This is a genomic window from Collinsella aerofaciens, assembly GCF_019131995.1.
In the GTDB taxonomy this organism is placed as follows: domain Bacteria; phylum Actinomycetota; class Coriobacteriia; order Coriobacteriales; family Coriobacteriaceae; genus Collinsella; species Collinsella aerofaciens_S.
Map to the genome: position 1 here is coordinate 1 of NZ_JAHONA010000016.1, position 49125 is coordinate 49125.

44 protein-coding genes are annotated in these 49125 nt (G+C 61.1%); 37 read left to right on the forward strand and 7 right to left on the reverse strand.

The features are described from left to right. Positions 1-159: 159 nt before the first annotated feature. Positions 160-801 carry a GNAT family N-acetyltransferase gene (locus KSY82_RS06340; protein WP_217750582.1) on the reverse strand — a complete coding sequence of 214 codons (642 nt, stop codon included), beginning with the start codon at positions 799-801 and terminating at the stop codon, positions 160-162. Positions 802-1077: 276 nt separating this feature from the next. Here KSY82_RS06340 and purH point away from each other — a divergent pair, with 276 nt between their 5' ends. Together purH and KSY82_RS06350 are read left to right on the forward strand one after the other, a co-directional pair. After that, the gene (gene purH / locus KSY82_RS06345) at positions 1078-2685 is read left to right on the forward strand and encodes a bifunctional phosphoribosylaminoimidazolecarboxamide formyltransferase/IMP cyclohydrolase (RefSeq protein ID WP_217750583.1); all 1608 of its coding nucleotides are present in this window, start codon (positions 1078-1080) and stop codon (positions 2683-2685) included. 105 nt (positions 2686-2790) lie between these two features. Next, positions 2791-3501, forward strand: a complete 711-nt coding sequence (locus KSY82_RS06350) for a hypothetical protein (RefSeq protein ID WP_254881748.1) — start codon at positions 2791-2793, stop codon at positions 3499-3501. A gap of 18 nt (positions 3502-3519) precedes the next feature. On the opposite strand, the gene KSY82_RS06355 is transcribed toward KSY82_RS06350, so the two are convergent. After that, positions 3520-4701 (reverse strand): PucR family transcriptional regulator, encoded by a 1182-nt coding sequence (locus KSY82_RS06355; protein ID WP_217750585.1) that lies wholly within the window; start codon positions 4699-4701, stop codon positions 3520-3522. Between the two features lie 217 nt (positions 4702-4918). Here KSY82_RS06355 and KSY82_RS06360 point away from each other — a divergent pair, with 217 nt between their 5' ends. From KSY82_RS06360 to KSY82_RS06375, 4 genes are all read left to right on the forward strand, one after another. After that, on the forward strand, positions 4919-5950 hold the full coding sequence (locus KSY82_RS06360) for an ornithine cyclodeaminase family protein (RefSeq protein WP_217750586.1): 1032 nt from the start codon (positions 4919-4921) through the stop codon (positions 5948-5950). 24 nt (positions 5951-5974) lie between these two features. Continuing rightward, entirely contained in the window at positions 5975-7105 is a 1131-nt protein-coding gene (locus tag KSY82_RS06365) for an aminotransferase (protein WP_217750587.1), read from the forward strand. 169 nt (positions 7106-7274) lie between these two features. Beyond that, complete coding sequence (locus KSY82_RS06370; protein WP_217750588.1) at positions 7275-7946, forward strand: response regulator transcription factor; 672 nt, start codon at positions 7275-7277, stop codon at positions 7944-7946. A 9-nt stretch (positions 7947-7955) separates the two neighbouring features. Beyond that, positions 7956-8999 (forward strand): sensor histidine kinase, encoded by a 1044-nt coding sequence (locus KSY82_RS06375; RefSeq protein WP_217750589.1) that lies wholly within the window; start codon positions 7956-7958, stop codon positions 8997-8999. A 223-nt stretch (positions 9000-9222) separates the two neighbouring features. Here the strand turns inward: KSY82_RS06375 and KSY82_RS06380 are convergent, their stop codons facing one another. Continuing rightward, a complete protein-coding gene (locus KSY82_RS06380; protein WP_006235921.1) occupies positions 9223-9660 on the reverse strand; it encodes a universal stress protein in 438 nt (145 codons plus the stop codon). A gap of 247 nt (positions 9661-9907) precedes the next feature. Here KSY82_RS06380 and KSY82_RS06385 point away from each other — a divergent pair, with 247 nt between their 5' ends. The 4 genes from KSY82_RS06385 to KSY82_RS06400 all read left to right on the forward strand — a co-directional run bounded on the left by KSY82_RS06385 (position 9908) and on the right by KSY82_RS06400 (position 16265). Then, the gene (locus KSY82_RS06385) at positions 9908-10888 is read left to right on the forward strand and encodes an undecaprenyl-diphosphate phosphatase (protein WP_217750590.1); all 981 of its coding nucleotides are present in this window, start codon (positions 9908-9910) and stop codon (positions 10886-10888) included. A gap of 333 nt (positions 10889-11221) precedes the next feature. Then, entirely contained in the window at positions 11222-14122 is a 2901-nt protein-coding gene (locus KSY82_RS06390; RefSeq protein WP_217750591.1) for an ATP-dependent helicase, read from the forward strand. Positions 14123-14487: 365 nt separating this feature from the next. Continuing rightward, entirely contained in the window at positions 14488-15510 is a 1023-nt protein-coding gene (locus KSY82_RS06395; RefSeq protein WP_195364285.1) for a hypothetical protein, read from the forward strand. Then, positions 15498-16265: a hypothetical protein gene (locus KSY82_RS06400; RefSeq protein WP_217750592.1), complete on the forward strand. Its 768-nt coding sequence runs from the start codon at positions 15498-15500 to the stop codon at positions 16263-16265. Before KSY82_RS06395 ends, KSY82_RS06400 begins: the two co-directional genes overlap by 13 nt. 240 nt (positions 16266-16505) lie before the next feature. Here KSY82_RS06400 and KSY82_RS06405 read toward each other — a convergent pair whose 3' ends face one another. Both KSY82_RS06405 and KSY82_RS06410 read right to left on the reverse strand, forming a co-directional pair. Continuing rightward, positions 16506-17444 (reverse strand): type I phosphomannose isomerase catalytic subunit, encoded by a 939-nt coding sequence (locus KSY82_RS06405; protein WP_217750593.1) that lies wholly within the window; start codon positions 17442-17444, stop codon positions 16506-16508. Between the two features lie 68 nt (positions 17445-17512). Beyond that, a complete protein-coding gene (locus tag KSY82_RS06410; RefSeq protein WP_217750594.1) occupies positions 17513-18232 on the reverse strand; it encodes a GntR family transcriptional regulator in 720 nt (239 codons plus the stop codon). Positions 18233-18535: 303 nt separating this feature from the next. Between KSY82_RS06410 and KSY82_RS06415 the strand changes: the two genes are divergently transcribed. The 7 genes from KSY82_RS06415 (at position 18536) to nhaA (ending at position 26098) form a co-directional block, all read left to right on the forward strand. Continuing rightward, positions 18536-19936, forward strand: a complete 1401-nt coding sequence (locus KSY82_RS06415; protein WP_117769925.1) for a glycoside hydrolase family 1 protein — start codon at positions 18536-18538, stop codon at positions 19934-19936. 120 nt (positions 19937-20056) lie between these two features. Continuing rightward, positions 20057-21400 (forward strand): PTS sugar transporter subunit IIC, encoded by a 1344-nt coding sequence (locus KSY82_RS06420; RefSeq protein ID WP_118226878.1) that lies wholly within the window; start codon positions 20057-20059, stop codon positions 21398-21400. A 161-nt stretch (positions 21401-21561) separates the two neighbouring features. Further along, positions 21562-21864 carry a PTS sugar transporter subunit IIB gene (locus KSY82_RS06425; protein WP_035137700.1) on the forward strand — a complete coding sequence of 101 codons (303 nt, stop codon included), beginning with the start codon at positions 21562-21564 and terminating at the stop codon, positions 21862-21864. Positions 21865-21873: 9 nt separating this feature from the next. Further along, on the forward strand, positions 21874-22206 hold the full coding sequence (locus tag KSY82_RS06430) for a PTS sugar transporter subunit IIA (RefSeq protein WP_197736861.1): 333 nt from the start codon (positions 21874-21876) through the stop codon (positions 22204-22206). 241 nt (positions 22207-22447) lie between these two features. Next, the gene (locus KSY82_RS06435; protein ID WP_233540726.1) at positions 22448-23401 is read left to right on the forward strand and encodes an ROK family protein; all 954 of its coding nucleotides are present in this window, start codon (positions 22448-22450) and stop codon (positions 23399-23401) included. Between the two features lie 147 nt (positions 23402-23548). After that, entirely contained in the window at positions 23549-24472 is a 924-nt protein-coding gene (locus tag KSY82_RS06440; RefSeq protein ID WP_217750595.1) for a manganese-dependent inorganic pyrophosphatase, read from the forward strand. Positions 24473-24739: 267 nt separating this feature from the next. Continuing rightward, positions 24740-26098, forward strand: coding sequence for a Na+/H+ antiporter NhaA (nhaA, locus tag KSY82_RS06445; protein WP_217750596.1), 1359 nt, complete (start codon positions 24740-24742; stop codon positions 26096-26098). A 332-nt stretch (positions 26099-26430) separates the two neighbouring features. Here the strand turns inward: nhaA and KSY82_RS06450 are convergent, their stop codons facing one another. Beyond that, positions 26431-26685, reverse strand: coding sequence for a hypothetical protein (locus KSY82_RS06450; protein ID WP_022093864.1), 255 nt, complete (start codon positions 26683-26685; stop codon positions 26431-26433). Between the two features lie 149 nt (positions 26686-26834). Here KSY82_RS06450 and KSY82_RS06455 point away from each other — a divergent pair, with 149 nt between their 5' ends. From KSY82_RS06455 to KSY82_RS06485, 7 genes are all read left to right on the forward strand, one after another. Continuing rightward, on the forward strand, positions 26835-28139 hold the full coding sequence (locus KSY82_RS06455) for an aspartate aminotransferase type Ic (RefSeq protein WP_217750597.1): 1305 nt from the start codon (positions 26835-26837) through the stop codon (positions 28137-28139). 51 nt (positions 28140-28190) lie between these two features. Then, the gene (locus KSY82_RS06460) at positions 28191-28505 is read left to right on the forward strand and encodes an STAS domain-containing protein (RefSeq protein ID WP_055251245.1); all 315 of its coding nucleotides are present in this window, start codon (positions 28191-28193) and stop codon (positions 28503-28505) included. A 153-nt stretch (positions 28506-28658) separates the two neighbouring features. Next, positions 28659-29234, forward strand: a complete 576-nt coding sequence (locus tag KSY82_RS06465) for a twin-arginine translocase TatA/TatE family subunit (RefSeq protein WP_217750598.1) — start codon at positions 28659-28661, stop codon at positions 29232-29234. Beyond that, positions 29234-30025, forward strand: coding sequence for a twin-arginine translocase subunit TatC (gene tatC / locus KSY82_RS06470; protein WP_217750599.1), 792 nt, complete (start codon positions 29234-29236; stop codon positions 30023-30025). Before KSY82_RS06465 ends, tatC begins: the two co-directional genes overlap by 1 nt. Before the next feature lie 6 nt (positions 30026-30031). Next, positions 30032-30388 carry a hydrogenase maturation nickel metallochaperone HypA gene (gene hypA / locus KSY82_RS06475; RefSeq protein ID WP_217108232.1) on the forward strand — a complete coding sequence of 119 codons (357 nt, stop codon included), beginning with the start codon at positions 30032-30034 and terminating at the stop codon, positions 30386-30388. A gap of 55 nt (positions 30389-30443) precedes the next feature. Beyond that, complete coding sequence (hypB, locus tag KSY82_RS06480; RefSeq protein ID WP_006235936.1) at positions 30444-31127, forward strand: hydrogenase nickel incorporation protein HypB; 684 nt, start codon at positions 30444-30446, stop codon at positions 31125-31127. 54 nt (positions 31128-31181) lie between these two features. Further along, on the forward strand, positions 31182-33755 hold the full coding sequence (locus KSY82_RS06485) for a DNA topoisomerase I (protein ID WP_217750600.1): 2574 nt from the start codon (positions 31182-31184) through the stop codon (positions 33753-33755). A gap of 151 nt (positions 33756-33906) precedes the next feature. Here the strand turns inward: KSY82_RS06485 and KSY82_RS06490 are convergent, their stop codons facing one another. After that, on the reverse strand, positions 33907-34890 hold the full coding sequence (locus tag KSY82_RS06490; RefSeq protein ID WP_217750601.1) for a zinc-ribbon domain-containing protein: 984 nt from the start codon (positions 34888-34890) through the stop codon (positions 33907-33909). A gap of 240 nt (positions 34891-35130) precedes the next feature. Between KSY82_RS06490 and tmk the strand changes: the two genes are divergently transcribed. From tmk to KSY82_RS06555, 13 genes are all read left to right on the forward strand, one after another. Next, positions 35131-35841 (forward strand): dTMP kinase, encoded by a 711-nt coding sequence (gene tmk, locus KSY82_RS06495; protein ID WP_217750602.1) that lies wholly within the window; start codon positions 35131-35133, stop codon positions 35839-35841. Between the two features lies 1 nt (position 35842). Beyond that, complete coding sequence (locus KSY82_RS06500; RefSeq protein ID WP_217750603.1) at positions 35843-36970, forward strand: DNA polymerase III subunit; 1128 nt, start codon at positions 35843-35845, stop codon at positions 36968-36970. After that, the gene (locus KSY82_RS06505) at positions 36961-38661 is read left to right on the forward strand and encodes a PSP1 domain-containing protein (protein ID WP_217750604.1); all 1701 of its coding nucleotides are present in this window, start codon (positions 36961-36963) and stop codon (positions 38659-38661) included. The genes KSY82_RS06500 and KSY82_RS06505 overlap by 10 nt, the downstream gene beginning before the upstream one ends. A 102-nt stretch (positions 38662-38763) precedes the next feature. Beyond that, on the forward strand, positions 38764-39570 hold the full coding sequence (locus KSY82_RS06510) for a ComF family protein (protein WP_254881750.1): 807 nt from the start codon (positions 38764-38766) through the stop codon (positions 39568-39570). 10 nt (positions 39571-39580) lie between these two features. Continuing rightward, complete coding sequence (locus KSY82_RS06515) at positions 39581-40690, forward strand: hypothetical protein (RefSeq protein WP_217750605.1); 1110 nt, start codon at positions 39581-39583, stop codon at positions 40688-40690. Positions 40691-41423: 733 nt separating this feature from the next. After that, complete coding sequence (locus KSY82_RS06520; RefSeq protein ID WP_254881751.1) at positions 41424-42449, forward strand: substrate-binding periplasmic protein; 1026 nt, start codon at positions 41424-41426, stop codon at positions 42447-42449. Between the two features lie 317 nt (positions 42450-42766). Beyond that, on the forward strand, positions 42767-43351 hold the full coding sequence (gene hpf, locus KSY82_RS06525; RefSeq protein WP_035137685.1) for a ribosome hibernation-promoting factor, HPF/YfiA family: 585 nt from the start codon (positions 42767-42769) through the stop codon (positions 43349-43351). Positions 43352-43431: 80 nt separating this feature from the next. After that, entirely contained in the window at positions 43432-44385 is a 954-nt protein-coding gene (locus KSY82_RS06530) for a DegV family protein (protein WP_138113329.1), read from the forward strand. Positions 44386-44477: 92 nt separating this feature from the next. Then, positions 44478-45557 (forward strand): NAD(P)-dependent oxidoreductase, encoded by a 1080-nt coding sequence (locus KSY82_RS06535; RefSeq protein WP_217750607.1) that lies wholly within the window; start codon positions 44478-44480, stop codon positions 45555-45557. 5 nt (positions 45558-45562) lie between these two features. Further along, positions 45563-45991 (forward strand): hypothetical protein, encoded by a 429-nt coding sequence (locus KSY82_RS06540; protein ID WP_138340214.1) that lies wholly within the window; start codon positions 45563-45565, stop codon positions 45989-45991. Between the two features lie 15 nt (positions 45992-46006). Beyond that, positions 46007-46705, forward strand: coding sequence for a HEAT repeat domain-containing protein (locus tag KSY82_RS06545; RefSeq protein ID WP_217750608.1), 699 nt, complete (start codon positions 46007-46009; stop codon positions 46703-46705). A gap of 6 nt (positions 46706-46711) precedes the next feature. After that, on the forward strand, positions 46712-47797 hold the full coding sequence (locus KSY82_RS06550; protein ID WP_217750609.1) for an isocitrate/isopropylmalate dehydrogenase family protein: 1086 nt from the start codon (positions 46712-46714) through the stop codon (positions 47795-47797). A 126-nt stretch (positions 47798-47923) separates the two neighbouring features. Then, a complete protein-coding gene (locus tag KSY82_RS06555) occupies positions 47924-49009 on the forward strand; it encodes a hypothetical protein (protein ID WP_217750610.1) in 1086 nt (361 codons plus the stop codon). The last annotated feature ends 116 nt before the right edge of the window (positions 49010-49125 follow it).

Genomic DNA, 49125 nt, shown 5'->3' on the forward strand with positions numbered 1-49125 from the left:
AAAGAGAAGAGGCGGGGCATGCCCCGCCTCTTACACCACATCTCTGCGCGCTACCCCCAGCGACTAGTCATTTAAGAACGTCCCCAATGACTAGGTGTGGTTGCTGCCAAGGAGTGTCCCGGGGTGCCGGCACAAAAGGAACGTCCCTAACTGCCGGGTTTAGGCTGTTAGATCGAGTTCGTAGAGGAAGCTTTCGCGCGGCATGTCGTGACGGCGCTCTTCGCGGTTGGCGCGGTGCGTGGCCGTGCGCTTAAAGCCGTGCAACTCGTAGAACTTCCACGAGCAGTTGGAGTCGGTGTACAGGTGCGCCCTTGTCGCTCCAAGCGAGGACAGGTACGAGACCGCGGCATCGAGCAACACTGAGCCTACACCCAGGCCATGGACGTCGCGATCCACGGCAAGCAGCGTGACCTCGTTGTCGTGGGGCAACGGGCTGCTTTCGAGCAGGCGGTTGTTGGTTCGGATGGTTGCGCGCACAAACGAGAGATACTCGGCGCAGGCATCGGGCTCCAGCTCGCGCATTTGGGATAGTAGCGCGCGCTCGGCGTCCATCCAATGTTCGTCGATGCTGGCGCTGGCGGTCTGTCCCGCACGCGCAAGCGAAATGCCGCGCGCCTCGCCGTCAATTACGGCAACCTGTGAAAACGTCGAGGATGAAAGGCAATAGGCAAGATCGCACGCGGCCTCGAGGCGGTTGTACTCATCGTTATCCGAATTGTTGTGCCAAAGGCGCTGCAGAATCAGCGCGATGGCGTCGAAGTCTTCGGTATCAAACGGTCGGTAGAGAACCCGCGAGACCATGGTGCCTCTTTCTGTTGCGGATGCATATCGAGCACAGTTCTACCACGCCGTTGGCATCTAAATATGGTGCCCCTGTGTTCCATCAACTCACCGCGCCCGCCGCCGGCCCGTATCCTCCGCTCGCGAGCTTTTTCTGCACAAGCGGATGTTGCGGGGTGCATCGGCACGCTCGATGCGCTACATTGAATCAGTATTTTCAATGCCGCTGCGCGAGCGCTGCAGATCGACGTATCACCGACTCACAGAGCACGGCGGCGTACCAGACAGGAGGACTGCATGGGATCTGATGTGAAGATCGCACGCGCGTTGATCTCGGTTACCGATAAGACGGGTGTCGTCGATTTCGCACGGACGCTGGTTGACGACTTTGGCGTCGAGATCATCTCTACGGGTGGCACGGCTCGTGCCATCGAGGACGCGGGCGTTCCCGTAACCCCCATCGAGGAGTTCACGGGCTATCCCGAGATGATGGACGGCCGCGTTAAGACGCTGCACCCCAAGGTTCACGGCGCGCTGCTTGCCCGCCGCGATTCCGAGCAGCACATGCAGGAGGCCGCTCAGCACGGCATTAAGCTGATTGATCTGGTCGTCGTCAACCTGTACGAGTTTGAGAAGACCGTCGCCAACCCCGAGGTCACCTTCGCGGACGCCATCGAGCACATCGATATCGGTGGTCCCTCCATGCTGCGCTCTGCCGCTAAGAACGCCGCGAGCGTCACCGTCATCTCCGACCCGGCCGACTACGACGCCGTCCTTGCCGAGATGCACGAGACCGGCGGCTGCACCACGCTTTCCACCCGTCGTCGTCTGCAGGTGAAGGTCTACCAGACCACCGCCGCCTACGACACGGCAATCTCCCGTTGGCTCGCCGCCCAGGCAAGCGACGTGGCGGACACCTCCGCCAAGCTCGAGATCTCGCTGGAGAAGGTCGATGACCTGCGCTATGGTGAGAACCCGCAGCAGAAGGCTACGGTCTACCGCTTTGCCGAGGGCTGCGAGAACACCGCGAGCTCGCAGTTCCCGCTTGTGGGCTCCGAGCAGATCCAGGGCAAGCCGCTCAGCTACAACAACTACCTGGACGCCGACGCCGCCTGGAACCTGGTTCGCGAGTTCGATGAGCCTGCTTGCGTGATCCTCAAGCATCAGAACCCCTGTGGCTCTGCCGTGGCCGACGATATCACGTCCGCCTACGATCGCGCCTTCGCCTGCGATCCCAAGAGCGCCTTCGGCGGCATCATCGCCTGCAACCGTGAGGTCCCCTTTGAGCTGGTTGAGCACTTCGCCGACCAGAACAAGCAGTTCGTCGAGGTCATCATCGCCCCGAGCTACACCGACGAGGCGCTCGAGCGCATGGCCAAGCGCCCCAACCTGCGCGTGCTGGCCACCGGCGGCGTGGACCACGGCGCCCAGGTGGAGCTGCGCTCCATCGACGGCGGCATGCTGGTGCAGGAGGTCGACCATGTGACCGAGGACCCCGCGACCTTTACGTTCCCCACCGACCGCAAGCCCACCGACGCTGAGATGGCCGAGCTCGAGTTTGCCTGGAAGGTCTGCAAGGGCGTCAAGTCCAACGCCATCCTGGTTTCCAAGGGCAAGGCCGGCATTGGCATGGGCCCGGGTCAGCCCAACCGCGTTGATTCCGCACTGCTGGCCTGCGAGCGTGCCGAGGACTTCTGCGAGCGCGAGGGCGTTGAGAAGGGCGGCTTTGCCTGCGCAAGCGACGCGTTCTTCCCGTTCCGCGACAACGTCGATGTGCTTGCTGCGCACGGCGTGACCTGCATCATTCAGCCCGGTGGCTCCAAGCGCGACGACGAGAGCATCCAGGCCTGCAATGAGCACAATATTGCTATGGTGTTTACGGGCGCTCGCCACTTCCGCCACTAAGTTCCGCTTTGGGACAAAATAATCTCCGCAAAAGACGGCTGCTCCGTTTGGAGGGCCGTCTTTTTGGTATAAGAGGACGGAATGACTAACACGAAAGGTACAACCATGCCCCAGATTGATGAAGCCGAGCTGTTTGGCAATGCCGAGGATCAGCGTGCGTACGAGGACTTTTGCGCCAATCAGGAGGCGGTCGAGAAGTTTACGCTCGACAAGCCCGCGCTTGTCTGCCGTTGGCGCATGTCCAATAAAAAGGTGCCCATGCTCAACCGCCACATTCGCGCACTGTCCGAGCGCTTGGTGCAGGGCGAGCCGCTTACCCATAACATGCTCAGCTGGGCCAAGCAGCACGTTGAGTGGTCGCTTGCCGAGGGCGATTACACCGCACGCGACGGCGTGCTCATGCTGGTGATCGACGTCAACGGCAACGCCGCCATGACGGTGGGGGAGTACGAGCCGCTAACCGATACGTCGGCCAAGGCGCTGCGTGCCCGCTCCGCCGAGGCCCGCTCCGAGGCCGACGAGACCGGCGTGGCGCCCGAGCTGCTCGCCGCCGTCGATAACGGCGAGCTTGCCTTTGTGGCGCCGGCGGACGAGTGCCTGTGCGGCACGGCGACGCTCATTGAGCAGCTGGCCCAGACCAAGGGCATCCCGGTCACGCGCGTAGACATTCCCGCGCAGCTTAAGGGCGCGCTGTTCCTGGTGAGCGACGAGCACGGCGTGGTTCCCGCAACCGAGACGGACGCTGCGGAGGCCGACGCCGCCACGGTCGCCTTCTTTGCCGACGGCTACGAAAAGCTCCGCGCCCGCCGCTCCTAACCTCAAGGCGGGGTGGGCTTACTGAAGTGAGCGAGCGCGTTCGATTGCGTAGGCGAGCGACAGCTGCTCCATCTCCGGGGCGCATTTGTAGCTCAGTCCGGTGAGAGCTGTCACCTTATCGAGGCGATATCGAATTGTGTTCGGGTGCTGGCCAGTCTGCTTGGCGGTTTGCTCGATACGTCGGTCGTTCTCGATGAATGCGGCGAGTGTTGATTCCAGTTCGCTGCCATGCTCGCTGTCGTGCTCGCGTATCGGCGAGAGAATCGCCTCCGAGAACGATCGCATCTCCGGGGTTTCCGCAAAAGGCATCACGGTTTTCAGGATGCCGAGCTGCGTATAGCGGACGGGACCCTCGGCTCGTTGACAAGATAGGCGCTGTGCGTAAATCGCCTGCGAGATCGCCTGCGCCACCGCCTCGTCTCCAAACAGAATATCGCTGATGCCGAGCCCTTCCGCTCCGCCATCGATGCCGCTTGCCTCGATGAGCTCCGTGAGCGCCTGCACGATTCGCTCCACATCGAGCGTCTGCTCCGAGTCGCTTGTCGCTACGAATAGCAATCCTCCGTCATAGGGTGCCAGCATGTTGTGGCATCCGGCGAGGGTCGATTTTGCACAGAGACGTTCGATTTGCAAAAACGCACGCGGGTCGAGGGGTTCTGCAAACGATGCGAACAGGGCGACCGCTTCGTCCAGAAATGACGGGTTGAGGCTTCGGATGCGTCGGCAGATGGACTCGGGCGATACATCTGTCCTCAGGGCATCGATCTCGCGCTGTGCGAAGTCGATGGACGCGAGCTGCTCGATATGCCGTTTGACCTCATAGATGACGCTGTCAAAGAACAGTGAGTCGTCGGTCGTGAGAAAGACCGGGTAGTGCCGCGCGTTGGCGTAGCGGATGGCTTGGTCGGGAATCGGGATGTGCAGGACGTTTTTGATGATGAGACCGCTCGTTCCCTTGGCGACGAGGTATTTCACGGCTTCAGTGATGAGGTACGGATCGTCCTTCGCATAGAGGAAAGTGCTGAGGATGATCTCGTCTGAGCTGAAGTTGACGCGCTGGTACTTGTTCTTGAGGCCGGGCATGAGTTCATAATCGAGGATCCCGACGCCAGAGACGGCACGCGAGACGCCATCGCTGCCGGCGATTAGACGGACCGACCCCTCATATTCCCGTGAGAAGTCCGAGATGGTGTATAGCATTAGCATCACCTTGTAAATCATTACAATAAGTACCTGTACAAATAGGATAATCGCACATCCGTATGCCTTTGATGCGATAAATAGTTCGAATACCTGCTGATAGAACGAAAAATCAGATTGAGAATCGTTGTAGGTACCAACAAGAAATGATCCTTGGCGGCATCGTTCCTAAACCGTACAGTGAAGCAACGTAAAGCTTTCGCTGAGAGGAGCGATGATGGGGCAGATGGTGGTGCTATCGGCCGAGGAAGTTTCCAAGGTGCTGACGATTGAGGATGCAATCGCTGCCGTGGAGGAGGCATATCGCCAGAAGGCAACGGGCAAGGGCGTTGCGTGGCCGATGGTATATGAGCAATTCGAACCCGGCGTGGCCGATATGGATATCCGCTCGGGCGAGTTGGCGGGAAGCGGCCTCTTCGGTCTCAAGCTTACTGCTTGGTTCTCTCAGAACCCCAAAAAGGAGCTGCCTGAGATCTTTGGCACCACGCTGCTGTGCGACAACGCGACGGGCGAGCCGTTGGCGCTGCTCAATGTCTCTGCCGTCACTGGACTTCGCACTGGCGCCGCCGCTGCACTCGGTGCCAAGTGGCTGGCTCGGGCGGATGCGCCCAAACTGCTTGTTGCGGGTGCCGGCCACATGAGCACCTATATGGTGGCGGGCGTGCTCGCCGCCTGTCCCAAAGTGAGTGAGGTCAAGGTGTGGGAGCCGGTTTCCGATGCCGCGCCCGAGGCCCGCGTCGAGCGCATGCGAGACGAAGTCGCCCATATCTTGGGCGCCTGCGAGCATGCTCGCGAGGCATCCACCTATTCCATCGAGGCGACGGCCGACGGCCAAGGCGCCGCGGCAGAGGCCGACATCATCGTAACGATCACGCCGGCGACCAAGCCCATCATTCCCGATTCATGGGTGCGTCCTGGTACGCATATCTCCTGCGTCGGTGCCGACATGCCCGGCAAGCAGGAGCTCGCCTCGGCGCTTGTCGCCCGTGCCGCTGTTTACGTCGACGACCGCGAGCAATCGGTCGCGTCCGGTGAGCTGGAGATTCCGGTTGCCGAGGGTGTCATCACGCCCGAGGACATCAGAGCGGAGCTCGGCGAAGTCATCGCCGGCACGGCTACGGGGCGTTCGGATGACGAGCAGGTGACGGTGTTCGATACGTCGGGCATCGCCGTTCAGGACCTTTCGGCATCGAAAATCGCCTACGACCGCGCCATCGAGGCGGGGCTGGGCACCGTGGTGGAACTGTAAGAAAGTCAAGGAAAGGAAACGACAATGCAGATCAAGGATTTCGCCGTCGAGCAGTGGATGAACGAGTGGGAGACCAAGTGCACCCACAACGTTGCGGAGACGTGCGTCTACTCCCTCACGCTCGACCAGCTGTTCGAGCTTACGAACACCGACAAGAAGGCGTGGCTCGATAGCCTGTGCTCGCGCCGATTCACCTACGGAGACATCGAGGGGCAGCCCGGCTTCCTCGAGGGGGTTGCGCGTCTCTATAAGACGGTCGAGCCCGGGCATATCGTGCCCACGCACGGCGCGACCGGTGCCAACTCCCTGGTTATTTCCACGCTCGTCGAACCGGGCGATCACGTAGTCTCCGTCAAGCCCACCTACCAGCAGCTTTACTCGATTCCCGAGATGTGCGGCGCGAAGGTCGATATCCTTCAGCTCGACCGCAAGAACGGCTACCACGTCGACGTCGACGCGCTCGATGCTCTGGTGACCGACGATACCAAGCTCATCTGCATCAATAATCCGGACAACCCCACGGGCGCCCTGCTCGACACCGAAACGCTCAAGGCGATTGTCGAGGTCGCACGCAAACACGACGCGTGGGTGCTCTGCGACGAGGTCTACCGTCTGCTTACTCAGACGGATGAGTACTCCGAGTCCGTGATCGACCTGTACGACAAGGCCATCGTCACCGCATCCATGTCCAAGGTCTGGTCGTTCGCCGGCCTGCGTCTGGGCTGGGCGGTCACCAAGAGCCCGGAGCTCCGTCGCGCGCTGCTCTCGCATCGCGACTACAACCTGATTTCCGCCGGCATATTCAGCGAGTCGGTGGCGGAGCTGATTCTGGGCAACGCTTCCGTGATCCTTGAGCGCAGCCGTCGCATCGTCCGTCAGAACCTTGCTGTTCTGGAGAAGTGGGTCGAGAGCGAGCCGCACCTGTCGTTCGTCAAGCCCGAGGCGGGTACCACCGCACTCGTGTATTACGACTACGACATCGACTCCAGGACGTTCTGCATCGACATGATTAAGAAGTCCGGCGCGCTCGTCACTCCGGGCGATTGCTTCGAGGAGCCCAAGAGCATGCGCATCGGCTATGCATACTCCGATAACACCGATGACTTGCAGAAGGGCCTGGATGCCATCTCCGCGTACATGCGTACGCTCGAGTAGAGACTCGAGGTCGAAGTGATGGGGCCGATCGGCTCAGGCCCGAGGGCTCCTATTTTCTCTCAAGGCTACCGAACACTTTTGTCATATTAGGTGCCCACGGGGTCGTATCGCTGCGACGCCGTGGGCATAATGGTGTGGAAGGTGCAAGTTACGCGAAATGGGAGGACACATGGCGCTAATCTATATCGTTGAGGATGACGAGCCCATTCGTCGCGAGCTTGCCGACATCCTTGCCCGTGCCGGTTTTGAGGTCGAGGCCTGCGAATCGTTCGAGCATGTTTCGCGCGATATTCTCGCCGCCGCGCCCGACCTGGTGCTGCTCGACCTCACGCTCCCTGTCAAGGACGGCCAGCATATCTGCCATGAGGTTCGCCGCGAATCCGAGGTTCCCATCATCGTCCTCACGTCGCGCGCGACCGAGATTGACGAGGTCATGGCCATGACGCTCGGCGCGGACGACTTTGTTCCCAAGCCCTACAGCGCCCGTGTGCTCGTGGCGCGCATCAATGCCTTGCTGCGTCGCACCGCGGCGGCGGGCGAGCGCAGCACGCTCGTCCACAAGGGACTGGAGCTCGACCTCGCACGCTCCATGGTCACCAACACGCAAACGGGCACCAGCACCGAGCTCACAAAAAACGAACTGCGTATTCTCTCACTGCTTCTGAGCCGCGCGGGCAAGATTGTTTCGCGCTCGGCCATCATGCAGGATCTGTGGGACTCCGACGCCTTCGTGGACGACAATACGCTTACCGTCAACATCAACCGCCTGCGCACCACGCTCGAAAAAATCGGCATCAAGGGGTATTTGACGACGCACCGCGGTCAGGGCTATTCGGTCTAGGGGCCGGCTATGTCGTTCGCCAAATTCTTCAAAGATGCGCTGCTTCCCGTCGCCGTGTGGACGTGCGGCGTGCTGCTGAGCTGCTTTGTGCTGACGGTCGCCGGCGCACCCGTTTCCATCGTGGTCGTGGCGGTCGGCGTGTCCTTTATCTTTGGCATGCTGGGCATCGTGATCGAGTACGCGCGCCGTCGTCGTTTTCTGCGCCAGCTGGAGCGTGCGGCAGAGGAGCTCGAGAGTCCCGCATGGGTGCAGGAGATGGTGCAATGTCCGACCTATGCCGAGGGCGAGCTCGAGTACGAGGTCTTGCGCCGGGTGGGCAAAGCCGCTTGTGACGAGGTTGCCGAAGGCAGGCGCCAGACCGATGACTATCGCGACTATATCGAGAGCTGGGTCCACGAGGCCAAGCTGCCTCTGGCGGCAGCCCATCTGATTTTGGAAAACCTGGACGGCAGCGAAGATGATCTGTCGCGCGTAGATGATCTCGGTCGCGAGCTTGCCCGCGTGGAGCGCTATATCGACCAGGCGCTCTACTATGCGCGCTCGGAGGTTGTGGAGCGCGATTATCTGATTCGACGTTGGAACCTCAAGGCTCTGGTGACGGGCGCAATCAAGGCCAATGCGCGCGAGCTCATCGCGGCACACGTGGCGCCGGTGTGCGAGAACCTCGACTTTGAGGTCTTTACCGACGAGAAGTGGCTCGAGTTTATTCTGGGCCAGCTCATTCAGAACAGCATTAAATATGCGCGTGAGGACGGCGCAAAGATCGTGTTTTCGGGTGCGTTGCTGGACGAGGGTCTGGCAAGCGAGCGCATCGAGCTTACCGTCGCGGACAACGGCTGTGGCGTGTGTGCGGCAGACCTGCCTCGCGTGTTCGAGAAGGGCTTTATCGGCGACAACGGCCGCACCACCAAGCGCGCAACGGGCATCGGCCTCTACCTGGTGGCGCGTCTGTGCTCCAAGATGGGCATCGACGTCACCGCAGCATCCGAGCCTGGCGAAGGCTTCGTCGTAACATTCGCCTTCTCGACCAACAAATTCCAATACTTTGAGTAGCGCATGCGGCAGACGTCCGCCCAAACAAAAATGTGCCGCCCCAAACAAAACGTGCCGTCCCGTTTGGGGCGGCACGCCATTTTTCTATCAGCCAACTCGCTGAAGTAAGGCTGCGAAGGCCGCGGGGCCGGGAGGGGTTTCCTAAGGGCACATCCCGCAGCCGCAACGCGGCGAGGACGTGCCCGTGGAAACCCCGCAGGCCCCACGGCCGGTGGGAGCAACGCTACTTTACGACCAGAATGTCGCAATCCGTATTGCGCAGCAGGAACGTCGAAATCGAACCCAGCAGCGCATACTTGATCGAGGACAGGCCGCGGGCGCCGCAGAGCACCAGGTCGGGCTTAACCACGTCGAGCATCTCGTCCTTGAGCGTCTCGCGAATGCGGCCGGCGCGAATCATGACCTCGACCTCGGGAATATCGGGATTGGCCTTGGCCTCTTCGAGCTGCTTGGCGATGGAGTTCTTAAATGCCTCCTCTAGGCCGTTGACCAGATCGACCGGATAGGAACCGGCGCTCTCGAGCGCCGTGGAATCGATAACGTGGCCGATGATTAGCTTGGCGCCGTTGTTCGCGGCGACCTTGATGGCGCGTGCGAGCACAAAATCCTGCTGCTCAGTACCGTCGAGTGAAACAAATACCTTGGTGTAGCCCTCGTTCATGGTTTCCTCCTTGGTCTATCGCACGGGCGCGGGGCTCGTGCATCGGGCGGGCGCGGGCGCGTTGGCCGCCGGACACTTTATCTTGTTGCAGTTATACCCAAGGATTTGGGTTTGACCGCTCGCAATTCTGTGAACGGGCGAGTTTTTTGGTAAGGGTAGGCGTAGACGCGCCCGAACGGTTGATAATGGGACATCGCCCGCACCGTCCGCAGAACAATATCGGCGGGTGTCTAACGAGGGGGTCCCTTTGGATATTATCGAGCTTCTAAAATCTGCCTTCATGGGCCTGGTCGAGGGCATCACCGAATGGCTGCCTGTTTCGTCGACCGGTCACATGATCTTGGTGGACGAGTTCGTCAAGATGAACGTGAGCGAGACGTTCTGGAATATGTTCCTGGTCGTGATTCAGCTCGGCGCCATTCTGGCCGTCTGTGTGCTGTTCTTCCATGAGCTCAATCCGTTCTCGCCCAGCAAGGGCAAGGAGGGCCGTCGCGACACCTGGGTGCTGTGGGGCAAGATTGTGCTCGGCTGCATTCCTGCGGCGGCGATCGGCCTGCCGCTCAACGACTGGATGGAGGAGCATTTCTACAATGCTCCCGTCGTGGCGCTGGCGCTCATTGTGTACGGCGTGCTGTTTATCGTGATCGAGAACTGGCGCGCGAGCAAGCGCGAAGAAATGGCCGTTGCCGGTTCGTTTGGTTCGCGTGCTGTGGTGTCGGGTGGACGTCCCGCCGGTGCGCACTTTGCGGCGCCCGCCGCGGCTGCCGCTGAGGATGAGGGCGATGACGAGGATCTGGACTTTGGTTCCATCACCACGCTCGAGGACCTGAGTTGGAAGACCGCCCTGGGCATCGGATGCTTCCAGGTGCTCTCGCTGATTCCGGGCACGTCGCGCTCCGGTTCCACCATCATCGGCGGCCTGCTTTTGGGCTGCACGCGTTCGGTGGCGTCCAAGTTTACGTTCTTCCTGGCCATCCCCGTCATGTTTGGCGCGAGTGCGCTCAAGCTGGTCAAGTACTTCATCAAGGGCGGTACCTTTGGCGCCAACGAGATCGCCATCCTGGGCGTGGGCTGCGTTGTGGCCTTTGTGGTTTCGCTCATCGCCATTAAGTGGCTCATGGGCTTCGTTCGCCGTCACGACTTTAAGTGCTTCGGCGTCTACCGCATCATTCTGGGCATCGTGGTGCTTGCGTACTTCTTCGTCTTGGAGCCGATGCTCGGCCTCTAACTTAGTCGACGCTGCGCGGCGGTCTGGGCGACAACTTGTCATTCAAAGGGGGTGGCATGACCAAAAGGTCTATGCCACCCCCTTTTCATGCCAATTTGTTCGCCCTGACCGTCGCTCGCTGCTGCTGCCATGACATCGGCGGTTTCGTGATTGTCAATAGATTGGTGCAAAGTAACCTGACCCCATTGCGCCAGATCCGCTGGGGCGGGCCTGACGGTGACGCACGGAGTCGTGGTGTGATTTGCGTCGGTGTCCGCGCGGCTCGGTATACTGGTACGGCTCAAACTATGGCGCCGCCCGCAGGCGCGCCGTCCGTCAGATGAGGAGTCGCCCATGACCCAGCCCTTGCCCTGGGAAAAGAATGCCGCGGTACCCGTGCCGCCCGCGCCGGAACCCGTGCCGCTCGATGCATACACTGCCCCCGCTGCGCCGGAGCCCGAGCTCGTCCCGCTCGACATCTACGACGCTCCCGCGCCGGCACCCAAACCCGCCAAGCCGCTCGTCGACATCGACAGCCTTAATTCCGCCCAGCGCGAGGCAGTTCTGACCACCGAGGGCCCGTTGCTGGTGCTTGCCGGCGCCGGCTCGGGCAAGACCCGCGTCTTGACCTTCCGCATCGCACATATGCTCGGCGACCTGGGCGTTAAGCCCTGGCAGGTCCTGGCCATCACGTTTACCAACAAGGCCGCGGCCGAGATGCGCGAGCGTCTGGCAGCGCTCATCCCCAGCGGCACCCGCGGCATGTGGGTGTGCACATTCCATGCCATGTGTGTGCGCATGCTGCGCGAGGACGCCGACCTGCTGGGCTACACCGGTCAGTTCACCATCTACGACGACGATGACTCAAAGCGCATGGTGCGCGACATTATGCAGGCGCTCGGTATCGAGCAAAAGCAGTTCCCCATCAACATGATCCGCAGCAAGATTAGCTCGGCTAAAAACGCCATGATCGGGCCCGAGGACATGCTCAAATCCGCCGACAGCCCTAATGACAAAAAGGCCGCGCAGGTCTACCTGGAGCTGGAGCGCCGCCTGCGCGCCGCCAACGCGATGGACTTCGACGACCTGCTCGTGCGCACGCTCGAGCTGCTGCGCACCCGCCCCGAGGTGCTCGACAAGTACCAAGAGCGTTTCCGCTACATTAGCGTCGACGAGTATCAGGACACCAACCACGTCCAGTACGAGATCGCCAACCTGCTGGCCGCCAAGTACCAAAACCTCATGGTCGTGGGCGACGATGACCAGTCCATTTACAGCTGGCGTGGCGCCGACATCACCAACATCCTGGACTTTGAGAAGGACTTTAAAAACTGCAAGACCGTCAAGCTGGAGCAGAACTATCGCTCTACGGGCCATATCCTGAGCGCCGCCAACGCCGTGGTGCGTCACAACTCGCAGCGCAAGGACAAGCGCCTGTTTACGGCCGAGGGCGACGGCGAGAAGATCCAGGCCTTCCAGGCAAGCGATGAGCGCGATGAGGGCCGCTGGATTGCCGGCGAGATCGAAAAGCTGCACTCCAAGGGCACGAGTTACGACGATATCGCCGTGTTCTACCGCACCAACGCCCAGTCGCGTATCCTCGAAGATATGTTCCTGCGCGCAGGCGTGCCCTACAAGATTGTGGGCGGCACGCGATTCTTCGACCGTGCCGAGATCCGCGACGTCATGGCCTACCTCAAGATGATCGTGAACCCGGCCGACGAGATGAGCGTCAAGCGTGTCATCAACACGCCGCGCCGCGGCATCGGCTCCACCTCGATCCAAAAGATCGAACAGCTGGCGCGCGACAACCGTTGCTCGTTCTTCCAGGCTTGTGAGATCGCGTGCGCCGAAACCGGCATGTTTAGCGCCAAGGTGCGCAACGGCCTGTCGAGCTTTGTGTCGCTGGTGCGCGAGGGTCGCCGCATGGACGGCGAGCTCAAGGACGTCGTCGAGATGATTGTCGATAAGACGGGCCTGCTGCAGGCTTTCCGCGCCGAGGGCACCATGGAGTCCGAGAGCCGCGCCGAGAACATCCAGGAATTCCTGGGTGTCGCTGCCGAATTTGAGGAGACGCACGAGGATATCGAAGGCACGCTCGAGAGCTTGGAAGAGCTGCGCGCTGCTGGTGTTGCCGATGTGCCCGCCGACGTTGAGCCCGAGCCCGTTGTGGTGAGCGCGCCTGCGCCCGAGCCCGGCCCGTCTGCGCCCGCGTCTTCGTTTGAGGCACTCGTCGGCGCGCGCGATGCCGCAGGTTCCAATCCGCTCGATAGCCTAGCCGCCCCGGCGCTCTCGCCGCAGGATGCCCTGGCCGCCGCCATTGCGGGCAACGCGTATGCCGCGCCGACGGAGATGCCGGCGGGTGCCGTGCATGCCGACGAGATTGAGCGCACCTACGGTCCGCTCACCTGTAAGGCGCTGCTGGCGCTCATGGAGTGGCTGGCCCTGCGCTCCGACTTGGATTCCCTGGCCGGCGAGACGCATGCCATCACCATGATGACCATCCACTCCGCCAAGGGCCTGGAGTTCCCGGCGGTGTTCGTGGCCGGCATGGAGGAGGGTATCTTCCCGCACGTGCACGACTTTGGCGGCGGCGATGACCCGGGCAAGCTCGAGGAGGAGCGTCGCCTGGCCTACGTCGCCATCACGCGCGCCCGTAAGCGCCTGTTCTTGACCTATGCGGCCACGCGTCGCACCTACGGCTCGACCTCTGCCAACCCGCGCTCGCGCTTCCTCAACGAGATTCCGTTTGAGGATATCGAGTTTAGCGGCATCGGTTCTGCCGGTTTTGAGGGCACGGGCTGGGAGAAACGCGGCGACCGTCACGGCACCTTTGGCTCGGGCATGGGCTCGGATATGTACGGCGGCAAGGTGTTTGGTTCGCATACGCGCTCGACCGGCGGTTCCGGTTCGCGTGGTGGATCGAGCTTTGACGATTTCTTTGGCGGCAGCAGTTACGGGACCGAGCGCCATCGTGGGGTCTCGCCCGACGCCGGCCGTGTTGCCTCGACCTTTGGCTCAGGCGCGCCGCGAGCTAAAAAGCCGTCGTCCAAGGTGTCCCCGACGGTGGAGCGCAAGGTCGATCGTGCTAGCGCATCACAGGACTTTGCCGCAGGCGATACCGTGAGCCACAAGACCTTTGGCACGGGTACCGTGATCTCGGTCGCCGGAGACATGATCGAGGTCCAGTTCGAAAAGACCGGCCAGACCAAAAAGCTCATGAAGGGATTCGCTCCGATCGTCAAGCTGTCATAATCCCGGCGGACCTGGGCGGGCGTATGGGGCAACATCGCCTGCTCGGGCAGTCCTGCTCGCACGGAGAGCACATTAAGTGCTCTCCGGCTCGTGCGGAACTCGCGATCGATGTTGCCCCATACGCCCGCCCAGGTCCTTAGATAACGTTGCTTGCGAACGTCGCTTTGCCCGTTCGCTTTTTGGTCTGGAGGGCCGGGTGGGCTGAATACTTAGACATGGCAAGGGGCTCCCCCGTTAAAGAACGGGGGAGCCCCTTGTTGCGTTTTGAATGGTGCGCTTGGCTTTGATGATTGATGATTTTATACGATTCAGTATAATTTCAGATAGACGCTAAAATGTAACCGAAATGAAAACGGTGATTGTACATGCTGATAAACTGCCTCCCAAAAAGACTCTTCTCTTTAGAGCTCGCTATCGACCCGGAGCCAGTTGAGATGCAGATTCCTCGCATGTATCTTGAGCGGTATTCGCTTCGCTTGGCACGGCTCGGCATGTCTAAACAGGGCCGTTTTATTGTTGCGGAACCAAAGGAACCGCCCAGTGTCATTTCGGCGCGAAATCTCGTCAGTGCGGTGCGCAAGTTAGATGTTCACCCGGTGGTAATTTGCTGGGATGCTATGGATTTAGGTTTTATGCGCGCGCTTTCTTCGGAGGGAATCGCATATATCCGAGATGAGCGAAATGCGTTCCTGCCGTTTATCGGAGCCGTTATTTCCGATGAGGTGCTGGGTGCTTCTCCCGCTGCTCCGCTTTCGCCCCAATCTCAACGAATCGTCCTAAATCTCATTGCGGGACGATGGGTTGACTGCTCCGCCGGCGACCTAGCGCGTCTGTGTGGCAAAAGCGCGGCAAGCGTCAGCGGCTATCTTTCGGAAATCGCCGCTATAGCTCCTGGGTTGATTATGCGGGACGGCAAAAAGCGTATATTGTGCGACGCCGGGCTGTCGACCGAGACGTTGCTAGATGGGTTTGAGGACTATCTTCGCACGCCAGTTTTAGAGCGAATCCGGCTCAAGAAGGTTATCGAGAGAACAGAGCTACGTGCCGTTGATGCGCTGCTTTCCGGTGTGTCTGCCCTTAGCTATATGTCCGACCTTGCCCATGAAGACTCTGCTCCAACCATTGCTCTCGAAAAATATCAGCTAGAGGCCTTGAAAGAGCATATGGGCGACAGATGGCTGGAGGCTCAGTGGTACGAACCGGCGGCAGTTGTGATTGAGGTCTGGTCGTATCCCGTGGACGCGCCGTCCGATATTAGTTTTGACGCGACGGGTTTGCAGTGTGTCGACCCGTTTTCCTTATACGTTGCTTGCGCAAAAGCAGATTACAAAGAAGATCGTCTGCTCGACGCGGTCGAACAGCTCAGGAGGACGATATGTCAAAAGTGAGGGGAATAGAGCGATTTGCCGATGCCATGAGCGGCTGTAAAGGCGGTTACGTCCTTATTGGTGGAGGGGCCTGCAGCGTTCTATTTGACAATGAGGGCGATTCGTTTAGAGCTACTGAAGACTTGGATATCGTCGTAATTGTTGATGGGGAAGGCGTTGAATTCGCCACTGCATTGTGGGCATTTATCAAAGCTGTCGGATATGAGACTGGGAAGGTCGGCGATGGAAAGTGCACTTACTATCGGTTCTGTTTGCCCGAAGGATCAAGGCAAGTCCTAGACTATCCCGGCCAAATTGAGCTATTCGCCCGACATCCTGATTTTGTGCTCGAAGATGAAACGAGCGAAGTGGCACCTCTTTCCTTTGACGGGGCCGTATCAAGTCTTTCGGCAATTATTCTCGACGATGGCTACTACGAATTTATTCGCGACAACGCAATGAACGTAGAGGGCATTACGTTGCTCGATGCGCTCCATATCATTCCCCTCAAGATGCGTGCACACATTGATATCAATAGGAGCTATGAAGAAGGGCGCCATTGCAACGATAAAGATCGACGAAAGCATCGCTCGGATATTGTTCGACTTGCGGGTTTGTTGCCGCCTTCGGCTCGCTTGGAGCTAATAGAGCAAATGAGGGCTGACGCCGGAGACTTCTTTGCGGACTTTTCTTCTTATGTAAATCGGCAGACCGATCGTAAAGAGAGAGCGCGTCTTCAGGACACATTATCGTTTCTCGAAAAGGTCTACCTATAGGCACCTTGATTCGTTATGTATGGTGAGGGGCTCTCCCGTTTGATGAGCGGGGGAGCCCCTTGTTGCTTTTTGATTGTCGTAACTAGCCAGAGGCTCGCCGGGACGGGACGCGGGGTTTGGTCGATCGCGAGTTCCGCACGAGCCGGAGAGCACTTAATGTGCTCTCCGTGCGAGCAGGACTGTCCGAGCAGGCGACCAAACCCCGCGCCCCGTCCCGGCGAGCGCTTGGGGACCGGTGGCCTACAGGTGGCTGATGATCAGTTCCATCTTGCCTTCGAGGTCGATGGAGCTGACGGTGCTCGGGGCCAGCAGGTGGCTTCCCTTGTGGACGGGGTCGCCGCAGACGGTGCCTTCGCCGTCGATGACCGACAGGCACATGAAGGGCCAGCGCTGGTCGAGGGTCTTGCTGCCGTTGGCGCGCACGCGATCGACGGTGTAGCAGGGGTTGGACTCGAGCTCGGTCACGCCGTCCACCTCGGGCGCGGTCACCGTGCCGTCGGTCGGAGCCTGAGCATCAAAGTCGATGCAGTCGAGGCTCTGCTCAATGTGCAGCGGGCGCAGCTTTCCGTCGGTGCCGGGGCGGTCGTAGTCGTACAGGCGATATGTCACGTCGCTCGACTGCTGCGTCTCCAGAATCAGCGTGCCGGTCTTGATGGCGTGAACGGTGCCGGAGTCGATCTGGAAAAAGTCTCCCTTGTGAATCGGCAGCACGTTGAGCATCTCGTCCCAACGGCCCTCCTCGATCATCTGTGCAGCCTCGGCGCGGTCGTGCGCGCGCTGGCCGACAATGATCGTGGCACCGGGTTCGCAGTCCAGCACATACCAGCACTCGGTTTTGCCCAGGCTGCCGTTCTCGTGCTTGGCGGCGTACTCGTCGTTGGGATGAATCTGGATTGAAAGGTCGTCCTTGGCATCCAGAATCTTAATGAGCAGCGGGAACTCCTTGCCCTCGCAATTGCCAAAGAGCTCGCGGTGCTCGGCCCACAGCCATGAAAGCGTGTGGCCTGCATACGGGCCCTCCGCAATCTGGCAGTCACCGTTGGGATGGGCCGAGATGGCCCAGCACTCACCGATGGGACCCTCGGGAATGTCGTAACCAAATACGGTTTCGAGCTGGCGGCCACCCCAGATCTTCTCGTGGAAGATCGGCGTCAGTTTAATCAAATCGGACATATTCATACCCCCATTATGTTGCGCGGGCGTTGCACAAAACAGCTCAAAACGAGCGCCCGCGTGACTACAAAAACTTATGCCAACGTTACGTTGTGCAACTCAAAGCGGTCGCCAACGTTGCGCGAGACCGAATACTCAAAGGCGGCGCCGCTGTCCAAAAAGCCAATCTGGGTGAGCTCGAGCAGGGGAGAGCCAAGTTTGGTGTCCAGACGCTCGGCTTCTTCCTCGGTTGCTGCCACGGCGCGAATAGTACGGTGGAAGCTCGAAATCTTCAGCCCACATTGCTCGCGGATGAAGCGGTAGACTGATCCGTACAGGTCCTTCTTTTTAAGGCCTGGAATCAGCTCGAGGGGCATGTAGGTGTACTCGATAACGATGGTCTTCTCATCGGCCTGACGCACGCGCACGACGTGATAGGCAAAGTCATCCTCGGCAATTCCCAGCTGGGCTGCGATGTCCGCTGGTGGATTAACGATCGAGAAATCGTAGACCACCGAGGTCACCTTCTCCCCGCGGTGCTCATATGAAAAGCCCTGGGCACGGTCGTTTTTGCCCTGGAAAAACGCCTGGCCGGGAAGTCCCGCCGTGTCCTTAACGTAGGTACCCGATCCGCGTCGGCTGGTAATAAGACCTTCCTCGGTGATTTGTTCAATAGCTCGTTTGACGGTGATTTTTGAAACGCTATAGAGCTCGCAGAACTCAACGACGGTGGGAAGCTTGTCGCCCGGTTTAAGAGTGCCATCCTCGATGCTTCGACGAATATCTGCAGCTATCGCCTCGTATTTGGGAATCATTGAACCTCCTTTCCGACATATATCAATACGCAAGTAAGTATAACCCTTAACAAGGCACCCATATAACCTTTATCTAAGAAGCTCGAGAAAGAAAAAAGAAAAAGACGCTTTACTTTTAGAATTAGAGCGCTATAGTTTAAGCAACGAACGGAATCTTTCCGCAGAACAGGATCGACCGTTTGGGGACGGTTTTGTTTTGGCGGGTTGGATATCGGTATGACCGGTGCGCGCCCGCGCCGGATAACCTGCCAAAGCAAACCCGTCTCCAACCGGAAGCTCTAGAACACGAAAGCGAGGACTTTGATGGCACAGTATCAGCTGCCCAACGACTTCTTCTTTGGCGCTGCTATGTCCGGCCCGCAGACTGAGGGTCAGTGGAACCAGGGCGGCAAGCTCGAGAACCTGTGGGACACCTGGTCCATCCAGGATCTGGGCTCGTTCTACAACTGCGTTGGCTCTTACGCCGGCAATGACTTTATGGCCAAGTACCAGGAAGACCTTCGCATTTTGAAGGACTTGGGCCTGGATACCTATCGCACTTCCATCCAGTGGAGCCGTCTGCTCGATGCCGACGGCAACCTCAACGAGGAAGGCGCCGCGTGGTATCACGAGTTGTTCCGCGCCTCTCGCGAAGCCGGCCTGGAGCCGTTTGTCAACTTGTACCACTTTGACATGCCCACCTACCTTTTTAACCGTGGCGGCTGGGAGAGCCGTGAGGTTGTCGAGGCTTACGCACATTACGCCGACGTCGCCTTCCACGAGTTTGGCCAGGAGATCAAGTACTGGTTCACCTTTAACGAGCCCATCGTCGAGCCCGAGCAGCGCTATCAGGAGGGCGTGTGGTTCCCGCAGCTCCACGACTTTAGCCGCGCTCGCACCGTGCAGTATCACATCTCGCTGGCACATGCGCTGGCCGTGGCCAACTACCGTCGCGCCTATGACGAGGGCGCCGTTCGCAGCGATGCCAAGATCGGCATGATCAACTGCTTTACCCCGGTCTACACCAAGGAGAACCCCAGCGAGGCGGACCTCGAGGCCGTGCGTATGACCAGCGGCATCAACAACCGCTGGTGGCTCGACCTCATTACCAAGGGCGAGCTTCCCGCCGACGTGCTCGACAGCCTGGCCGAGGGCGGCGTTAAGCTTCCGTTCCGTGCCGGCGACCAAGAGATTCTTAAGCAGGGTGTTGTCGACTGGCTCGGTTGCAACTACTACCACCCCACGCGCGTTCAGGCGCCGGCGAGCAAGATCGACCAGTACGGTCTGCCGCACTTTGCCGACGAGTACGTGTGGCCCGACGCCGTTATGAACGAGAGCCGCGGCTGGGAGATCTACCCGCAGGGCCTCTACGACTTTGGCATGGACTGCGCTAAGAACTACCCCGATCTTGAGTGGTTCGTTTCCGAGAACGGCATCGGCATCATGGACGAATACAAGAACCGAGACGCCGAAGGAACCATCCAGGATGACTACCGCGTCGACTTTGTACGCCAGCACCTGGAGTGGGTTGCCAAGGCAATTGCCGAGGGCGCCAAGTGCCGTGGATACCATTATTGGGCCGTCATCGATAACTGGTCTTGGGCGAATGCCTTTAAGAACCGTTACGGTTTTGTCGAGGTCGACCTTATGGACGGCTACAAGCGCCGCCTTAAGAAGTCGGCAGCTTGGCTCAAGCAGGTCGCCACGACTCACGTGGTTGATTAGCGAACGGGCGAACGCCCAGACCGCGCGCCGCTGCGCGCAACACATGGCACATCTGGTGGCAGAGGGCGACAGACCACCGTGCGCATAGGAAAAGGCCGGATTTGAAAGTTAGGAGCAATCATGGCCAGTGACAACGGAAAGAGCTTCCTCGACAAGTTTGCCGAGGTCTCTGCGAAGGTGGGAAACCAGGTTCACCTGCGTTCCCTGCGTGACGCCTTCGCGACCATCACGCCGCTCTATATCCTTGCGGGTATCGCGGTTCTTATTAACAACGTCGTGTTCCCTCTGTTCCCGCTCGATGCGGCGGGCCTTGCCAACCTTCAGACGTGGGGCTCGGCAATTACGCTGGGCACCCTCAACGTCTCTGCCATTATCTTGGCCGGATTGATTGGCTACAGCCTCGCTAAGAACAAGCGTTTCGATAACCCGCTCGCTTGCGTGGTCGTCGCTATCTCTGCTTTCGTCATCATGATGCCGCAGCAGATCACCGCCTCGCTTGCCGCCACGAGCCCGCTGCTCACCGACAAGATCACCTCCGCCGAGGTCACGGGCGCCCTTTCGACTGCCAACACCGGCACCAACGGTCTGTTCTCGGCTATTATCATCGCCCTGCTTTCCGTCTCGCTCTTCATCAAGATTTCTGGCGTCGAGAAGCTCAAGGTTAAGCTGGGCGAGGGCGTGCCTCCCGCGGTCTCCAACTCCTTCAACGTCATGATCCCGATGCTGCTCAACCTCGCGATCTTCGCTCTTGCCGCAGCCCTGCTCGCCGTGTGCGCCGGCACCGATCTGTGCACCATCATCTCCACGTGCATCTCCAACCCGCTCAAGAGCATCATGAACGCCGGTCCGTGGGCTGTTATCCTCATCTACACCCTTGCTAACCTGCTGTTCTGCGTCGGTATTCACCAGTCCACCATCTCTGGCGCTACCGTCGAGCCGATCCTGACCATGCTCATCGTCGACAACATGGCTACCTTTGCCGCCGGTGGCACCATCCAGCCCGATCACTACATGAACATGCAGATCGTTAACAGCTTCGCCCTCATCGGCGGCTCGGGCTGCACCCTCATGCTTCTGCTCGACACGCTCCTGTTCTCCAAGAACAAGGCTTCCGAGACCGTTTCCAAGATGGCTATCCTGCCTGGTCTGTTCAACATCAACGAGCCGGTTATCTACGGTTACCCCATCGTGTACAACCTGCCGCTCATGATCCCGTTCGTCCTTCTTCCCGATCTGTTCATCGGCATCACCTATGGCCTTACCTGCGCAGGCATCATCAGCCCCTGCATCGCCCAGGTGCCCTGGACCATGCCTCCCGTCATCAATGCCCTGCTCGCTACGGGCTTTGACTGGCGCGCCGGCGTGTGGCAGGCTCTCGAGATTGTCATTGGCATGGCCGTCTACCTGCCCTTTATGAAGATTTCCGAGAAGGCAATCGCCAAGCAGGAGGCTCTCGCCGAGTAGAACGCCTAACGTTCGTCCCTTTCACCTTTGCGGGCGCCGGTACGCGGTGCCGGTGCCCGCGGCTCTCTCCCTTGCGTAAAGATACAGGGGAGCGGGCACAATAGCCGCAAGGAATACAACCAGTTGTCGTCTGCGCGCCGCGCAGTTATAAGGAGGAAACCATGAAGAAGATCATGCTCTGCTGCAATGCCGGCATGTCCACGAGCCTGCTGGTCCAGAAGATGCAGGCCGAGGTTGCAAACCGTGGTCTGGATATTGAGGTCGAGGCTCGTCCCATGAACGAGGCCCACGATCACCTGGACGAGTGCGACATGTTGCTGCTTGGTCCGCAGATCGGCTACACCAAGGGCGATTTTGAGAAGGAGGCCGCCGGTCGTTTTCCGGTCGAGGTCATCAACATGGTCGACTACGGCCGCATGAACGCTGCCGGCATCATCGACCACTGCGTCAGCGTGATGGGCTAGGTGCTCCGCATGGAGGATATGAACGAACTGCAGATGACCTGCTTCGAGATCATCAGCTACGTCGGTACCGCCAAGAGCATGTACATCAATGCCGTGCAAAAGGCCAAGGAGGGCGATTTTGACGCCGCCGAGGAGCTTATCAAGCAGGGCGACGAGGCCTATAACGGTGGCCACGATGTTCACATGGGGCTTCTGAAGAAGGAGGCCAACGGCGAGCGTAACGGCGAGGCCCCGTTGATTTTGCTGCATGCCGAGGACCAGATGGCCGGCACCGAGACCATGCGCGTCATGGCGACGGAGCTCATCGAGGTTCACAAGCAGCTGCAGGCACTTCAGGCCTAGTCGGCGTTATCGCCGCGACGGACCGTGCGGTCCAACAGACAACATAGTCCCTTTGACGGGCGCCGGGAGCCTCCGCCTCCCGGCGCCTTTATTTTTGGGGATGGTCTTGCGCGGCCTGTTGGGCAGCCAATTGCGTTACCCCAGATAAAACCTGCCAAAACAAACCTGTCCCTTTTTGGTAGGTTTTTGCCTTGAGAGCGGTACCATACAGGCAATGTTTAAACGAGAAAGGTGGGCTCCCATGGAACCTAAGCAGTACTACATCGGCATCGACGTCGGCGGCACTTCGGTTAAGGAGGGCCTGTTCGACGAGGACGGCAACCTGCTTGCCAAGGCCAGCGTGCCCACGCCTCCTATCGTTGACGCTGCGGGCTTTGCCGCGGTGACCGAGGCTATCGACCAGGTGGTCGCCAAGGCACAGATTCCGCGTGCCTTTGTGGCGGGCATTGGCCTGGCCGTTCCGTGTCCCATCCCGGCGTCGGGCGATGCCAAGGTCAAGGCCAACATTGCCATTAACCTGCCCGAGCTGAGGGTCGCCATTCAGAAGCACTGCCCCGATGCGGTCGTTAAGTATGAGAACGATGCCAACGCCGCTGCCATGGGCGAGGCCTGGCTCGGTTCTGCCAAGGGCGTGCAGAACGTGGTGATGGTCACCATCGGTACCGGCGTGGGCGGCGGCGTTATCGTTAACGGCGACGTGGTATCGGGCGTTGTGGGCGCCGGCGGCGAGATTGGCCACATGTGCCTGAACCCGGCCGAGGAGCGCACCTGCGGCTGTGGCGGCCATGGCCATCTGGAGCAGTATTCCAGCGCCACCGGCGTGGTGAGCAACTACCTTGCCGAGTGCAAGAAGGCGGGCGTCGAGCCCATTGAGCTCACCGGCCCCTCCGATTCCAAGGACGTGTTCCAGGCCTGCCGCGAGGGCGACAAGCTTGCGCTGGCCGCAGCCGACACCATGGCCGACTACCTTGGCCGCGCCCTGGCGCTTATCGCCAACGTGGTCGACCCCGAGATGTTCCTGATCGGTGGCGGCGCGTCTGCCTCGGCCGATGTTTATCTCGACAAGGTTCGCGAGCACTTTAAGCAGTACGCGCTCTCTGCCTCGCGCGAGACGCCCATTAAGGTCGCTTCGCTCGGAAACGACGCCGGCATCATCGGTGCCGCCTACGTAGCCCTGCGCGCCGCCGGTAAATAGTCGGTGCAGGAGGGCGGTGGTACAAGGTGGCAGACTTCGCCCCCAGGCTCGCCCCAAATTGCGCCGCGGCCCTTGCGTCTCATAAGGTTCGGCGGCAGCGTGCTACCATAGCTACGTCCAAGTACACATATCAAGTGGAGGATATCCATGGCAAACGTTCTTGTCTTTGGTCACCAGAACCCCGATAACGACGCCATCATGAGCGCCGTCGTCCTGTCCCAGCTGCTCAACCAGGTTGAGTATGCCGGCAACACCTACGAGGCCTGCGCCCTGGGTCAGCTTCCGGCAGAGTCCGCCAAGCTGCTCGCCGACGCCGGCATCGCCGAGCCCCGCGTGATCGAGTCCGTCGAGGCCGGTCAGCTCGTCGTCCTCACCGACCACAACGAGTCTGCCCAGTCCGTCGCCGGCCTTAAGGACGCCACGGTCTTTGGCGTTGTCGATCATCACCGCATCGGCGACTTCGAGACCGCCGGCCCGCTGCACTACATCTGCCTGCCCTGGGGTTCCAGCTGCACCATCGTCACCAAGCTCGCCGGCGTGCTCGGCGTTGAGCTTTCCGACGTCCAGGCCAAGCTGCTGCTCTCGGCCATGATGACCGACACGCTTATGCTCAAGAGCCCCACCACCACCGATGTCGACCGCGCCGTCGCCGCCAAGCTCGGCGAGCAGGTGGGCGTCGACCCGGTCAAGTTTGGCATGGAGGTCTTCCTCACCCGTCCGTCCGGCTCCTTCACCGCAGCCGAGATGGTCGGCAACGACATCAAGATGTTCGAGCCCGCCGGCAAGAAGCTGCTCATCGGCCAGTACGAGACCGTCGACAAGAGCCGTGCGCTCGGTATGATCGACGAGATCCGCGAGGCCATGCGCGCCTACGCCGCCGAGAAGGGTGCTGACGGCATTGTCCTGTGCATCACCGACATCATGGAGGAGGGCTCGCAGGTCCTGCTCGAGGGCGAGACCGAGGCTGCTCAGAAGGGCCTGGGCATTGCCGACGAGCACGACGGCGTCTGGATGCCGGGCGTCCTCTCCCGTAAGAAGCAGGTCGCTGCCCGCATCATGGCCGCCTGCTAGGTTTAGTTGACCAAACGCTACGACCGGATCGCGGACGCCCCGCGCTCCGGTCGTTTTTTGTGCACGGCGCCGCGTCGTCTCTTGGACAGGCGTGCCCGTGCCGTTGAGCAAATAATGTTCAACCTGTGGTTCCGCTTTTCGGCCACGCCTGCGTGCTTGTCGTGCAGGGTAGGCTAGATGCAAGCGTAATACGTTAGAGCGCGGCGCCGCCACTTGGGCGGGCCGTGCTTTTTTAAGACGGGAGCTTTCCCGTGAAAGGAGCCGCCCATGGCAGCAACTGAACAGCTGTTCAACGTTCGTGAGCGCAAGCGTTTTGAGCGCCACGACATCTGGGAGCGCATCGCCGAGAACGGCACGATTTCCGCCGCCGTCATGGTCTTCGCCGCCATCGCCGCCGTCATTTGCGCCAATACCGATGCCTACGAGGCCGTCCATCACTTTTTGGAGACCCCGCTGTATGTGGGTCTGGGAAACCTTACGGCCGGTCTCACCGTTGAGCTTTTCGTCAACGACTTCCTCATGGCGATTTTCTTTTTGTTGGTGGGCATTGAGCTTAAGTACGAGATGACGGTCGGCGAGCTCAAGAATCCGCGTCAGGCCATGCTTCCCATGCTGGCGGCCGTGGGCGGCGTCGTCGTTCCCGCCTGCATCTACCTGATCTTCAACCATGCCGGCGCCCACAACGGTTGGGCCATCCCCATGGCAACCGATATTGCCTTTGCGCTGGGCGTGCTGTCGCTTTTGGGCAATCGCGTGCCCAACGGCGTGCGCGTGTTCTTCTCGACGCTCGCCATCGCCGACGACCTCATCTCCATCGCCGCCATCGCCATCTTCTACGGTCAGAGCCCCAATCCGTTTTGGCTGGGTGCCGCCGCGCTCGTGACCTGCGCGCTCGTGTGGCTCAACAAGACGCAGCATTACCGCCTTGCCCCGTATTCGGTACTGGGTCTGCTGTTGTGGTTCTGCATGTTCAAGAGCGGCGTACATGCCACACTTGCTGGCGTCATCTTGGCCTTTACCATCCCGGCCAAGTGCGGCGTCAAGCTCGATAGCCTTACCGATTGGTTGGGCGAGTGCCTGCCGTTGCTCGATGACCGCTACGATGACGAGGCACACATCCTGGGCCAGCATGACTTTACCGTCTCGACCACTAAGGTCGAGCGCGTCATGCACCGCGTCACCCCGCCGCTCATCCGCATGGAGCGTCTGATCTCCACGCCGGTCAACTTTGTGATTCTTCCGATCTTTGCGTTCGTGAACGCACAGGTTCGCCTAGTGGGCGTGGACATGAGCACGCTGCTCACCGACCCGGTGACGCTCGGCGTGTACTTTGGCATGCTGCTGGGCAAGCCGATCGGCATCTTTGGCATGACGTTCGCCTTGGTCAAGCTCAAGGTCTGCGAGCTGCCGCACAATGTCAACTGGCACATGATTGCCGGTGTGGGCATTCTGGGCGGCATCGGCTTTACCATGTCGATTCTCATCAGCGGTCTTGCCTTCCCGACGGCCCAGTTTGAGGTTCTGGCTGCCAAGGCCGCCATCCTTGCCGGTTCGGTCACCGCCGCCGTGCTCGGCATGATCTACATGAGCGTGGTCTGCAAACACCCCGCGCCCAAGGGCGAGTAAAAGCATAAAAATAGGCACCAGAGCCGGTTTGGATGCGTTCGAAACTCGGATCAGGGTGCTACTGGCCCCCTGCCAGATACCCCCGTGGTCAAAAAACGCCGTTTGTGAGTACTGTCACAAACGGCGTTTCATTTTAGGTGTGAAAAATAATGAACACAATCATGTTATCTGTATGTTAACGAGTAATCGCTTGACTCCAATTTGGCGACAGCTGCTGCTCGGAAAGAAAATTCAGGCGCAAAAACGCCGATTTGGGGCCTGAATCGCTGCTACTAAAAAGGTAACAGTACTCATATTTGCCCTATTTTGCCCACAGCCCCCAATGACTAGGTTTATTCCACGGTGCCGTAGACGGCGCCCCAACCGTGGGCGGCAAGGGCCGAGTTGAGCTGGTCGCAAAGCGATTGGCGGTCGTAGTAGCCGGGCGGTAGCAGGTTGACGATCTCCATGAGATCGGGTGCCAGGTCCAAGATTTCGGCCTGCACGATGAGGTCCAGGCGGTCGATGGCGTGGCGGTCGTAAAACAGTCCGTCGACCAGGCGCTGCAGGTCGCCGAATTCCTCGGCCTGGAACGATCCGTACTCCATAGTGCCTCCTCGGGCGCCTCACGTCGGCATGCGCGGCGATTCGTAATTTATTGCGATGGACTTAATCTATCACGGCTTCATACCGTTGCGGCGGTGGCGGTCTATACTTAGACGAACTGCAACGTACCGCTTCGTGAAAGGTCGCACCCATGCAGACGATCTACCAGAAGATGGAAACCACCGAACTCGATGCCGCCATAGAGGCGCTCAAAGCCGAGGTCGCCGAGGTCAAGGCCAAGGGCCTGGCACTCGACATGGCCCGCGGCAAGCCGTCGCCCTCCCAGGTTGACATCTCGCGCCCCATGCTCGATATCCTCAACGCCGACGCCGATCTGCACGATGGCAACGTCGACTGCTCCAACTACGGCTGCTTTGAGGGCATTCCCTCGGCACGCAAGCTGGCGGGGGAGTTCCTGGGTTGCCCCGCCGAGCAGACGCTCGTACTGGGTTCGTCGAGCCTGCTGATCGAGCACGATATCGCCGGCATGTTCTGGCGCTGCGGCTCGTGCGGCAGCGAGCCTTGGGAGACTTACGAGGCCGCGCATGACGGCAAGAAGGTCAGGTTCCTGTGCCCTGTTCCCGGCTACGACCGCCACTTTGGCATCACCGCCGACCTGGGTATCGAGAATGTCCCCGTCGCGATGACCGACAACGGCCCCGACATGGACGAGGTCGAGCGCCTGGTTGCCGCCGACGACTCCATCAAGGGTATCTGGTGCGTGCCCAAGTATTCCAACCCCACGGGCATCACCTTTAGCGAGGACACCGTGCGTCGCTTGGTCGAGATGCCCACGGCCGCGCCCGATTTCCGCATCTTCTGGGACAACGCCTACTGCGTGCACGACCTGTACGACGAGACCGACGAGCTCGCAAACATCTTTGACCTCGCTCGCGCGGCGGGCACCGAGGATCGCGTGGTGGCCTTTGCCTCGACGTCCAAGATCACCTTCCCGGGCGCCGGCATCGGCTTTATCGGTGCGAGCCCCGCGGTCATCGCCGAGTTCTCAAAGCGCCTGAAGGCCGGCCTCATCAGCGCCGACAAGCTCAACCAGCTGCGTCACGTGCGCTTCCTTCCTACCATCGAGGCGGTCAAGGAGCACATGAAAAAGCACGCCGAGTTCCTGCGTCCGCGCTTTGAGGCCGTTGAGCGCAAGCTCACCGAGGGCTTGGGCGACACGGGCTGCGCCACCTGGACGCACCCCCGCGGCGGCTACTTTGTAAGCTTCGATGGTCCCGAGGGCTCGGCCCAGAAGGTCGCCGCGCTTTGCGCCGACCTGGGCGTCAAGCTCACGCCGGCTGGTGCCACCTGGCCCTATGGCAAGGACCCGCGCGACACCAATATTCGCATCGCGCCGAGCTATCCCACGGTCGAGGACCTGGAGGCCGCGCTCGATGTGCTGGTGCTGGCCGTTAAGCTTGTCGCTGCCGAGCTTGCGCGTGCCGAGCGCGCCTAACGCGCGGCTTCCCGTACTATCCGCACTTTCGATACGTAAAGGAGCGTATACATGGATTTGGGAATTTCTACCAACCCCACGCCAGAGCTCTACACCATTAAGGTAACCGGCGAGATCGATATCTCTAATGCCGATAGCCTGCGCAATGCCATCGACCTGGCGCTCGAGCAGCCCACCGAGGCCGTTGAGCTCGATTTTGCCCAGGTGAGCTACATCGATTCGACGGGCATTGGCGTGCTTGTGGGCGCCGCGCACCACGCAGTCGACCACGGCAAGCGCTTTAGCTGCGCCAATGTGCAGCCTCCGGTGATGCGCGTGGTTCAGCTGTTGGGTGTCGACCAGGAGATTTCGATCACCGCTGCATAACCTTTGCCCTCAAAAGGGCGTGCCGTTTGGCATATGTTTGTGATGCGCTCGGACGTTTTGGCGTCCGGGCGCTATACTTGACCGAATGAATAGACGAGTTCCGGCCGAATGGCGCGGTGCGGGCTCGACTCACATCGAGCCTTGGAGGTATGTGTGTTTGGTATTGGAGAGGGTGAGCTCGCGATCATCGTGGTCTTCGGCTTTTTGCTGTTTGGCCCGGATAAGCTCCCACAGATGGGCCGTACGATTGGCCGTGCCATCCGTCAGTTCCGCGAGACGCAGGAAAAGATGACGGCCGTTGTTCAGTCCGAGATTATCGATCCGGTGAGCGAGGCCGCGTCGGCCCCGGTCAAGCCCAAGAAGGCTGCTGCGACCGACGACGATTCCGATGCGGACGAGGATGCCGCCGAGACGGCAGCGCCCGCCAAGAAGGAGACCTTTGCCGAGCGCCGTGCCCGTCTTGCTGCCGAGAAGGCCGCAAGCGAGGGTGCTGCTGAGGGCGAAGGTGTTGCCGAGGAGGCCGAGGGTGCAGAGCCTGCCGTTGCTGCTGATGCCGCCGAGCCCGAGCCTGTTGCAGAGCCCGAGCCCGAGCCGGCAGAGCCCACGACGGCTGACCTCTACGCTCGTCGTCCCCGCAAGCGCAAGGCCGTCGTCGACCAGCTCGCTCGCGAGCTCGAGGCCGAGGACGACGCCGCTGCCGCCGACGCCTCGAAGGGAGGCGATGAGTAATGCCTATCGGACCTGCGCGCATGCCGCTCTTCGATCATCTGGGAGAGCTTCGTCGCCGCCTGACCATCGTGGTCGTGTCGGTGTTTGCCGCCGCTATCGTGCTGTATTTCGCCACGCCCGTGGTGCTCGATATCTTGAAAGATCCCATCCGCTCGTTTGTGCCGGACGGTAAGTTCTACATCACCACCACGCTCGGCGGCTTTGGTCTGCGCTTTTCGCTGGCTCTCAAGATGGCCGTTGTCATGTGCACGCCCATGATCGTCTGGCAGGTCTTGGCGTTTTTCCTGCCGGCGCTGCGCCCCAACGAGCGCAAGTGGGTCGTGCCCACGGTGCTCGCCTCGACGGTGCTGTTCTTCCTGGGCGCTATCTTCTGCTACTTCATCATCATCCCTGCGGGCTTTGAGTGGCTCATCGGCGAGACTTCGGCCGTCGCCACGGCGCTGCCCGAACTGGAGGATTACATCAACATGGAGCTGCTCTTTATGATCGGCTTTGGTGTGGCGTTCGAGCTGCCGCTCATCATCTTCTATCTGTCCGTCTTTCATATCGTGTCCTACGCGGCCTTCCGCAGCGCCTGGCGCTATGTATATGTGGGCCTGCTGGCGGGCTCGGCTGTAATTACGCCCGATGGCTCGCCCGTCACGCTGGGTCTTATGTATGGTGCCCTGCTCTCGCTCTACGAGATCTCGCTCGCCATCGCCCGCGTGGTCATTACCGCGCGTGAGGGCAAGGAGGGCTTGTTTGTGAGCCGTCTGGACCTGTTCTCGAACGAAGAGGACGACGAGGAGTAGACCGGTATGCACGAGGTTGGCATTGTCAACGGCATACTCGATACAGTGATTCGCGCGGCGCGTGGGGCGGGGGCCTCGCGCGCCGTTTTGGTAACGCTGCGTATCGGGGATATGACCGAGGTGGTGCGCGAGGCGCTCGACTTTGCGTGGGAGACGTTTCGCGACGAGGACCCGCTCACGCAGGGCTGCGAGCTCGCCGTGGAGGAGGTCCATCCACAAAGCGAGTGTCTGGACTGCGGCGAGGTTTTCGACCACGACCGCTTTCATTGTCGCTGCCCCCAATGTGGCGGCGCCAACGTGCGCCTGCTGCACGGCCGCGAGCTCGACATCGCGAGTATCGAAATCGAAACCCCCGACGATTAGCCCGCTAGCCATCTAGTGATGGGGTATAAAGGGGCCAAAGTAAGGAGCGCTAAGTATGGCCGAGAAAACGATTGATATCGCGTCGCCGATTCTGTCGCGCAACGAGCGCCTGGCAGATCAGCTGCGTCAGCGATTTAATGAAACAAACACCTATGTGATCAATGTGCTGTCGAGCCCCGGTTCGGGCAAGACCACCACGATCCTGGGCACCAACGAGCGCCTGCGCGACAAGGCCGGCTTGCGCTGCGCTGTCATCGAGGGCGATATTGCCTCGGATGTCGACGCCATCACCATGAAGGAAGCCGGCATGCCCGCCATCCAGATCAACACGGGTGGCCTGTGCCACCTCGAGGGCAACATGATCATGGAGGCCGTTGACGCGTTCGACCAGGCCGTCGGTCTGGAGAACATCGACGTCATCTTTATCGAAAACGTGGGCAACTTGGTCTGCCCGGTCGACTTTGACCTGGGTGAGAACCTGTCCATCATGATTCTCTCGGTGCCCGAGGGCGACGACAAGCCCATCAAGTACCCGGGCATCTTCCAGCACGCCGGCGCGCAGCTGCTCAATAAGGTCGACGTGGCCCCGGCTTTCGATTTTGACATGGATAGGTATACTAAGACACTCGATGACCTCAATCCGCAGGCGCCGCGGTTTGCCGTGAGCGCGCGCAAGGGCGAGGGCATGGATGCCTGGTGCGATTGGCTCATCGGGCAGATCGAGCAAGCAAGGGCGTAAATCGGCCGCCATACGGGCGGGCGTAGCCGCAGAGACACGAGATAGGAGCCTCTTTTGAAGCTCATCATCGCCGAGAAAAACGACGCTGCGCGTCAGATCGCCGAGCGTCTGTCCACGGGCAAACCCAAAAAGGATAAGGTGTACAACACCGCCATCTACCGTTTTGAGTGGAAGGGCGAGGAGTGCGTGACCATCGGCCTGGCCGGTCACATCCTTGCGCCCGATTTTTGCGACAGCGTGCTGTTCGATAAAAAGCTGGGCTGGTATTCGGTTACCGAGGACGGCGAGATGCTACCGGCCGACATGCCCGATGGCCTGGCACGCCCGCCCTACGACACCAAGCGCAAGCCGTTTCTTGCCGACGGCATCTCCATCAAGGGCTGGAAGCTCGAGAGTCTGCCGTATCTCACCTGGGCACCCGTCATTAAGCTGCCGGCCGAGAAGGAACTCATCCGCTCGCTTAAGAACCTTGCCAAAAAGTCCGACAGCGTCATCATCGCCACGGACTTCGATCGCGAGGGCGAGCTGATCGGTTCGGACGCCCTCAACAAGGTGCGCGAGGTTGCGCCGGACTTGCCGGTTGCCCGCGCCCAGTATTCTTCGTTTACCAAGGCCGAGATCACGCAGGCCTTCGATAACCTTGTCTCGCTCGACCAGAATCTGGCCGACGCCGGCGAGAGCCGCCAGCACATCGACCTTATCTGGGGCGCGGTGCTCACGCGCTATCTGACGCTCGCCAAGTTCGGCGGCTTTGGCAACGTGCGCTCCGCCGGCCGCGTGCAGACGCCGACGCTTGCCCTGGTGGTCGAGCGCGAGCGCGAGCGCATGGCGTTTGTGCCCGAGGACTATTGGCAGATCCGCGGCATGGGCGCCGCGCAGGGTGCTGCTGAGGACGACCGCTTTAAGATTGCGCACAAGACGGCACGCTTTACCGACAAGGATGCTGCCGAGACGGCATACGGCCATGTCGACGGCGTTACGACGGCAACCGTCGCCGCGGTGACCAAGCGCTCCCGCAAGCAGCAGCCGCCCACGCCGTTTGCGACCACCTCGCTGCAGGCCGCCGCCGCTGCCGAGGGCATCTCGCCTGCGCGTACCATGCGCATCGCCGAGTCCCTCTACATGGCGGGCCTTATCAGCTACCCGCGTGTCGACAACACCGTGTATCCCGCGACGCTCGATCTGGGCGCCGTGGTGAGCGACCTGGCAAAGATCAACCCGGCGCTGGCGCCCGTGTGCAAAAAGGTGCTCGCCGGTCCCATGAAGCCCACGCGCGGCAAGGTCGAGACCACCGACCACCCGCCTATCTATCCCACGGGCGAGGGCGATCCGTCCACGCTCGACGGCGGCCAGCGCAAGCTCTACGACCTCATCGCCCGCCGCTTCCTGGCGACGCTCATGGGGCCCGCGACCATCGAGAACACCAAGCTCGAGCTTGATGTGAACGGTGAGCCGTTCGTGGCTTCGGGCGACGTGCTCGTGACCCCGGGTTTCCGCGAGGCCTATCCGTACGGCCTTAAGCGCGATGAGCAGATGCCGCCGCTGGAGCAGGGCGATACGGTTGATGTGTTCGACATTAAGCTCGAGGCAAAGCAGACCGAGCCGCCCGCACGCTACAGCCAGGGTAAACTCGTGCAGGAGATGGAGAAGCGCGGCTTGGGCACCAAGTCCACGCGCGCGAGCATCATCGAGCGCCTGTACGCCGTGCGCTACCTCAAAAACGATCCCGTGGAGCCGAGTCAGCTGGGCATCGCCATCATCGATGCGCTGACGCAGTTTGCCCCGCGCATCACGAGCCCCGATATGACCAGCGAGCTCGACGGCGACATGACCCGTGTGGAGCGCGGCGAGGATACCGAAGAGCATGTCGTGATGCACTCGCGCGCGCTGCTGGCTGGCGTGCTCGACGAGCTGCTCAAGCACACGCAGGAGCTGGGCGACGCCATCAGCGACGCCGTCACGGCCGATGCGCGCGTGGGAGCTTGCCCCAAGTGCGGCAAGGACCTGGTTATGAAGACGAGCGCCAAGACCCGTGGCAGCTTCATTGGCTGCATGGGCTGGCCCGACTGCGATGTGACCTATCCGGTGCCGAGCGGCGTCAAGGTGAGTCCGCTCGAGGGCGAGGCGGCCGTGTGCCCCGAGTGCGGCGCGCCGCGCATTAAATGCCAGCCGTTCCGTCAGAAGGCTTTCGAGATCTGCGTGAACCCCACGTGCCCCACCAACTACGAGCCCGACCTTAAGGTGGGCGAGTGCAAGGTGTGCGCCGAGGCCGGACGTCATGGCGACCTGATCGCGCACAAGAGTGAGAAGAGCGGCAAGCGCTTTATCCGCTGCACCAACTACGATGACTGCGGCGTGAGCTATCCTCTGCCGGCGCGCGGTAAGCTCGAGGCGACGGGTGAGACCTGCCCCGAGTGCGGCGCCCCCATCGTGGTGGTCAACACAGCGCGCGGCCCGTGGCGTATCTGCGTCAACATGGACTGCCCGACCAAGGAGAAGAAGCCCGCCCGCGGCCGCAAGACCACGACTAAGGCGAGCACGGCCAAGAAGACGACGGCGGCCAAGAAGACTGCCGCCAAGAAGGCTGCCGCAAAAAAGACGACCACCAAGAAGGCCGCCGACAAGTAACCGAGCACATATAGACGCGGCGGGGCCGGGCGCGCAAATGCAAATGCGCGCCCGGCCCCACTTCTAAGTTGCGGTGAAATAGGGACTGTTTTTGCTGGCAAAAGGCCTAATTAATCCCTATTCCACCGCAAGTTTTGATCAGTTGTTGGGATTACTTCACCTCGACAGGCTTGGCGCTGGGATAGCGCTCCTCAAAGTCTAGGCGGTACTTATTGTCATTGGTGCCCGCCACGTTGTCGCGCGACAGCGGCGCCACGATCTCATTCTTGTGGTCCGCAGGCTTGGCGTATTTCAGGCTGATCTCCCAGGCATCACAGATTGCGTCAATGCGGTGATCCAGGTCGTCGTACAGGGCGATGATGTCCTTCCAGGAGCTGTAGTTCTTGGAGCTCGTCGGGACGTCTAGGTCCTCGACGATGTCGTAATACTGCTCGATGGTGTCCTCCGTGCGCTCGGCGACGTCGGCGAGATTTTGACGGGTGGTTCGATCCTCTTCCAGATAGCTGCCGTTGAAGTTCTGCGCGCAGCCACGGACGTAGTTGTCGAGGTCTTCGAGCAAGTCGTAGTATTCGCTCAGTCGGCGGTAGAGATTCTGCTCGGAGAGCGTTGCTTCGCCGCCATCCTCGTCGTCATCGTCATCATCGTCGTACAGGCTGTTGGGATCGCCGAGAGGCTTTAGGTCATCGTCGTCGACGTCATGGTGCAGCTTAGCTACCTCGGCAGTCGTCTGCGTGGCGGCGCTGTCGAAAGGCTTGATCACAAAGAAAACGACCAGGGCGATGATGATCGCCACCAGCACAACGATAACGGCGATAAGCGGCCCGGCGCCGCTCTTTTTGGGAGCGGGGGTCTGTGGCGAAGCGGGCGCGTATGCGGGAGCCGGCTGCTGTTGGGGCGAGCCGCTCGCGACGGGTATGCGCTGCGTGGTCTCGACGGCCGCGGGGCTTGCGGCGGGGTCGGGGCGATAGGCGAGGGGGTCGTCCGCCTTGGCTTGCGGCGTATCAAGGGAGCCGGTCTGCTCAAAAGCGGGCTGGCTATCGCTCGCGGCTGTTTGCTCAACGGGTGCACCGCACGAGGTGCAGAACTTGGCATTATCTGCAAGAAGCTTGCCGCACGAGGCGCAATACCGAGACATTGCCACTCCTTTCGCCACATTTCAATGCAATACGACGATTATACCCAGCGCAAAAAATTCCCCATCATAAGTTGTGGTGAAATAGGGACTGTTTGGCGGTCTCAGAGCTTCAATCAGTCCCTATTTCACCGCAACTTTGGAAAGGCACCATTAGCCATTGGGGACGCGCCGGACGCTGGGGTATCATGGCTTGGTTGCTATAACTTGCACTTTCGCGCCTTGTGGGAAGGGGATGCGCCCATGGCTTCTGAGCCCGCTCAACATAGCTTTATCACGCTCGAGGGCGTCGACGGCGCCGGCAAGTCCACGCAGGCGCGCCTACTTGCCCGTGCGCTCGAGCTCGCTGGTTACCAGGTTGTGAGCCTGCGCGAGCCGGGCGGTACCGCCATCAGCGAAAAGATCCGCGCCCTGCTGCTCGACCCCGCCAATACGGCGATGGGCGACACCTGCGAGTTGTTGCTCTACGAGGCCGCGCGCGCCCAGTTGGTGCACGAGGTCATCGCGCCTGCTCTTGCTGCCGGCAAGGTGGTCCTGTGCGACCGCTTCTACGATTCCACAACTTGCTATCAGGCGTTTGCCGATGGCCTCGATCGCCAGATGGTGCGCGATGCCAACAACCTGGCCGTCGCGGGCACGCACCCGGCGCTCACGCTCGTCTATCACATCACGCCCGAGCAGGCGGCGCTGCGCATGGCCGACCGCGGTGCGGCCGACCGCATGGAGGCCAAGGGCATGGCCTTCCAAGAGCGCGTCTACCAGGGATTTTGCGCCATTGCCGCCGAGGAACCAAACCGCGTAAAGCTCATCGACGCGACCGCGACCATCGAGGAAGTCTTCGAGAAGACGGTCGAGCAGGTTCGCGCCTACGGCCTCGACATTTCCCAGGATGCCGTCACCGCCGCGCTTGCCCAGGATGCCGTCACCGCCGCGCTTGCCCAGGAGGCCGAGTAACATGGCCCCCGCTCAGGCAAGCCTGCTGGCCAAGCTCGACACCCAAGAGCGCGTGCGCGACTTTTTGACCAATGCCGTCGCCAGTGGTCGCGCATCGCACGCCTACCTGTTTTTGGGCGCGCCCGGCGCGGGCAAGCTCGACGCCGCGTGGGCGCTCGCCCAAGCCTTCCTGTGCGATCAGGATGGCTGCGGCTCATGCGATAGCTGCGTGCGCGTCGCCCGCCATACGCACCCCGACGTGCACTATTACACGCCCGAGAGCGCCACGGGCTACCTCATCGCCCAGACCCGCGAGCTGCTCGACGACGTGCCGCTGGCGCCCATCCGTGCCAAGGCCAAGGTCTACATCATCGACCGTGCCGAGCAACTGCGCGCCAACACCGCCAACGCACTGCTCAAAACACTCGAGGAGCCGCCCGAGGGCGTTATGTTTATCATGCTGGGCACCTCGGCAGACGTGATGTTGCCCACCATCGTGAGCCGCTGCCAGTGCGTGCCGTTTCGGCTGGTATCGCCTGCCGTCGCCGCGCAGGCCGTGAGCCGCGCCACCGGTCAGGACCCCGCGCGTTGCCGCATGGCCGTCGCCGTAGCGGGAAGCCCCACGCGTGGTATCGAGTTCCTCAAGAGCGCCGAGCGCCAGGACGCCCGCCGTCAGATGGTTCGTGCCATCGATTCGCTTATCGCCGCCGACGAGGCCGACGTACTCAGCCGCGCCAAGTCACTCATCGTCGCCGTTAAGGCGCCGCTCGCCGAGGTCAAGTCCACGCAGGAAAAGGTGCTCGAGCAAAACGCCGACTACCTGTCGCGTGGAGCATTGAAGCAGCTTGAGGACCGCAACAAGCGCGAACTCAACGCGCGCGAGCGTTCGGGTATCATGGAAGCGCTGGCGAGCGCGCGGACGCTCATGCGCGACGTGCTGCTGACGCTTCAGGACGAGGCGGCCGACGTGGTGAACGAAGACGTGCGCGACACGATCGGTCGGCTTGCCGCCGCGACCAATGTTGCGGGTGCCACGCGGGCGCTCGAGGCAGTCGCGACCGCCGAGCGCAACATCGCCAGAAACGTTACTCCCCAGCTGGCCATCGAGGTCATGCTGTTCGATATCAGGAAGGCACTGAAATGCCGTTAGTCGTACCCGTTAAGTTTACCTACGCCTCGCGCGACCTGTGGTTTGATCCGCAGGATCTGGATATCCTCGAGGCCGATTATGCCATTTGCTCCACCGAGCGCGGAACCGAGATCGGCCTGGTCACGGCCGATCCCTTCGAGGTGCCGCAGGACGAGATCGGTCAGCCGCTCAAGCCCGTGCTGCGCGTGGCGAGCGACATCGACCTGCAGCTTGCCGATGACCTGGCCATCCAGGGCGACGAGGCCATGGTCGACTTCCGCCGCCTGGTCAAGGAGCTCGACCTCGAGATGAAGCCGGTGGGCGTCGAGTACCTGTTTGGCGGCGAGAAGGCCGTGTTCTACTTTGCAGCCGAGGAGCGCGTCGATTTTCGCCAGCTCGTCAAGGACCTGTCCTCGACGCTGCACATTCGCGTCGATATGCGCCAGATCGGCGTGCGTGACGAGACCCGCCTGGTGGGCGGCTATGCCCAGTGCGGACAGGAGCTCTGCTGTACGCGCTTTGGCGGACAGTTTGAGCCCGTCTCGATTCGCATGGCAAAAGAGCAAGACCTGCCGCTCAATTCCTCCAAGATCAGCGGCGTGTGCGGTCGTCTGATGTGCTGCCTGCGCTACGAGTTCGAGGCCTACAAGGACTTTAAGAGCCGTGCGCCCAAAAAGAAGACGCTCATCGATACGCCGCTTGGCAAGGCGCGTATCCAGGAGTATGACACGCCGCGTGAGCAGCTGGTGCTGCGCCTGGAGAACGGCAAAGTCTTTAAGGTCAACCTAGCCGATATGACGTGCTCGGAGGGCTGCAAAAAGAAGGCCGCCGAGCAGGGCTGCAGCTGTCGCCCCGACTGCGTGACGCGCGACGTGCTCGAGCGCATCGAGTCGCCCGAGATGCGCCTGGCGCTCATGGAGCTCGATCGCGAGAACGGCGTCGACGTGGGCGATGGCCTGTCGAGTGCCGACCGTCTGGCCGGCACGTCGATGCCCAAGCGCCGTCGTCGCGACGTCGATTCCGATGCCCGCGCTGCTCAGAGCCAGGGCGAGGGCCGTGGCCGCGGAAAGGGCCGCGGCAAGGCCGAGGCGCCCGAGGCCGAGGGGGCGGCCGATGGCCGTCGCCGCCGCAAGCGCGCGGGCTCGGGCGATGCTACCGAGGCTGCAGCCGCGGGCAAGAACGCCTCTCGCGAGCGCGAGGTTCAGCAGCCCCAGCAGCAGAATCGCGGCGGTGGCATGAACCCCACACGCCGTCGTCGCCGTCATCTGTCGAGCGAGGAGCGCGAGGACGCCTTCCGCGCCGCAGCTGCTCGCGAGGCTGGTGCCGCTTCCAAGGGCCCCTCGGTCTCCGATGCGCCTGCCGACAAGGGCGGCAAGTCACGTGGCGAGGAGGAGCGCGCGCCGCGTCCGCGCCGTCGCCATTCCTCGGGCGCGCAACAGAAGCCCTCAGTGCCCTCCGTGGCCGATCAGGTCTCGGATGGCGAGGTCAAGGTCACGCGCCGTCGTCCCGGAGATGGCGGGGGAGCGGCTGCCAAGGCTTCGCGTGGCGCCGCTCGCGACGAGCGCGAGCCGCGCGAGGATCGCGGTGGCGAGGGCTCGGCCGACCAGGGTCAAAAGCGCCGTCGCCGTCGCCGTTCCCGCAAGCCGCGCCAGGATGGTGGCGAGGGCTCGACCCCGTCTTCGTCCGCACCACAACCGCCTGCCGGCGAATAACGTCCGTAAGCGGATGTAACCCGCCTTGCCCCGAGCGCATCGGGGTATCATAGCGCCGAATCAACAACCCTCCCTGCGACCGAACGTAGGGAGGGTTGTGTCTTGAAGAGCCGTTTGAACATATTGAGCTGTCTGCAGGGTGCCGGTGCCCTACCGTTTGCGGACGAATTGCTACCGTTTGCCGAGCGGGTGGCACGCGAGGCGCTCGAGGCATTGTCGCCAACACGATGTGCCGGCTGCGAGCGCGCCGGTGCGCTTATTTGCCAAGACTGCCTGGCTGCGCTCACGCTCATCGACCCACGTCATAGCTGCACCCGATGCGGCGCTCCGTTTGGGGATTTGCTGTGCACTGAGTGTTCGGTCGAGGGCACGTCCTCGGCAATGGCGGAGGCGCTCGACCGCTGCCTGGCGTGCGCCGTCTATGCGCATCCGCTGCCGCGCATCATTAAAGCGTACAAGGATGCGGACGAGCGATGTCTGGCTCCGTATCTGGCGGAGCTGCTCTACGACACCGCCCTGCATGCCCAGGTCGTAGCGCCCGATCGCTACGGAGGTGTGCTGTCCGGTGCGGATGCGGTGGTGTTTGTGCCTGCGACGGCGGCAGCGTTTCGGCGGCGTGGTTTTGATCATATGGAGGCTATTGCGCGCCCATTTTGCGAGCTGTCGGGTGTTCCCCTGCTCGATGCGCTCGTCAAGTACGGGCATGGCGACCAGCGCGAACTCGGTCGTGAGGAGCGCCGCGAGCGTGCCCAAGGCATGTACGAGACGGTTGAGGACGTGCACGGCCGCCGCTTGCTGCTTATCGACGACGTTATCACCACGGGTGCGACGATGGCAGCGGCTTCGGCGGAACTCAAGCGCGCCGGTGCCGTGGCCGTTGATGGCCTCGCTATCGCACGCGTTTGGTAGGGGTGGTTTTGTGGCAGTGAAGATTGAGCGGCGCAACGAGCCGACAGACGAACAGCTGGCGGCTTCCGTAATCCTAACAGGCGCCTCGGCGCTACGCATGATGCGCGCCGAGCGCCGAAAAATGGGTTACATCAGCTGGAGGGACCTCAATCCCGATGAAGAGCGCCGTGTGCTGCGCACGTCGTCGCCCTCGACCGAGGACATCTATCTTCCCGACTTGGTGCGGATTGGGGCCGCAAGCGGCGAGGTGCAAGAAGATCTTTGCTTGCTGGTGGGATCTGCGGCGCAGCGCCGCCGCATGCCTAGCGTGGGCTGGTCCGTATGCTCTGGGTTGCCCGCCGGCTCGATTCTAGAGGTGGAACCAGGGGTGTACAGTCTATCTCCCGAGGCCCTTTGTGTTGTCGTCGCCCGCGAGGTCGGCTGTATCCAGGCATTTGCCCTGGCCCAGGAGCTGTGCTCTAAGATTTCACTGAGTGACCGCGGGAAGTATCTGCCTCCCTACACCTCGCCCGTTACGAATAAACTTGCAAAGGACAAGGACCAGCCAGCAGACGTGGGCTACTTTGAGGTTGAGCCGGTGCTGACGCCCGATCGTCTGGCAGATTACCTCGCGGTATGCAAGGGGAATGCGGCCAAACAACTGCAGCGTCTGTGTCCCTACTTGTCAGAAAACCTGCGCTCGCCCATGGAGTGCATCATGCTCGCTCTGTTTTCGCTTCCGTTTTCCTATGGCGGATTTGCCTGCGGTCCCTTTAAGACCGACTACAAGATTGAGTTCGATGACCGCGCGCAGGCAATCTCGGGGATGCCGCATGCAGTTTGCGATGCGTATCAGGAGGCAGCCCGGTTTGACCTGGAATACAACGGTGAGCTGGGTCATTCCTCCCGGAGGGGACGTATCCATGATGAAAAACGCAACACGGGCTTGATTACTATGGGAATCGAGGTCGCGACGGTCAACAACGAAATGCTCCGCGACATGGAAGCGATGGAAGCGCTCACATGGCGCATCCACCAGCGTATGGGTAAGCGATATCAGAATCGCGTAGAGGCTCGTCGAAAGAGGCAAGATGCTCTGCTGAATACGCTCCGAGCGTGCTTTGGGCTCAAGCCAGCGTAAAACTATGGCTTTATAGGGGGTCTGTTTATATGCTCTGTGCAAAATACGGCAAATATGAGTACTGTTACTAGATTAGTGACAGCAAAAACAAAGAAACTTGGGCCGAAAATCTGGATTCAGCGAAGAGATAGTAAACGAATGTGGAATATCTTGGCGCCAAGCAGGCTGTGCGGAACTCAAAAAGGGCTCGTGAGGCGGTAATACGCTGCTACTAAATTGGTGACAGTACTCATATTTGCCGTTTTTTGCACAGGGCGCCCTGAGACGGGTGCCCCGGAGCTCCCCGTGGGGGAGCTCCGGGCTTCATGGGGGCACGAATAGCCCGCTCCGACCTGCGAAATCTGTACTCGCGATGCGAATGACGCCCCTAACCTTAAACTTTAGCTTGAACTTAGCTATAATGCGCTTCGTTCCTACCAGGCTGTGGTTGCGGACGGACGAAATGCCCGTCCTAGTCCAAGACAGACGCGGTCAAAGGGATCCACGTAAGCGACCGCGTGTGCGCGGCGCGATCATGGCGCGTCCTAGATGTAAGCCGCACCGTCCGTTCTACTTTCTTTGGGGCAATACCGCCTCGCGGGCGAGCGGGTCAGTCGTGAAGGTGGCTGCGGCCTCCCGAGCAAACACCCCGGTGCGCAAGTGTGGGGTCAAATACCAGGTCAGCTGGTGGGAACAACCTGATATTCCGCGCAACGCACGGATTGTATACGACACAGAAGGCAGGGTAGTGGACATGGTGAGGGGCAGCTTGATGCACGCGGCTCGGTTAGGTGCTGGGACCGCAGCGGTCATTGCCGTTTTGGGCCTGAGCGGATGCGCGTTCAACCCGCTGTCTACGTTCACGACTCCCACGATCGACCAGATCGAGTACGAGACGGTCACGCCGGCGGTGTCGGACGATGCCCTGGTCACTCCCGGAACCCTGACGGTTGCCCTCGATACTTCCGATGCGCCGCAGGCCATGCAGGGCGCCGACGGCGAGCTCACGGGATATGCGGTCGACGCCGCCCGCGCCCTCGCAAGCCGCATGGGCCTTAAGGTCGCCTTTGTCGATGCGTCCTCGGCGGGTTCCGCGCTCGGCGACAAAAAGGCTGATATCTTTATCGGCGAGATCAACTCCACAGACGGGGACGTTAGCTCGCTCGGCACCTGCCTGTACGATGCCGCTTCCGTGTTCGGTAAAACCAGCGATGGTGGTTCGCTAAGCGTTTCCACCGATACCCTTAACACGTCCACCCTGGGTGTCCAGATGTCCTCGGCCTCGCAGGAGGCGCTTGCTAAGCAGAGCATCACCGCCAACCAAAAGACCTACTCCAACATCAACGAGTGCTTTGAGGCGCTCGAGTCCGGTGAGGTCGACTATGTGATCTGCGACTCCACGGTCGGCGGCTACCTTGCACGCCTGATGAGCGAGGTCTCCTATGTCGGTGCGCTCGAGGCGCCCTCGACGCTTGGTGTTGCGGGCCTCTCGTCCAATGACGAACTGTGCCGTGCCGTGAGCGATGCCCTCGACGACATCACGGTCGACGGTACGCTCGAGGCAGTCCACTGCGTCTGGTATGGCACGATGCCCTACGACTTCACCACTAAGACGGTTTCGGGCGCTAACGTGCAACCGGGCGACTCTGAGTCCAGTGAGACCACGTCCTCCGGCAGCGAGTCCTCCGATTCCAACAATGAGACCGCATCCTCCGAGGACAAATCGTCCAGCCAGGAAGGCACCATCACCGACGACGACATTAACAAACTTAATAGCTAGTTATTGCTAGGGGTGGTGTCTCCTATACGTTGGAAAGGACACCTCTTCACGGTTTCAACACGCACTGCCGGGCTTCCCCAATAGGGGAGCCCGGCTTTTTCATCCCAATAAAACCAGCAGGTCAAAGCTAATTTTCGGGACCAAATACAAAGCCGCCGACGCCCTCCCATAGCGCACTTTGCCACGGAAAAGTGCGAGACTTCGGTATGCGGTATCAAGCAATCGTTATTCGGGTCTTTGGGAATCCGCGTGATTAAATGCACGGCAATGGGTACATAGCCAGTACAGTAAGTCCCCGAGGCAGATTGGAGCCACGTATGGATATCAAGGTTTCTGGACGCAAGACGACGGTAACCGATGCTCTGCGTGCGCATGTGGATGAGAAGATCGGCGAGGCGCTCAAGGTTTTCGATATCGAGCCCATGACGGTCGACGTTGTACTTCGCTATGAGAAGAACCCCTCGAACCCCAATCCGGCAATCGTCGAGGTTACGGTTCGTGCCCGCGGTTCGGTGATTCGCGTTGCCGAGCACGGTGCAGATATGTACGCCGCCATCGACCTCTCCGCCGATAAGGTCACCCGCCAGCTGCGCAAGTTCAAGACCAAGGTCGTGGACAACCGCCAGGGCGGTGCCAGCGCAGCGGATGTCGCACCGGTCGAGCGCGTCGAGGATCTGGCCGACCTGCTGCTGCCCGAGGAGGAGGATGACCTGCTCGTCCGCGAGAAGGTCATCGATGTCACCCCGATGACTGAGGAGCAGGCGCTGGTGCAGACCGATCTGCTCGGCCACGACTTCTACGTGTTCGAGAACGCGACGACTGGCCTCATCAATGTGGTGTATCACCGTAAGAATGGTGGATATGGCATCATCAAGCCCCGTATCGAAACACTTGACGAGTAAAATACGTTAACTTGCATGAGTTAACGGCTGGCGGCCATCCCATGCGGATGGCCGCCTTTTTTACGTAAGGAGTCGCTTTGATGGACAAGGCTGCATCTACCGGCCATTCTGACCGCTGCCGCATCGTCGTCGATACCTGCTGCGACTTTAGCCCCGAGGTCGCCGCGAACCTCGATGTCGATATCTTGGGCTTCCCCTTTATCATCGATGGCGAGGAGCGCACGGACGATATCTGGTCGAGCATGAGCCCTAAGGAGTTCTACGACCGCATGAGAGCAGGCGCTCGCGTGTCTACCTCCGCCGTGTCGCTCGGTCGCTATATCGAGTTCTTTACCGAGTGCGCCAAAGAGGGCACGCCCACGGTCTACCTGTGCTTTACCTCGGCGCTGTCGTCGAGCTACAACTCCGCGTGCCAGGCGGCAGATGCCGTGCGCGCCGAGTATCCCAACTTTGAGCTCTATGTGGTCGACAACGCTCTACCCTGTGCGACCGGCGCACTTTTGGCGCTCGAGGCCGTGCGCCAGCGTTCGGCGGGGCTGACCGCCAAGCAACTGGTCGATTGGGCAAACGAGGCGAAGACCTACGTCCACGGCTACTTTACGCTCGAGAGCTTTGACGCGCTGGCTGCCGGCGGCCGCATTCCGCCCGCGGCGGCGCAGCTCACGGCAAAGCTCGATGTCAAGCCCGAGCTCTCCTACGACCTTGCCGGCTCGCTGTCGCTGATCGGCGTCAACCGCGGCCGCAAGAAGGCGCTCAAGTCCATCCTCAAGTCGTTCCGCGAGAACTACGTGCCCGACCGCACCATGCCCATCGCCATCATGACGGCCGATGCCGAAAAGGACGGTGACTGGCTCGAAGCCGCCATCCGCAAGGAGGAAGGCTGCGCCGACGTCACGATCATTCGCAGCTCCGTGGGTCCCACCATTGGCTCGCACGTGGGCCCCGGCATGGTGGCCTGCGCGTTTTGGGGCAAGAATCGCGCCGAGAAAGCCTCGCTTTCCGATCGCATCGCGCGCCGTGTGCGCGGTGAGTAGACAGGCGTTACAACCGCGGGCGCCCCGCAGCTCAAGCGTTGGCACCGAGTATTCAACCTGGTAACAACACCCAACCCAAAAGGAAAGGTTTCATGGCAAACAAGCTCTCTGTCGCATTTATCGGCACCGGAATCATGGGTGCCCCCATCGCCGGCCATATCCTGGATGCCGGCTATCCCGTCACGGTCAACAACCGCACCAAGTCCAAGGCCGCCGCGCTTATCGAGCGCGGTGCCGCCTGGGCCGATACGCCGGCCGATGCCGCGGCGAACGCCGATGTCGTCTTTACCATGGTGGGCTATCCCTCCGAGGTCGAAGAGCTCTACCTGGCGGGCGACGGCCTGCTCGCATGCACCAAGCCCGGCGCGGTTCTGATCGACCTCACCACGAGTTCGCCCGAGCTCGCGCGCGATATTGCCGAGGCCGCCCAGGTCACGGGCCGTATGGCGTTTGACTGCCCCGTCACCGGCGGCGAGTCGGGCGCTATCGCCGGTACGCTCACGGCTATCGTGGGCGCCACCGAGAACGACATCGCGCCGGTCCGCGATATCCTTTCCACCTTTGCGGCAAACATCTGCTGCTTCGACGGCGCCGGCAAGGGCCAGGCTGCCAAGCTCGCCAACCAGGTGTCGCTGGGCGCCTGCATGGTCGGCATGGCAGACGCCATGGCATTTGCCGAGCTGAGCGGCCTTGACCTGGAGAAGACCCGCGAGATGATCTTGGGCGGCACCGGCAAGTCCGGCGCCATGGAGAGCCTGGCTCCCAAGGCGCTCGACGGCGACTACAAGCCCGGCTTTATGGTCGAGCACTTCATTAAGGACCTGCGCCTGGCGCTCGCTTATGCCGACGATCGCGAGCTCGCGCTGCCCGGTGCCGACGTGGCCTTTACGCTCTACGACATGCTCGACGCCATCGGTGGCGCCAAGCTGGGTACCCAGGCCATCACGGTACTCTATAGGGAGGAGGCCGACGCCATTGCCGCCGGTCTGGACTGGTCGCAGTATCGTCCCGAGGAGCACGGTGCTCACGAGGAAGGCTGCGGTTGCGGCGAGCACGGCGACGACCACGAGTGCGGTTGCGGCCACCACCATGGCGAGGACCACGAGTGCTGCGGCGGCCACGGCCATGACGACGACCATGAGTGCTGCTGCGGCCACCATCACGGGGAGTAGCGCCCATGAGCTGGACGTTCGTGGTACTAGCGCTGGTGCTCTTTATCTTTGCGATTTACATTGGCTTTTTGTGCGGCCAGTGGGCCTGCGAAAAGCGCGTGATTACCAAGCGCGACTACTGGATTGCCAATTTTGCAGGCGCGGCGGCAGTCGTTCTACTGACCTGGGTGTTTTCGCTGTTCCCGCTGGTGCAGTTTGCGCCGATCGGCTGGCTCGGCGGCTTTATCGCCGGCCTTAAGATGAGCTTTGGCGAGTCCGTCGGTCCGTGGCGCAAGCACGACGAGGTCTTTAACGTCAACAAGGCTCACCGCGCCGCCGCCGACGCGGGCGACGCCGAGGAGCGTCGCCGTGCGCGTCACAATGGTGCAGCCGATCGACAGCTCATCTCGGTCACCGATGACAGCAAGGGTGCTGGCAAGCACGCTAAGAAATAGTAAGAAGAGGTAACTATGGCAGAAAACAAGGAAGAACAGCTCACCGACGAGGAGCTGGCACAGCTTCAGCTGGCAGAGGAGAACGAGAACGCCGTCGACCGTCTGGTCAAGGAGCTCGGCTGCCCCACGCGCCGCATCCGCCAGTTTGCCGCCCGCGTGCTGCATCTGCTGGCCGAGCGTGACCCGCAGCGCGTCGTGCCCTGCGTGCCCGCGCTGATCGAGGCGCTCGACCGCCCCGAGGCGCAGACCCGCTGGGAGGCCCTCGATGCCCTGACGGCGCTCGCCATCACCTGCCCCGAGCAGCTGGGCGATGCCTTTGAGGGCGCCGAGACCGCGCTGTTCGACGAGATTTCCTCCACGCTGCGCTATGCCGCCTTCCGCCTGCTGTGCGTGTGGGGCGCCACAAGTGTCGAGCGTTCGCGCGAGGCTTGGCCCATCCTGGACGAGGCCATCCAGTGCTACCACGGCGACCTCGAGTATCGCGATATGCTCGGTTGCCTGTACGAGTTTGGCCAGGGTGAGATTGACGCCGAGGTCGCCGAGAAGCTCGCGCTGCGCCTTAAGTTCGACGCCGAGAACGGCAAGGGCAGCTATCTCAAGGCCCGTTCGAGCGAGATTTGCGAAATGCTTGTTAAACGTTTTGGCCTGGATCTCTCCAAAAAGAAGAAGCGTGCTAGCGTTAAAAAATCTGACGACGCCGAAGACGAGGAGTAACAGATTATGGCGCACGATGTAGTCCTGATTCCCGGTGACGGTATCGGTCCCGAGATTACGCAGGCCATGCGCCGCGTGGTCGAGGCTGCCGGTGTCCAGATCAATTGGAACGTCCAGGAGGCCGGTGCCGGCGTCATGGACGAGTTTGGCACGCCGTTGCCCCAGCACGTGCTCGATGCGGTCGCTGAGACCAAGGTTGCCATCAAGGGCCCCATCACCACGCCGGTCGGCCCGGGTTTCCGCAGCGTCAACGTGGCCCTGCGCAAGCACTTCGACCTGTACGCCTGCGTGCGCCCCTGCCTGTCGCAGCCGGGCGACGGCTCGCGCTTCCGCGACGTCGACCTGGTCATCGTGCGCGAGAACACCGAGGACCTCTACGCCGGCATCGAGTTCGATGAGGGCGCTGCCGAGGTCGAGGAGCTCTCGCAGCTCGTCGAGCGTTCGGGCCAAAAGACCTTCGCCGCCGATTCCGCGATCTCGATCAAGCCGATCTCTATCGCCAAGAGCCGCCGCATTGTGGAGTACGCCTTTGAGTATGCCCGCCGCTGCGGCCGCAAAAAGGTGACGGCCGTGCACAAGGCCAACATCATGAAGGCGACCGACGGCCTGTTCCTGCGCGTGGCGCGCGAGGTGGCCGCCAACTATCCCGATATCGAGTTCAACGACAAGATCGTCGACGCCACCTGCATGGGCCTGGTCCAGAACCCCAACGACTTCGATGTCCTGGTGCTGCCCAACCTGTACGGCGACATCGTGAGCGACCTGTGCGCCGGCCTGGTGGGCGGTCTGGGCATGGCCCCCGGCTCCAACATCGGTGCCGACTGCGCAATCTTTGAGGCTACGCATGGCTCCGCGCCCGATATCGCCGGCCAGGATATCGCCAACCCCACGGCCGAGATCCTCTCTGCTGCGATGATGCTCGATCACCTGGGCGAGAACGACGCGGCCAATCGCATTCGCGCCGCCGTATCTGCCACGCTCGACGAGGGCGAGCAGGTTACCGGTGACGTGCGTCGTGCCCAGACCGGCTCCGTTGAGGGCGCTGTGGGCACGCAGGCCTTTGCCGATGCCGTTATCGCGCACCTGGTCTAAGGTATGCACGCTGCAAACGCCTAAATAGTACTTAAGTGTTTGCGTATAACCTAAGAATCAATACGCCCGGCGCTCTGCCGGGCGTATTCTATTGGGGACTATGTTTCCTAACAAGGAGTAACTGATATGGGTCTGATTCAAAAGAAGGACGAGAAGGACGAGATCGACGGCATCCAGATCATCGAGCGCGGCGAAGGCCCCGACGGTGATGAGGACGAGAAGATCGACCTGGTCGCCGGCACGTCTGCCGAACATATTGCCGCCGGCACGACCGCCGAGGAGGAAGACGCTCGCCTGGAGGCAAAGATCGCCGCGGACGCCGCCGACGAGAACCTTATGCCTGAGGAGCAGGACGAGGACGACGACTCCGACGTGGACGACCACGCTTGCAAGCACAAGAAGACGATGATCGCCGCCTTTGTGGTTGCAGTCGTGATCGCTGCGGTGGTCGGCTTCTTTATTGGCAATGGCGGCTTTGGCGGCAAGGGTGTCGGCTCGGCGACCCTGACCGAGGACCAGCTCGATTCGACCGTGGCAAGCTATAGCTACAACGGCAAGAAGAGCGATATCACCGCGCGCGAGGCCATCGAGAGCCAGTACAGCCTCGACACCGTCAAGGATAGTGATGGCAACTACACCGCTCCTTCTGCCGACGTTATCCTGTCCTACGTGCGCAACCAGATTCTGCTGGACGCTGCCGAGGACGAGGGCATTACCGTCTCTTCCAAGGAAATGAAGCAGTACGCCGAGGATTCCATCGGCACCTCCGACTACAAGACCATGGCCACGCAGTATGGCGTGTCCAAGGATCAGGCCAAGCAGATCGTCCGCCAGTCCGCGACGCTGCAGAAGCTCTACAAGAAGAAGGTGGGCGATAGCTCCGCGAGCATGCCGACCGCCCCGACCGAGCCTGCTGACGGCAACGAGGAGACCGCGAGCAAGGACTATGCCGACTACATCATCAACCTTGCCGGCGACGAGTGGGATAGCGAGAAGGGCACCTGGAAGGACGCCGATAGCACCTATGCCAAGGCCTTCGCTGATGATGCCTTTACGGCCGATAGCGCTACCTATAAGCAGGCCATGACCGCCTATTACACCGCCTACCAGCAGTATTCCTCGCAGGCTTCAAGCGCCAGCTCCAAGTGGACCGAGTACGCTAACGGCCTGTACGCCAAGGCCAACATCAGCATCTACGGCCTGTTTGCGTAAGGTTTGCCTGCACTACTGCGCGCTAACCGATCTACCTGATTAAGCCCGCTAGAACGGACAATGAACTGCCTCCCATTTCTTGGACATGAGAAATGGGAGGCTTTCTTTATGCGCGT

Coding starts and splice junctions, on each gene's coding strand:
- nhaA (WP_217750596.1), top strand. CDS start 24,740: ATGGCAGCAACTGAACAGCTGTTCAACGTTCGTGAGCGCAAGCGTTTT.
- KSY82_RS06350 (WP_254881748.1), top strand. CDS start 2,791: ATGCCCCAGATTGATGAAGCCGAGCTGTTTGGCAATGCCGAGGATCAG.
- KSY82_RS06530 (WP_138113329.1), top strand. CDS start 43,432: ATGGACAAGGCTGCATCTACCGGCCATTCTGACCGCTGCCGCATCGTC.
- KSY82_RS06405 (WP_217750593.1), bottom strand. CDS start 17,444: ATGAATATGTCCGATTTGATTAAACTGACGCCGATCTTCCACGAGAAG.
- KSY82_RS06425 (WP_035137700.1), top strand. CDS start 21,562: ATGAAGAAGATCATGCTCTGCTGCAATGCCGGCATGTCCACGAGCCTG.
- KSY82_RS06360 (WP_217750586.1), top strand. CDS start 4,919: ATGGGGCAGATGGTGGTGCTATCGGCCGAGGAAGTTTCCAAGGTGCTG.
- KSY82_RS06520 (WP_254881751.1), top strand. CDS start 41,424: ATGGTGAGGGGCAGCTTGATGCACGCGGCTCGGTTAGGTGCTGGGACC.
- tatC (WP_217750599.1), top strand. CDS start 29,234: ATGCCTATCGGACCTGCGCGCATGCCGCTCTTCGATCATCTGGGAGAG.
- KSY82_RS06395 (WP_195364285.1), top strand. CDS start 14,488: ATGCTGATAAACTGCCTCCCAAAAAGACTCTTCTCTTTAGAGCTCGCT.
- KSY82_RS06545 (WP_217750608.1), top strand. CDS start 46,007: ATGGCAGAAAACAAGGAAGAACAGCTCACCGACGAGGAGCTGGCACAG.
- KSY82_RS06535 (WP_217750607.1), top strand. CDS start 44,478: ATGGCAAACAAGCTCTCTGTCGCATTTATCGGCACCGGAATCATGGGT.
- tmk (WP_217750602.1), top strand. CDS start 35,131: ATGGCTTCTGAGCCCGCTCAACATAGCTTTATCACGCTCGAGGGCGTC.
- KSY82_RS06410 (WP_217750594.1), bottom strand. CDS start 18,232: ATGATTCCCAAATACGAGGCGATAGCTGCAGATATTCGTCGAAGCATC.
- KSY82_RS06455 (WP_217750597.1), top strand. CDS start 26,835: ATGCAGACGATCTACCAGAAGATGGAAACCACCGAACTCGATGCCGCC.
- KSY82_RS06340 (WP_217750582.1), bottom strand. CDS start 801: ATGGTCTCGCGGGTTCTCTACCGACCGTTTGATACCGAAGACTTCGAC.
- KSY82_RS06460 (WP_055251245.1), top strand. CDS start 28,191: ATGGATTTGGGAATTTCTACCAACCCCACGCCAGAGCTCTACACCATT.
- hypA (WP_217108232.1), top strand. CDS start 30,032: ATGCACGAGGTTGGCATTGTCAACGGCATACTCGATACAGTGATTCGC.
- KSY82_RS06490 (WP_217750601.1), bottom strand. CDS start 34,890: ATGTCTCGGTATTGCGCCTCGTGCGGCAAGCTTCTTGCAGATAATGCC.
- KSY82_RS06420 (WP_118226878.1), top strand. CDS start 20,057: ATGGCCAGTGACAACGGAAAGAGCTTCCTCGACAAGTTTGCCGAGGTC.
- KSY82_RS06505 (WP_217750604.1), top strand. CDS start 36,961: ATGCCGTTAGTCGTACCCGTTAAGTTTACCTACGCCTCGCGCGACCTG.
- KSY82_RS06355 (WP_217750585.1), bottom strand. CDS start 4,701: ATGCTATACACCATCTCGGACTTCTCACGGGAATATGAGGGGTCGGTC.
- KSY82_RS06415 (WP_117769925.1), top strand. CDS start 18,536: ATGGCACAGTATCAGCTGCCCAACGACTTCTTCTTTGGCGCTGCTATG.
- KSY82_RS06400 (WP_217750592.1), top strand. CDS start 15,498: ATGTCAAAAGTGAGGGGAATAGAGCGATTTGCCGATGCCATGAGCGGC.
- KSY82_RS06440 (WP_217750595.1), top strand. CDS start 23,549: ATGGCAAACGTTCTTGTCTTTGGTCACCAGAACCCCGATAACGACGCC.
- KSY82_RS06550 (WP_217750609.1), top strand. CDS start 46,712: ATGGCGCACGATGTAGTCCTGATTCCCGGTGACGGTATCGGTCCCGAG.
- KSY82_RS06435 (WP_233540726.1), top strand. CDS start 22,448: ATGGAACCTAAGCAGTACTACATCGGCATCGACGTCGGCGGCACTTCG.
- KSY82_RS06500 (WP_217750603.1), top strand. CDS start 35,843: ATGGCCCCCGCTCAGGCAAGCCTGCTGGCCAAGCTCGACACCCAAGAG.
- purH (WP_217750583.1), top strand. CDS start 1,078: ATGGGATCTGATGTGAAGATCGCACGCGCGTTGATCTCGGTTACCGAT.
- KSY82_RS06375 (WP_217750589.1), top strand. CDS start 7,956: ATGTCGTTCGCCAAATTCTTCAAAGATGCGCTGCTTCCCGTCGCCGTG.
- KSY82_RS06555 (WP_217750610.1), top strand. CDS start 47,924: ATGGGTCTGATTCAAAAGAAGGACGAGAAGGACGAGATCGACGGCATC.
- KSY82_RS06450 (WP_022093864.1), bottom strand. CDS start 26,685: ATGGAGTACGGATCGTTCCAGGCCGAGGAATTCGGCGACCTGCAGCGC.
- KSY82_RS06365 (WP_217750587.1), top strand. CDS start 5,975: ATGCAGATCAAGGATTTCGCCGTCGAGCAGTGGATGAACGAGTGGGAG.
- hypB (WP_006235936.1), top strand. CDS start 30,444: ATGGCCGAGAAAACGATTGATATCGCGTCGCCGATTCTGTCGCGCAAC.
- KSY82_RS06540 (WP_138340214.1), top strand. CDS start 45,563: ATGAGCTGGACGTTCGTGGTACTAGCGCTGGTGCTCTTTATCTTTGCG.
- KSY82_RS06430 (WP_197736861.1), top strand. CDS start 21,874: ATGGAGGATATGAACGAACTGCAGATGACCTGCTTCGAGATCATCAGC.
- KSY82_RS06370 (WP_217750588.1), top strand. CDS start 7,275: ATGGCGCTAATCTATATCGTTGAGGATGACGAGCCCATTCGTCGCGAG.
- KSY82_RS06390 (WP_217750591.1), top strand. CDS start 11,222: ATGACCCAGCCCTTGCCCTGGGAAAAGAATGCCGCGGTACCCGTGCCG.
- hpf (WP_035137685.1), top strand. CDS start 42,767: ATGGATATCAAGGTTTCTGGACGCAAGACGACGGTAACCGATGCTCTG.
- KSY82_RS06380 (WP_006235921.1), bottom strand. CDS start 9,660: ATGAACGAGGGCTACACCAAGGTATTTGTTTCACTCGACGGTACTGAG.